Raw genomic sequence first — 57,671 nt, 5'->3', positions numbered from 1 at the left:
TCAGTTATTTTGAAAGTATTTATCAAAATATTGCTTTGGCTATTTTTAGTTCGGTGGCTTTATTATTCTTTTCAACGCAAATTACAGAAGTTCAAAACAAACCTCTAAATCAACAAGCTACTTATAAAAAGATATTGTTTGGGTTTATATTAGGAGTAGTAATTTATATTTTATCAGATCACAAAAACAATAGTTACTTAATATTCAGTTTGGCACCATTATCAATATTAGGAGCTAACTTTATTGAGAAAATTAAAACCAATTGGATGAAAGAAACTACAGTTTATTTGCTAGTATTAGTTTCGTTGACATTGTTTCTTTTACAGTTATAACTTACTTCCGTATGCTAAATCACCGGCATCACCTAAACCTGGAACAATATAGTTTTTCTCGTTTAATTTTTCATCGCAAGCAGCAACCCATAAATGACAATTTTCAGGAAGATTTTCTTCTAAATAAGCAATTCCTTCTGGAGCAGCAATAACAACTGCAATATGAATTTCTTTAGGTGTTTCCTCAACAATTAACTTATTAAAAACAGCAACAATCGATTGACCAGTTGCCAACATAGGATCTATTAAAATCAGATTTTTATCCTGAAAAGATGGAGCTGCTTGATACTCAACTAAAATTTCAAAGTCATCGTCGTTATTATAGTGATGTCTGTAAGCTGAAACAAAACCGTTTTCCGCATCATCATAAAAGTTCATAAAACCTTGATGTAAGGCTAAACCAGCTCTCAAAATCGAACACAAAACCACATTATCTGCAACAGTTGTTGTTTCTTTAATTCCTAAAGGAGTTTGAACCTTAATATCTTTATATTCTAAAGTTTTACTTAATTCATAAGCCATAATTTCACCAATTCTTTCAATATTTTTTCTAAAACGCATGCTGTCTTTTTGAATAGCGACATCTCTTAATTGCGTTAAAAAATGATTTAGAATACTGTTTTCTTCAGAGATATAATGAATGTGCATTGGAATATTATTTAGATTTTGAGGATAAAAGTATAAAAATTCTCTATTTTTGTACAAATTAACACCATATATTTATGTTTGCGAAATTTGCATTTACCATTTTTGAAAAAAGTATCAATGATTATCATGTTCATGATAGTGTAGATCAACCGATTAATAATCCTTATCCAAAAGACCAAATTGAGCATTTGTTATATGCAAAAAATTGGGTAGATACAGTGCAATGGCATTATGAAGATATTATTCGTGACCCTCAAATTGATCCCGTTGCAGCATTAACTTTAAAAAGAAAAATTGATGCTTCTAACCAAGTTCGTACAGATATGGTTGAATATATTGATAGTTATTTTCTTCAAAAATATAGTGAAGTAAAAGTAAAATCTGATGCAAAAATCAATACAGAAAGTCCAGCTTGGGCAATAGATCGTTTGTCTATTTTGGCTTTGAAAATTTATCATATGAATGAAGAAGCTACAAGAACTGAAGCTTCAGCTGAACACAGAGCCAAATGTCAAGAAAAATTAAATGTTCTTTTAGACCAAAAAAGCGATATGTTTTCTTCAATTGATCAATTAATGGTTGATTTTGAAAATGGTGATAAATTCATGAAAGTGTACAAACAAATGAAAATGTACAATGATGATGAATTAAATCCTGTTTTATATCAGAATAAGAAATAAGCATTTTTTAAATGCCAAAAACCAAACACATATTAATAATAAGGCTCTCAGCTATGGGTGATGTCGCAATGACTGTTCCCGTGTTGAGAGCTTTTTCTATTCAAAATCCTGAGGTAAAAATTACGGTCGTTTCTCGTCCTTTTTATAAACCTTTTTTTGATACGATTCCAAATATTACTTTTTTTGGAGTTGATTTAAAGAAAAGACACAAAGGATTTATAGGATTGCTTCGTTTGTTTTCCGATTTAAAAAAGTATGAAATTACACATGTAGCGGATTTACATAATGTGTTACGTTCAAAAGTAGTTCGTAATTTTTTTGTTATTAATGGTAAGAAAGTAGCAGCAACAGACAAAGGAAGAGTAGAAAAAAAAGCATTAACACGCGCAGAAAACAAAATCTTTGAACCTACAAAATCAATGTTTGAAAGACATGTAAATACGTTTAACAAATTAGGTTTTCAAATAGATTTATCACATCCAAATTTTCCTGAAAAAGCGGTTTTATCTACAACTATTTTGAGTAAAATTGGAGAAGTTTCTGAAATGAAATTAATTGGAATTGCACCTTTTGCACAATATGATAGTAAAGTTTATCCTTTAGATTTAATGCAAAATGTTATTGACGAATTGGCAAAATATCCAAATCAGAAAATCCTACTTTTTGGTGGTGGAGAAATGGAAATTCAAAAATTAAATCAACTTCAAAACAATCATCATAACGTAGTTGTTGTAGCAGGAAATATCTATTTTCAAGAAGAATTAGAATTGATTTCTAATTTAGATGTCATGCTTTCAATGGATTCTGGAAACGCACATATTGCTGCAATGTTGGGAGTAAAAGTTATTACACTTTGGGGAGCAACCCATCCTTTTGCAGGATTTAAACCGTTTAATCAACCTATGGAAAATTGTTTGGTTTCAGATAGATCAAAATATCCATTATTGCCAACATCTGTTTATGGAAATAAAATTGTTCCAGGTTATAAAGATGTGATGCGAACTATTTTACCAGAAGAGATTGTAAAAAAAATAAATTCCAATCTTTAAAGGATAAAAATTGGAATTTGGAATTTACTTTTTGGAATTTCAAAAATTAAACATCATCATAATCCACAAAAATCTCTGCAGATGTTGGATGAGCTTGACATGTTAGAATTAAACCATCTGCAATTTCTTTGTCAGTTAAAATGGTATTTTTCTTCATTTCGGCAGTTCCTTTTGAAATTTTGGCAATACAACTGCTGCAAATTCCACCTTGACAAGAATAAGGAGCGTCTAAACCTTGTTTCAAAGCAGCTTCTAATAAGGTTTGTTTTTGACTCATTTCAAAACTTGCTTCATCACCATCGACTAAAACCGTGATTTTTGTGTGACCTTCATGCGAAATTACAGCATCATTTTCAGTAGTTGGAGTTGAAAATAATTCAAATTTGATGTCTTTTTCAACAACATTATTTTCTTTCAAAGTATCAGAGACCAAGTTAATCATGTCTTCTGGACCACATAAATAGAATTTAGAAAACTCTTTTTGCGAGTGTTTATTTTTTAATACAAAATTCACAGCTGATTTATCAATTCTACCAAAAATTTCTCCATCAACATTAATTTTACTGTATACATAATGCACAAATAAACGTCCAACATATTGCAGTTGTAAATCATGTAATTGTTTGTGAAAGATAGTTTCTTCCTCATTTTTATTTCCATAAACCAATACAAAAGTACTGTTAGGCTCTTCTTCTAAAACGGTTTGAAGTATTGAAATAACTGGAGTAATTCCGCTTCCAGCTACAAAAGCAGCATAGTTTTTTTGTTTGTCGAATTTTGGTTCAAAAGTGAATTTTCCTTCAGGAGTTCCCACTTCCAATAAACCTCCAACTTTTAAACTTTCATTGGCAAATTTCGAGAAGAAACCATCTTTTACAGCTTTCACAGCTACTCTCAACTCACCACTTTTGGGACTACTACAAATAGAATAAGCTCTACGAATTTCTTGTCCATCTAACGTTAATTTTAACGTAACATATTGACCAGCAACAAATTGGTAATTTGACTTTAATTCTTCGGGAACATTAAATAAAATTGAAACTGCATTTGGAGTTTCTCTTTTAATTTCTTTTATAGCTAATTTATAGAATGCTGACATGTTGGTTTCTTTTTTACAAAAATACTATTTCTAAAGAAAATAGAGAAAAGATAAAAGAAAAAAGAATTTGAAAAAATTATACATAAGATTCTAATGTATAAGAATATTATGTATGTTTGTAGTATAAAATTTCAATCTAATGAAAAACTCACAATTATATAAAGGAAGTTTGAACACCATAATCATGAAGCTGTTAGAAGAAAACGGCAGAATGTATGGTTATGAAATCACTCAAAAAGTAAAGGAAATCACCAAAGGAGAATTAAACATCACTGAAGGAGCTCTGTATCCAGCTTTACATAAGTTAGAAGCAGAAGATTTATTAGATGTTGAAGTAGAAAAAGTAGATAATCGATTAAGAAAATACTATAAATTAACCGAAAAAGGCACAAAAGAAACGGTTAATCGTTTATCTGAATTAGAAGAATTCATTAAAAATATGCAAACTATTGTTAATCCTAAATTGAGTTATTAAGATGAAATTGACAGAAGAACAAATAGATTTAATTGATGCTTATTTAGTAAAAAAAGGCATTAAATATTTAGATGTAAAATTAGAAATAGTTGATCATATTGCTATTGAAATAGAAGAAAAAATGCAGAATGAAAACCTAAATTTTAATGATGCTTTACTACTTGTTATGAAAAATTGGCAATATCAATTTAATGATAGTAGAAGCCTTTGGACAGGAATAGCAATTGTTTATCCAAAAATAGTATTAGATAAAATGTTACTAAAAACAAAAAAATTTGGTATTTATTCTTTCGTTTTTATAGTTATTGGACTTTTTTTATATATGATTTTTCATAATGATTTAAATAAAGTATTACAAGATTTTTCTGTTGTGATAGAATCTTTATGTGTTTTGTTAATAGCGATAATTATAACTTTAATTATTCTTATTAATATTAAAAGGCAGCCAACAACATTTAGTTTTTTTGTTAATCAATCAGCAGCTATAATTCCTATAGGATTCATTGTTTTATTATTAGATAAAGAAGTTGTTCAATTACAATTTTTATATATTCTTTTAATGTTTTTTCAATTTACAATTGCATTGAAAAACTATTTTTCACATATTAAATTCATTAAAAAATATCATTTAACATGAAACTAAGCTACGAACAAATTCAACACATAGAAAACTATATCAACAAAAATGACATAAAATACTATGAAGTGTACATGGAAATTTTGGATCACATGATTTTGAGCGTGGAAGACATTTTGGAAAAGGATAAAGAAATTTCTTTTGAAGATGCTGTTGTAAAAGCAAAAGTTGAAGGTTTTGGCAAAAAAGGGTTTAGAGGAATGATGGAAGAAAAACAAAAAATGGCTCAAAAACAAGCTTCTAAAAACAATTTCAAAAGAATTAAGGAATACTTTACGTTTCCAAAAATAGTATTGACAGCTTGTGTGTTTACTTTGTATTACATTTTTTTATCATTTTTTGAAAACCCTGCTAAACCAAATTATCTAGCTGTTTTAATGATTGGTGTAATAGCTATTTCCCAAATTGCTTATTCTTGGAAATATAAAAAGATTAATAAATTACACGTATTAAAAACACAAACACTCAACAGTCTATATTTTGGTGCTTTTTTAGGCACACAAATCACTCAAGTTTACACAAATTTAGGAAAAGAGTCTATTGATTTTAATCATATTTTAATGCGTTTATTTATGACTTTAGTATTTACTTTTTCATTTATATCTTTATTAGTTTACGTAGAAATCAGAAAGAAAACAGTTGATGAATTAAAAACTCAAATTTTTGTTTAAATGAAAATCAGTAAAGAAAACATAAAATTTATAGATAATTATCTGAAAAAGAATGATGTTATTTATTATGACATTCGCATGGAAATGCTTGATCATATTTTAAATGGAATTGAACAAGAAATGAAAGAGAAAAACATTGGATTTTATGATGCTTTTAAAATTTATATGCCAGTTCATAAAGCAGAAATATTAAAAGCTAATAAGCAATCTTTAATAGATGCAACTAGACCTTTTTTGAATTCTTTGATGAATTCTTACAATCTTTTGGTTGTTATTTTTGCTATATTGCTTTGCACTATTTTCAAGGAAAATATAATTGCACTCAATTCTGTTTTTTGGATTTTAATGCTTTTATATTTAATTATTAGAACTGTTATTTATTTTATTAATTCAAGAAAAAGATATTTTGTTCTTGAGAAATCAGGCTTTGTATTAAATTTCATTTATTTTATTAATCTGATATTAAATGGCTTTGGAAATTCCTTTTTTGGAGAATTTCATGGTAAAATTTATACCGTTGGTTTAGTAATATTTCTAAGTATTTCTTTTTTCATTTATTACATAAACACAATAATTAAGTTTAATAAATCTAATAAAATGCTTTTAGTAAAATGAAACTAAATGAACAACAAATAGAACGTTTATACCAATTCACAAGGCAACATTATGTAGAATGGTATGATTTACAAACCGAATTAGTAGATCATTTAGCCAATGCAATTGAAGTACAATGGCAACAAAACTCAAAATTATCTTTTGAAGATGCTTTGCAAGTAGAGTTCAAGAAATTTGGTGTTTTTGGCTTTATGGATGTTGTTGAAAAAAGACAAGCAGCTTTAGGAAAGCAATACAATAAACTAGTTTGGAATCATTTTAAAGAATTTTTTTCGATTCCAAAAATCATTGGAACAGCATCAGTTTTTCTATTTTTAGTCGTATTGATGCTAAAATATCAATTTGCCAATATTATAATTATTACATTATTCATTGTTTCAGGAATTATCTTCTTTATGGGAATGATTAAATTGTCAAGGAAAAATAAAAAACAAACTAAAATTTCTGGAAAAAAATGGCTTTATAAAGACATAATATATGGTTTTGGAACTTTTGGAGGTTTAAGTTATTTACCTATCCAAATAGCACTTCAACTATATGATAAGTTAAGTTATTTTAATTTAGTTTCTTCAGTTTTAATAAGCGCTACAGTTGTCTCGTTTTTACTTTTTAATTATGTCATTTTATTTATTATTCCATCAAAAGCAGAACATTATCTCAAAAAAACATATCCAGAATATGAATTAGCCTAAACAATGAATAATAGAATATATAAAACAGCAAAATTTTGGAGAGTCATTTCTTATGTACTTGTTCCAATTTTAGCACTTCCTTTTTTGTGTTTATTAATACTTCCTTTTATATCAGAAATCGTTAGTTTTAATTTAGATTTGAATGTATATAAATGGTTTTTCTTTCCGTTCTCATTTATAATGATATTTGTAATTATAGTTATTTTTGATAACACTATTAGAGGTAAATTTGTTATTAGCAGTAATAAAGTATACACAATTGGTTTATTTAATAACAAACAAATATATTTTAATGAAATAAGTGGTTATAGAAAATCAGAAAACTTTATTTTTATTGAATCAAAAATCAACAGCACCAAAATAAAAGTAAGCAACTATTATGAAAACGGAAATGAAATTCGTGAATGGCTTGAATCAAATTATGACAATTTAGACCAGATTCAGCAAAAAGAAAATTTGGATGAAATTTTGAAAGAAAATCAATTTGGTTGGAATGCTGAAGAAAGAGAAAAAAAATTAAAAAAAGCAAAAAAAACTGCTAAAATTATAAATTGGTTAGGTGGCTTAATCACAATAGGCACAATTCTACTTCTAAATTCCTTTAAACTTGTAATATTAATCTGTGTTGCATACCCTATTATTTGCTTAGTTGTAATAATTTTTTCCAAAGGATTAATAAAAATTGACGACAGAAAAGACACTGTTTATCCAACAATATTTTGGGCTTTTTTTGCTACAAGTTCTGTTCTTCTTTTAAGAGGATTGGTTTTTTATAATATTTTTGATTATTCAAATGTTTGGTTACCTACAATTTTAATTGCATTTGGATTTATTTTAATTTTATTAATAAGTAATGATGGATATATTTTCTATAAAGCAGAAAAGATTTCATCATTGCTTATGATTTTTCTTATCATTATATTTGGATATAGTTATGGAACAGTTATTAATTTAAATTGCGTTTTAGATAATTCAAAACCAAAAATTTTTAAAACAGTCATTCTTAAAAAAACAGTTACTTCTGGCAGAAGTAAAAGTTATAATTTAAAATTAGAAAAATGGAATAATCAAAAAAAGAGCGGGCAAATTTCTGTAACAAAAGAGTTCTACGATAATACAAAAACAAATGATACAGTAACAATCAATTTGAAGAAAGGAAAATTAAATATTTCATGGTTTGAATTAGATCAAAAATGATTAATTTTTAAAATTATTCCTTCAAAAGCAGAACATTATCTCAAAAAAACATATCCAGAATATGAATTGGTAAATAATTTGTAACAATTTTCAGAAACAACCTACTTATAATCAACCACAAACCAACTAACTAGTACTTATGATAAAACAATTTCTACTTTTAGAATGGAGAGCTTTTATTAGATCAGCTTCATTTTCAACCAACTTGGCTTTAAAAATTTTAATGGCTTTTGGAGCTTTGTATTTTATGGTTATGTTTATTGGATTAGGAATTGGGTCTTATTTTATTCTTGAAGAAGCAGGATTAAAGCCTTTTCCAACAGTAAACAAATTCATAATTTACTATTTAGTTTTTGATTTATTGTTTCGTTTTTTTTTGCAGAAAATGCCAACATTAGCAATCAGACCTTTTCTAAATCAAAACATCAAAAAGAATAGTATTGTTCATTATACTTTAGGAAAAACTATTTTATCTTTTTTCAATTTCATTCATTGGTTTTTCTTTATTCCTTTTACATTAGTTTTAATTAAAGAAGGTTTTTCTCCTTTAAGTTCTGTTTTATGGGGTTTAAGTATGTTGCTATTTGTATATGCAAATAATTTCATAGCCATTTTAATTGATAAAAAAGACAGTATATTTTATGCAGTAATCGGAATTTTTGCAGCCTTTGGATTGTTACAATATTATAACATATTCGATATAACAAATTACACCAATTCGTTTTTTGAAGGATTTTACAATGTAAATTACTTCATTTTGATTCCTCTTTCAGTTTTGATTGCGTTGTATTATTTTACATTCCAATTCTTCAAATCTAACTTATATTTAGATGCAGGTTTAGCAATCAAACATGAAGATGCTACTACAGAAAATTATACTTGGTTAGATAAATTAGGAAGTGTTTCAACTTTCATCAAAAACGACATTCGATTAATTAAAAGAAATAAAAGAGCTAAAACTTCGGTGTTAATGAGCTTTATTTTTCTTTTTTATGGTCTTTTATTCTTTACAGGTGGAATTGAAGCCTATGATAATCCTTTTATGAAAGTATTTGCAGGAATATTTATTTCTGGTGGATTTTTATTCACGTTTGGACAATTTGTACCAAGCTGGGATAGTTCTTATTACCCTTTAATGATGACTCAAAATATAACATACAAAGACTATTTAAATTCAAAATGGTGGTTAATTATTATTGCTACTATTATTTCTACTTTGGTGTCTTCATTTTATTTATACTTTGGATGGGAAGCTTATTTAGCCATTTTAGCTTGTGCTGTTTTCAATATGGGAATTAATTCACATTTAATTTTATTAGGTGGAGCATTTATCAAAACACCAATTGATTTAACTTCAGCCAAAGGTGCTTTTGGTGATAAAAAAGCTTTCAATGTTAAAACACTTTTAATTTCTTTACCAAAAATGCTATTACCTATTGCATTGTATAGTTTAGGGCACTTTTTATTAAGTCCAATTTATGGATATGTTTTTATCGTTTTAGCCGGAATTATCGGATTTGCCTTTAAAAACAAAGTATTTCAAATGATTGAAAGCATCTATAAAAAAGAGAAATATGCCACTTTACATGCATATAAACAAAAAGGATAAACCCAACAACCATTACCAAATACCTTTCACCAAAAACAAAAAAACATGATACACGTTTCAGACCTAAAAAAAACATATAACGGAACAACCGTTTTACATATAAATAATTTAGACATTCCAAAAGGTCAAAGTTTTGGTTTAGTTGGAAATAACGGTGCTGGAAAAACTACATTTTTCAGTATGTTATTAGATTTAATTATTCCAACAACAGGACGAATCACATCAAATAATATCCAAATTAATACCAGTGAAGAATGGAAAAAGTTTACATCATCTTTTATTGATGAAACGTTTTTAATTGGATATCTAACTCCAGAAGAATATTTTTATTTCATTGGAGAACTTCGTGGATGGAATAAAGCAGATGTGGATGCATTTCTAAAAAATTATGAAGATTTTTTCAATGGAGAAATTCTAAATAACAAAAAATACCTTAGAGATTTATCAAAAGGAAATGCCAAAAAAGCAGGAATTGTCGGTGCTTTAATTGGAAATCCAGAAGTTGTAATTTTAGATGAACCATTTGCAAATTTGGACCCAACTACTCAAATTAGGTTGAAAAAAATCATCAAATCACTAGCAGAAGATAATCATACAACAATTTTGGTTTCAAGTCACGATTTGCAACATACGGTTGAGGTTTCAGATAGAATTGTAGTTTTAGAAAAAGGAAATGTTGTAAAGGATTTAGTACCAACAACTGAAACCTTAAAAGAGCTAGAAGCATTCTTTTCTGCTTAAGCTAAAACATAAATTTTCGTTGGGTTAAACCCAAATAAAAAGAAATATTTTCATAGTTCTAAAAAAAACGTATTTTTACGAGTTCATATACTAAAACCTGAATTTTTCAGTTATGAATTATAAACTATTTTTACTTTGAAAATTAATACATATAAATATATTGGTATAGTTTCATTTATACTTCTAATCATCTCTTGTTCAACAAAGAAAGATAGATTTGTCAATAGAACGTTTCATGCCAAAACGGCCAAATATAATATTCTATATAATGGTGATGTTGCTTTAGAAACAGGTTTGAAAGATTTAGGAACAACCTATAAAGATAATTTTTGGGATGTTTTACCAGTAGAATATCTTCAAGACAGTGAAGAAGACATGCTTCCTGGTGAAGAAAAAAATCCAAATTTTGAACGCGCTGAAGATAAAGCCATCAAAGCCATTCAAAAACATTCCATGAATATTGGTGGTTCTGAAAAGAATTCCCAAATGGATGAAGCCTATATTTTATTGGGAAAAGCACGTTATTATGACAACCGTTTTATTCCAGCTTTAGAAGCTTTTAATTATGTTTTGTATAAATATCCAAATAGTGATAAAATCTACGAAGCTAAAGTTTGGAGAGAAAAAATCAACATCAGATTAGACAATGACCAAGTAGCTGCTGACAATTTAAAACGTCTTTTAAAAGATCAAAAAATTGAGGGGCAAGATTTAGCAAATGCTTCTGCAATGTTGGCTCAAGCTTATATGAATTTGGGAGTAAAAGATACAGCTTTAGCAGTTTTAAAAATTGCGAAAGAAAAAACTAAAATCAACGATCAAAAAGCGAGATATACTTTTATAACAGGGCAATTATATGAAGATTTAAAATATCCTGATAGCGCAGCAATGGCTTATAATGAAGTTATTGAAATGAAACGAAAATCTCCTAGAAAATATACCATTCAAGCTCATGCAAAATTAGCGCAACAGTTTGATTATGAAAAAGGAGACACTTTAGTTTTTCTTGAAAAATTTAATGAACTTTTAGAAGATAGAGAAAACAGACCATTTTTGGATGTCATAAATCATCAAATAGCATTGTTTTATGACAAACAAAAAAACGATAATCAAGCGGTAAAATATTACAACAAATCTTTAAGAAAGCAAACAGCTGACAAATACCTAACAGCTTTTAATTATAGAAACATTGCAGAAATCAATTTTTATAATGCAGAATATTTGAAAGCAGGGAAATATTACGATAGTACATTAACAAAGCTAAACGATAGAACTAGAGAATATAGAGCAATTGCAAAAAAGAGACTAAATCTTAATGATGTAATTAAATATGAAGGAATTGTTACAACTAATGATAGTATTCTATATGTAGTTTCACTTTCAGAAGAAGAAAGAAATACATATTATTCAAGTTATATTGAAAAACTAAAAGAGCAAGATTTACTTAAACAAAAAGAAATGGAGCGGTTAGCTCTAATTGAAGAAAATAAAGCAAATAATGGAGGCAAAATTCCTGGTGGAAAAGGGAACAACATGATTATATCAGAAGACGATATTTCAGTTTCAAGTAAAGCCAAATTTGCACCACCTAGCATAGGAGGAAATGACAATCAAGCTAGTAGTTTTTATTTTTATAGCCAAACTAATTTAGCTTTTGGAAAATCAGAATTCAGAAAAAAATGGGGAAAAAGAGAGTTGAAAGACAATTGGCGTTTTAGTAAACTATCCAATAATAATTCAAACACGGAAGAAGAAGAAAATAATATTGCTGAAAAAACAGAAGAAGAAGTTGTAGAAAATCCTGCTTATAAAGTAGACTTTTATACAAGTCAATTACCTTCTGACCAAAAAGTATTAGATAGTTTAAAAATCGATAGAGATTTTGCAGATTACCAATTAGGCTCTATCTACAAAGAGAAATTTAAAGAATATCAATTAGCAGCCGCAAAATTTGAAAAACTATTAGGCAATCAACCAGAAGAACGTTTGATTTTACCTTCAAAATATAATTTATTCAAAATATATCAAATACTTGGCAGTCCAAAAGCTAATGATATGAAGCAACAAATTATTGCAGAATATCCAGATAGTAGATATGCTCAAATAATTCAAAACCCAAATCAAGAAAACGAGGACAATCAATCTCCAGAAGCTATTTATGCCAAATTATATAAAGAATTTGAAAATGGAGAAATCAGAGAATCTTATGTAAAGGTGAATGAGTTTATAGATTTATATACTGGAGACGAAATGGCACCAAAATTTGAATTACTTAAAGCACAAATTGCAGCTCGTTTAAAGGGATTGGACGAATACAAGAAAACTTTAAATTTTGTGGCTTTGAATTATCCAAATGCTAAAGAAGGAAAAGAAGCAGAAAGTATTTTATCTAAAAACATTCCTAATCTAGAAAAATTAGAATTTAAACAAGAAACAACAGGTTCTTGGAAAATCGTTTTTCCAAAGGATTATATGTCAGTAGCTCAAATTGAAGCATTATATGTAAAACTAGATAAATTTATTAAAGACAGAAGTGATGTTTTGGTAAAAAGATCAAACGATGTGTACAATGAAAAAACAAACTTTATTGTGTTGCATGGTTTTCAATCAAAAGAATCAGCACAATCCACCTTGTTTTTATTGAAAGATTATAAAGATTACAAAGTAAATGATGAAGCTTATATAATTTCATCAGATAATTATATGATTGTCCAAATCAAGAAAAATTGGGACAAATTCATAGCATTAATCAAATAAATCATGTTTGACAAAAAAACAAAACCAGCAGAAGGACTATTTGGAAAAATGAATAGAATTGCTGAAGGAACACAATTAAATGGAGATTTAGTTTCAGATTCAGATGTTAGAATTGACGGAACATTAATAGGAAACATTACCCTAAAAGGAAAGTTAGTAATCGGCCCAAAAGGCTATGTTGAAGGAAATGTAAAATGCCAAAACATAGATGTCGAAGGTAAGTTTCTTGGAAAATTAGAAGCTATAGAGTTACTAAATGTCAAATCTAAAGCAAATATCAAAGGAGATGTTATAGTTGGAAAATTGGGTGTAGAACCAGGAGCAAACTTTACGGCAACATGTAGCATGAAGGGTTCAATAAAGAACATTAATGAAATAAAAAATGAACCAAAACAAGAAGAACAAACCGCATAATAAGTGGTTAATTTTTTTAAATATTCCTTTTCAAATGGGAATCATAATCTTTTTGGGTGTTTTTTTTGGTAGATATTTAGATTCTTACTTTAATACAGATCCTGTTTTTATAATTATATTTTCTTTAAGTTCAATTTTTATATCACTCTACGTAATTTTAAAAAATTTAAAAAAAATTCAAAACAATAATGATTAAAAGGTTTTTATTCTCAACTCTTTACCTTTCAATTATTGCTGTAATTATAGGTTTTTTGCATTTTCTTATTGTTAAAGATACGTTATTGTTTATACCATTACAAAATGTTTACTTTTTCAACTATATATTGTCAATTGTTGGACTAGCAACTCTATACTTTATATATAGTAAGTTTAATGACAAAGTTGGTTATACTTTTTTAGCAATAGGAATATTGAAAATGGCTATATCTATTTCATTCTTAATGCCTTTGATAAAATCCGAATTTGTTAATAAAATTCCCGATACATTAAACTTCTTTTTTTCTTATTTTATGTTTTTAATAATTGAGAGTGTTTTTTTGGTCAGTTTATTAAACAAAAAGCAGTAAAAGACAATTATTATAAAAATTACATCAATATGTTTTATTATTTTAATTAATAATGTACTTTTGCAAAAAAATTAAAACACTGTTTTATCTAAATATAGTTATGAAGATTTTTGGAAAAGTATTGAACATAGTTTTATTGGCTTCTTTATTATTAGTTTCAACTAAAAGTATTGCGTCAGGTGGTGGAGAAGAAGGTAAAGAATTTAATGCAACAGAATTAATAAATTCTCACATTGGAGATTCTCACGATTTTCACATCGCTGACTGGAAAGGTCATCCAATATCTCTCTCACTTCCTGTAATATTGTGGACAAATAATGGTTTAGTAACTTTTAGCTCTTCAGAATTTCATCATGATAACGATGGACATCATGTTGTAGATAAAAATGGAGAAAAATTTGTAAGATATAAAGAAGTAATTTATTACGCAGATAAATTTGAAAATTTAAGTGAAGACGATAAGAGTGCTTTAAATTTTGGAGCAAGACCTTTAAACTTTTCTATCACTAAGAATGTTTTTTCTATGCTTCTTTCAGTAGTTGTTTTGTTTTTACTATTCACAGCTTTAGCTCGTTCTTATAAGAAAAACAAAATGGCTCCAAAAGGTTTAGCAGGATTTTTAGAACCATTAGTTGTTTTTGTAAGAGATGACATTGCTCGTCCAAATATAGGCGAAAAAAAATACGCTAAATTTATGCCTTATTTATTGACTATATTTTTCTTTATATGGATAAATAATTTAATCGGTTTAATTCCATTTTTCCCTTTTAGTTCGAACTTAACAGGAAATATATATTTTACATTTGTGTTAGCATTTATAACATTTATTGTTACAACTTTAAATGGTAATAAAGATTATTGGGGTCACATTTTCAATACACCAGGAGTACCTGTTTGGTTGTCTCCAATTATGATTCCAGTGGAAATCATTGGAATGTTTACAAAACCTTTTGCTTTGATGATTCGTTTATTCGCTAACATTACTGCAGGACATATTATTATTTTGAGTTTAATTTCTTTAATATATATATTTAAAACAGCATGGATTTCACCAGTTTCTGGAGCCTTTGTTTTGTTTATGAGTGTTTTAGAAATGCTAGTAGCAGCGTTACAGGCTTATGTTTTTACGTTGTTATCAGCACTGTTTATTGGTCAGGCAGTTGCAGAACATGATCATCACTAAAATGAGTTTTATTAATTATTAACTAAATAAATTTTTTATTATGGTATTAGCTGGAATCGGTGCAGGATTAGCTGTTATTGGAGCAGGAATCGGGATTGGAAAAATTGGTGGATCAGCAATGGACGCTATGGCAAGACAACCTGAAGTTGCTAGCAAAATTCAAACAGCAATGATTATTGCTGCTGCTCTTATCGAAGGTGTTGCACTTTTCGCGGTAGTAGTTGCTTTAATCGCTAATTAATTAATTATCTTCTCACAACGGTTGGTTGTGAGAAGATTTTTTTAAAAAAAGAAACTAAAAGTAAATTATATATATTATGAATTTAACTTCACCAGAGAGTTTAATTTTTTGGACAAGTCTAATTTTTATTGTTTTCTTTATATTAATGAGAAAACTAGCTTGGAATCCAATTCTTGGAGCTGTAAAAAGCAGAGAAGACTCAATTAACAACGCTTTATTAGCAGCTGAAAATGCTAAGAAAGACATGCAAAACCTTAAAGCAGATAACGAAAAGTTATTAGCTGAAGCTAGAGCAGAAAGAGATATGATGATGAAAGAAGCTCGTGAAATCAAAGAAAAAATGATCAGCGATGCAAAATCCGAAGCTCAACTTCAAGGTGAAAAAATGATTGAACAAGCAAAAGCAACAATTGCTAGTGAAAAAAATGCTGCTATTGCTGATTTGAAAAATCAAGTAGGAACACTTTCTTTAGAAATTGCAGAAAAAGTACTAAAAGGAGAGTTAGCTAACAAAGAAGCTCAAACTAAATTAGTTGAGACTATGTTAGATGACGCTAAATTAAACTAATTATGGCAGGAACAAGAGCAGCTATTCGATACGCAAAAGCGATACTTGATATGTCTCAAGCAAATAATAATACAGTAAATGTAGCTAACGATATGACTTCGATAGTTAATGCTGTTAAGGATAGTAATGAGTTGAAAAACTTTTTACAAAGTCCTATTATTAAAGGAGAAATAAAATATGCTTCTTTGGAACAAATTTTTGCTTCAGCTCAAAAAGAAACTAAAGGTTTATTTCAATTACTTTTATCAAATAAAAGATTTGAATTATTACCAACAATAGCTTCTGATTTTTTAGCATTAGTAAATGAATTAAATGGTGTTGAAATTGCAAAAGTTACAACTGCTTTTCCAATCACTGCTGATTTAGAAGCTAAGGTTTTAGCAAAAATTAAAGAGTTTTCAAATAAAACAATCACTTTAGAAAACATAGTAGACGAATCTATTATTGGTGGATTTGTACTAACTATTGGTGATAAACAATATAATGCATCTGTTTCAAACAGATTGCAAAATTTAAAAAGAGAATTTAGTTATTAATATTTATTACACTTCAAGAGTGTACAAATTATAAATAAAATGGCAGAAATAAATCCAGCTGAAATTTCAGCAATATTAAAGCAACAACTATCAGGTTTTGAATCTGGTGCAACGTTAGAAGAAGTAGGAACTGTTCTACAAGTAGGAGATGGTATCGCACGTGTTTACGGATTATCAAACGCACAATATGGTGAGTTAGTTCAATTCGACAACGGTTTGGAGGCAATCGTACTTAATTTAGAAGAAGATAATGTTGGTGTGGTACTTTTAGGACCATCTACAGGAATTCGTGAAGGTTCAAATGTAAAAAGAACACAACGTATTGCATCATTAAAAGTTGGTGAAGAAGTTGTTGGTCGTGTATTAGATACATTGGGTAACCCAATTGATGGTAAAGGACCAATTGGAGGAACTTTATATGAAATGCCATTAGAAAGAAAAGCTCCTGGAGTTATCTTTCGTCAACCAGTAACTGAACCATTACAAACAGGTATTAAAGCAATCGATGCTATGATTCCAGTAGGTAGAGGTCAACGTGAATTGGTAATTGGTGACCGTCAAACAGGAAAAACAACTGTTTGTATTGACACCATCTTAAATCAAAAAGAATTTTATGATGCTGGGCAACCAGTATATTGTATATATGTAGCAATTGGACAAAAAGCTTCGACTGTTGCAGGAATTGCAAAAACATTAGAAGAAAAAGGAGCAATGGCTTATACAACTATTGTAGCAGCAAACGCTTCTGATCCTGCGGCAATGCAAGTTTATGCACCTATGGCTGGAGCTTCAATCGGAGAATATTTCCGTGATACAGGTCGTCCTGCATTAATCATTTATGATGATTTATCTAAACAAGCTGTAGCTTACCGTGAGGTTTCTCTTTTATTAAGAAGACCACCAGGACGTGAGGCTTATCCTGGAGACGTTTTTTACTTACACTCTCGTTTATTAGAAAGAGCTTGTAAAGTAATCGCAAATGATGATATTGCTAAAGACATGAATGATTTACCAGACGTATTGAAACCAATTGTTAAAGGTGGAGGTTCATTAACAGCTTTACCAATTATTGAAACACAAGCAGGTGACGTTTCTGCATATATTCCGACAAACGTAATTTCGATTACTGACGGACAAATTTTCTTAGAGTCTGATTTATTCAACTCTGGAGTTCGTCCTGCAATTAACGTAGGTATTTCTGTATCTCGTGTTGGAGGTAATGCACAAATTAAATCAATGAAAAAAGTTTCAGGAACTTTAAAACTTGACCAAGCTCAATATAGAGAACTTGAAGCATTTGCTAAATTTGGTTCTGATTTAGATGCAGCTACCAAAAACGTAATTGAAAAAGGTAAACGTAACGTTGAAATCTTAAAACAAGCCGTAAATGACCCATTTACAGTAGAAGATCAAGTTGCAATTATTTATGCGGGCTCTAAAAACTTATTAAAAGATGTTCCTGTAGAAAAGGTAAAAGAATTTGAAAAAGATTTTATCGAATATCTTAATGCAAAACACAGACCAACATTAGATGCTTTAAAAGCAGGTAAATTCACAGATGAAATTACAGATGTTTTAGGAGCAGCAGCTAAAGAAGTTTCAGCAAAATATTAATTTTAGGTAATTGGTTTTAGGTGATAGGTAATAGTTTTACCAATCACCTATAGCCTATAACCCAACACCTATATAAAATGGCAAATTTAAAGGAAATTAGAAATAGAATTACTTCCGTTTCATCTACGATGCAAATAACATCTGCGATGAAAATGGTTTCTGCAGCAAAGCTAAAAAAAGCACAAGATGCTATTACAGCTATGCGACCTTATGCCGAAAAATTAACGGAATTATTACAAAACCTAAGCGCAACTCTTGAAGGAGATAGTGCAGGAAGTTTTGCAGATCAAAGAGAAGTTAACAAAGTATTAGTTGTTGTCATAACTTCAAATAGAGGTTTGTGCGGTGCTTTTAATACAAACGTAATTAAGAAAGCAATTACTGCCAAAGAATCTTACGCTGGAAAACAAGTTGATATTTTTGCTATTGGTAAAAAAGGAAATGATGTTTTAGGAAAGACCTGTAACGTAGTTTACAATCAAAGTTCAGTTTTTGATGATTTAACTTTTGATAATGTTGCAGCAATTGCTCAAGTTTTGATGGATAAATTCGAAGCTGGTGAATATGATAAAATTGAAATAGTTTATAATCAATTCAAAAATGCAGCGACTCAAATTGTACAAAGAGAACAATTTTTACCATTAGCTCCAATTACTGGTGGTGAAGCTGTTTCTTCTGACTACATTTTTGAGCCTTCTAAAGAAGAAATTGTGTTGACATTGATTCCTAAATCATTAAAAACACAATTATACAAAGCTGTTAGAGATTCATTTGCATCAGAACATGGAGCTCGTATGACGGCAATGCACAAAGCAACAGATAATGCAACAGAATTAAGAAATCAATTAAAATTAACTTACAACAAAGCTCGTCAAGCTGCAATTACTGGAGAAATCCTTGAAATTGTTGGTGGAGCAGAGGCTTTGAATAACTAAACAGTTTAAGAGTTAAGATTAATTAAATTATATATAAAAAAGGGCCAAAGCAATTTGGCTCTTTTTTTATTTAATATATTTGTTAAAACCAAAACCGTAACAATGCAAAAATATATTTTCACTCTTTTTATCTTTATTGGATTCAATGGAATTGCTCAAAATCTTCAGCTAGAACAAATCATGAAAGGTGATGAGTTTGTAGGAAACCAACCAGAAAATCATCGTTGGTCTATTGATGGTAATACCGTTTATTTCGATTGGAATCCAAACAATGAAGTGGGAAATAGCACTTATTATTGGAATAGTACTATGAAAGAACCTCAAATTCTAAAGGATGAAGATGTAGCATTTTCTGAAATTGACGATACAAATCAAACAGAATTTGAAACGGTTTACTACACTAAAGCAGGTAATTTATGCGCTTTCAACAGAAAAAATAAAAGCATAAAAAAAATAATTGTTGCTTCAGAGCGAATTTATAATGTAGAAAGAAGTAACAATCCTGAAATCATTTTCTACCAGCAAAACAGAAATGTTTACCAATTAAATACTAAAAACTTTTCAATCCTACAATTGACAAATTTTAAATCAGGAACGGAATTAGAAGATAAAGAAAAACCAAAAAACTATTTAGAAAATCAACAATCCGAATTATTTCAATTTGTACGAGATAATCAAGTTAAAGACGATTGGTACAAAGCTAGAAATGAAAAAAACAAAGAGACTTTAATCAAAGAAATATATTTTGGAAAATCGTCTTTAGAACAACTAAAACCTGCACCAAACGGAAAATTTATTACTTTTAGATTAACTGATTATGAAAAGCAAAATCCAACTAAAGTTGAACATTATATTTCCGATAACGGTTATACTTCTAATAAATCAGCACGTGCAAAAGTATCCATAGATAATCTGAGCAAACATAAAATGGGAATTTATAACATTGAAAAAGACACTGTTTATTATGTTTCTTTTTCCAAATTAACTGGAATTATGGATTATCCTGCTTATTATAAAGAATATGATGATTTAAAAGACAAGGAAAAAGAAGAGAAAGCAGTGGTAATGGTTAGCCCAATTTACAATAAAGCTGGAACAAAAGCAGTTTTTGAATTGCGAAGTCAAGACAATAAAGACCGATGGATTGTTCAGTTGAATTTAAATTCAGGTGAAATTACAGAATTAGATCATCAACATGATGAAGCATGGATTGGTGGACCAGGAATTCCAAATTACAATTATGGTGGAGGAACTTTAGGGTTTTTAAAAGATAATGAAGCCATTTATTTTCAATCAGAAGCTACGGGATTTTCGCATTTATATACTTTAAATTTAAATTCAAAAAAGAAAACCCAACTCACATCAGGAAATTGGGAAGTTAGAGATGTAAAGCTTTCACAAGATTTAAAAACATTTTATATTACAACAAACACTAATCATCCTGGAAACAGAGAATTCTATAAATTAGATAGTGACACCAAAAAAATGACACCTATTTTAACCAATGAAGGTGCTTATGAAGTGGAATTATCTCCAAATGAAAAGCAACTTTTAGTTCGATATTCTTATAAAAATAAACCTTGGGAATTATATTTAGCTGATAATAAACCTAATCCAACTCTAAAACAAATTACCCATTCAACTACAAAAGAATTTGAAGCTTACCAATGGGAAAGTCCAAACGTAATCACTTTCAAAGCTGAAGATGGCAATACGGTTTACGCAAGGCTTTATGAACCAAAACCTGCAATCAAAAACAAAGCAGCTATAATTTTTGTACATGGAGCTGGATATTTACAAAACGCTCATAATTATTGGAGTTCCTATCACAGAGAATTCATGTTTCACAATATGTTATCCGATTTAGGTTACACGGTTTTAGATATTGATTATAGAGGAAGTGATGGGTATGGAAGAGATGTCAGAACAGGAATTTATAGACACATGGGTGGTTTAGATTTGTCTGATCAATTAGATGGGAAAAAATATTTAGTCGAGAATTTAGGAATTGATGCCAATCGAGTTGGAATTTACGGTGGTTCTTACGGTGGATTTATTACTTTAATGGCTTTGTTGACTGAACCAGGAGAATTTAAAGCAGGAGCAGCCTTACGTTCAGTTACCGATTGGGCTCATTACAATCAAGGTTATACAGCTAATATTTTGAATTTCCCAGAAACTGATTCTATTGCTTACAAAAGAAGTTCACCCATTTATTTTGCTGAAAATCTTAAAGATAAATTGTTAATGTTACATGGAATGGTTGATGATAACGTGCAATTTCAAGACGTAGTTCGTTTATCGCAACGATTTATTGAATTAGGAAAAAAAGATTGGGATTTAGCCGTTTTTCCAGTAGAAGCTCACGGTTTTAAAGAAACTTATTCATGGGTTGATGAATATAGACGAATTTTAGATTTGTTCAATAAAAATTTATTAGAAGAATAATGCAAATCCTTGAATTAACTACCAAAGAAACTATGTTGGAACAACTTCCAATAATTCAACACTTATATGCTGATTTTACTTTGGAAAAATATGAATCGCTTTTAGACGAAATGTTACCTATAAATTACAAGCAAGTAATTATTCAAGAAAACAATGAAACCATAGGTTTGGCAGGATTTTGGATAGCCACTAAATTGTGGTGTGGCAAATATTTAGAATTGGATAATGTAATAGTTCATCCCAGTCACCGTTCTAAAGGTATTGGGAAGGTTATCACAGAATATCTTGTTCAAAAAGCAATAGATAACAATTGTACAATGGCTGCTTTAGATGCTTATACAACCAATTTTGCAGCACAAAAATTTTATATGAACCTTGGTTTTGTACCCAAAGGATTTCATTTTGTAAAAGATTTAAAATAAAAAAAGATGAAAATTTTAGTTGTACTTATTTTGTTCTCATTAGTTTCTTGTTCTTCTTCAAAAGAAATTTCACCGAATTTAACTGATAACATAGAAAGTGTTTATTATCAAAAGTGGATAGCTGGAGTTCAAGGTGGTGGAAGTGGTATTAATTTTCATGTAAATCTAAATTTACCTTTGAAAGATAATGTTAAATTAGAAAAAGTTCAATTTGACACATATGAAGTTGCTTTTGAAAAAATTTCAGAAACAGAATATGTTGCTAAAATAAATTCACATCAAAATGATTTAATTTTGGATGAAAACCCTAAAAAAGAATATGGAAATCAAGCTCCAAAAGTGAGTTTAAAATCAAATGAAGCAAATCTAATTTTTAGTATAAACGGAAAAGAAGTTATTAAAAACATTCAAAAAGTTAAAGAAAAACCAATGATTGCTTATCCATCGATGGAAAGACCAAAGAATTAATTACTTTTGCTTCAATATAAAAAACCACAACTTTGAGTGTATATAAAAGTCTTTTTAAACAAACTGCAATTTATGGCTTAGCAACAGTTTTGCCTAGAATGTTTAGTTTTATTTTAGTGCCTTTATACACTGATCCAAAGGTTTTAAATGTTGAAGAATATGGAGAAGTTTCAATAATTTTTTCATGGTTAGTTTTCTTTAATGTCATTCTTTCTTATGGAATGGAAACCAGCTTTTTTCGATTCTTTTCCAAAGAAGATAATAAAAGTGTAGTCAGTACTTCAACAATCTCTCTTTTTTGGTCATCCATTGCATTCTTAATTATTGCTCTTTTGGGTAGGAATTATTTAGCAAATGCCAGTAATATTGAAGCCGAATATATAGTTTATACCATTTGGATTTTAGTTTTAGATGCATTGGTCATTATTCCATTTTCAAAACTTAGAGCTGAAAAAAGGCCTATCTTTTATGCTTTAATTAAAATAGGAAATGTTGCTTTAAATTTATTTTTAAACTTATTCTTTTTGCTTTGGTTACCCAAATTAGCAGTAAGTTCTCCAGATAGTTTTATCAGTACTATATATTTCGAAAACTTCCAGATAGGATACATTTTTGTAGCAAATATCATAGCAAGTTTAGCGACTTTTATACTACTATCTCCAACTTATTTAAAAATGAATTGGCATTTTGATGTACAACTTTGGAAAAAAATGATGCAATACAGTTTGCCAGTTATGATTGCAGGAATTGCTTTTGCTATCAATGAAACTTTCGACAGAATTCTATTAGATTATATTTTACCAGAAGATATTGCTAAAACCGAAATCGGAGCTTATTCAGCTTGTTATAAGTTAGCATTATTCATGACACTTTTTGCAACAGCATTTAGATTAGGAATTGAGCCTTTCTTTTTTAGTCATTCATCAAATGAAAATGCCAGTAAAACCTATGCAGAAATCACTAAATATTTTGTGATTTTTGGCTCTATTATTTTATTAGTTGTTGTGGTTTTCGCTGATGTTTTAAAGATGTTCATCATTCGTGATGCTTCTTATTGGGAAGCCATGAAAGTTGTTCCCTTGATAATTTTAGCCAATTTCTTTTTAGGAATTTACAACAATCTTTCCGTTTGGTACAAACTAACAGACAAAACTAAAATGGGCATGTACATTTCAATTGTTGGAGCCATAATTACGTTAGTTTTAAACTTTTTATTAATCCCAATTTGGAGTTATATGGGAAGTGCTATAGCTACAATTTCTGCTTATGGAAGCATGATGTTGATTTCTTATTATCTAGGAAATAAGTATTATCCTATTCCGTATGATATGAAAAAAATATTTGGGTATTTAGGCTTGGCCATTTTATTGTCAGGACTTTCTTTTTACATCAAAATATTTAGAGAAACCTATATTTTTGGTATTTTAGCCATAATCTTTTTCGCCTATTTTATTTATAGAAACGAAAAGGAAATTTTATTAAGAATAATAAAGAAAAAATGAACATCAAAATAATAAACAAATCCCAACATCCATTACCTAATTACGAAACAATAGCTTCTGCTGGAATGGATTTACGTGCTAATTTATCAGAGTCAATTACCTTAAATTCTCTTGAAAGAACCATTGTAAAAACCGGACTTTTTATCGAATTACCAATCGGTTATGAAGCACAAGTTCGTCCAAGAAGTGGTTTGGCTGCCAAAAAAGGAATCACTGTACTAAATTCACCAGGAACGGTTGATGCAGATTATCGTGGAGAAATCGGAGTAATTTTAGTAAATTTATCCAATGAACCTTTCATAATAGAAAACGGTGAAAGAATTGCTCAACTAATCATAGCCAAACACGAAAGAGCCGAATGGATTGAAGTGGAAGAATTGTCTGAAACATCAAGAGGTGAAGGTGGTTTCGGAAGCACAGGAGTTAAATAAAATGAATTGCCGTTGGCTTCAGCCATCGGAATAATAAAAAATAAAAAATGAAAATAATAGTACCAATGGCAGGTCGTGGTTCACGTCTTCGTCCACATACATTAACAGTTCCAAAACCATTAATTCCTGTAGCAGGAAAGCCTATCGTTCATAGGTTGGTGGAAGATATTGCTGGAGTTTTAAACCAAGATATTGAAGAAGTAGCTTTTATCATTCATGAAAGTTTTGGTAAAAAAGTAGAAGAAGAATTAATTGCTATTGCGCAAAAATTAGGAGCAAAAGGAACAATTTATTATCAAAATGAAGCTTTGGGAACAGGTCATGCTATTATGTGTGCCAAAGATTCTCTTTCTGGACCAGCAGTTATCGCTTATGCTGACACGTTGATTCGAGCAGATTTCGATTTAGATAAAAATGCAGATAGCGTAATTTGGGTAAAACAAGTTGATAAACCAGAAGCTTTTGGAGTTGTAAATTTAAATGACAACGGAGAAATCATTGAATTGGTGGAGAAACCAAAAGAATTTGTTTCTGACTTGGCTGTTATCGGAATATACTATTTCAAAGATGTAGCCGTTCTTAAAAACGAATTGCAATCAGTACTTGATAACAACATCATTCATGGTGGAGAATATCAAATTAATGATGGAATTAAACAAATGATGGCAAAAGGCATGAAATTTGTACCAGGAAAAGTAGATGAATGGATGGATTGTGGCAATAAAGACGTAACTGTTGAGACAAACACAAGAATGTTAGGCTTTTTACAGAATGATGGAGAACATTTGATTGATTATGATGTAAAAAAAGAAAACTCAACTATAATTCCTCCTTGTTATATTGGTGAAGATGTAGTTTTAATTAACGCTACAGTTGGACCAAATGTATCTTTAGGGAAAGGTTGCCATGTAATTGATTCAACAATTAAAAACAGTTTAGTGCAAACACATGCTCACATTAAAAATGCCAATTTAGACAATGCTATGATAGGAAATCACGCTTCATTTGATGGTAATTTTACTAGTATTAGCATTGGAGATTATTCGGTTTTAGAATAAAATATAACTTAATGAATAAATTTATCACATTTTTTATACTTTTTATAGCTTTTAGTTATAACCAAGTATTTTATGCTCAAGAGATTCCAAACCCAGAAGAAATTGCTGCGGTTGATGATGCTTTTGAAAATAATTTCTATGATGCCTTGACCCAAAAAGCCATTGAAAATTATGACAGAGCTATAGTTTCTTTGCAAAAATGTTTAGATAAAGATGCCAACAATCCGGTTATTTATAATGAATTAGGGAAAAATTATTTTGCTTTAAAACAATATGCTGAAGCACAAAATGCCTTTCAAAAAGCAGTCGATTTAAACCCAAAAGAACGTTGGTTTTGGAATGGTTTATATGATGTTTTTTATGAAACCAAAGATTATAACAATGCCATCAGAATTGTAACAAAACTTATAGAATTCAACAAAGATTTTCAAGATGATTTGGTTTCGTTGTACATGTATACCAATCAAAAAGATAAGGCTTTAGCTTTATTAAAAGACATGGAACAAACCACTAATTTGTCTCAAACTATGGAATATTATAAGTTGCAATTGGAAAGAACTCCAGAAGTTAATAAGCCACAGAAAGATGATTTGGAAAAAGCCATCAAGAAAAATCCATTAGTAGAACAAAATTATATTGATTTAATTTACCAATATTCAGAATCAAACAACGAAGAAAAAGCCTTTGAAGTTGCTAAAAAACTAGCTGAAAATATTCCAAATTCAGATTGGGCTCATGTAAGTTTGGTTAAGTTTTATTTGAATAATAACGATGGTCAAAACGCTTCTAATTCTATGTTTAAGGTTTTGGAAAGCAGTAAAATTGACATAAAAATCAAACATAGGGTTTTTAATGAATTCTTAATATTTGCTTGTAATAATCCAGAGTTTTCAGACAATTTAGAGAAAGGAATTACGTTATTAGATGAAGATAGAAGCGTAAATGTAAGTAAAGAAGTAGCGAAATATTTTCTAAAGAAAAACAGATTAGACGAAGCTATATTCTATTTTGAAAAAAGCATTGCTAACCAACCAGAAGATTTTGAAAGTTTTGAATTTTTAATGCAGTTATTAGTGCAGAAAAAACAGTTTGAAAAAATAGATAAATATGCCAATCAACAATTAGAGCTTTATCCTACGCAAGCGAGTTTGTATTATTATTCAGGAGTTGCTTTATTAAATTTGAATAAAACCAAAGAAGCTATAAATAAATTAGAAGAAGGTGTTGATTATGTGGTTGAAAATCCAGCTTTAGAAAAGGAATTTTATACACAATTAGCGAACTCTTATGAAAAAGCAGGAGATTTAAAAAAGAAAGAAATGTATTTATCTAAAATCCAAAACGTAAAATAATAATGAAAAAAGGCTTTCTATTTGTATTTCTTTCTGTGATTTTAGTTTCGTGTAAAACATCACAATTGGCTTCAAACGCTAAAGCATCAAAAGGTGTAAAGGTGGAAGAAATTGTAAAAGGACACAACGATAATTTTAAAGATTTTTCTACCTTAAGTATTAGAACAGATTTAAAATACGAAGATGTAAAAAACAAACAATCTATTAGTGCTGATATTCGTATAAAAAAAGATGAAATCATTTGGATTAACATTAAATTTTTAGGATTTCCTGTTGCCAAAGCTTTGATTACACCAGAAAAGGTAAGTTATTACGAAAAAGTAAACGGAACTTATTTTGAAGGAGATTATATTTTATTAAGCAATTGGTTAGGAACAGAATTAGATTTTCAAAAAGCTCAAAATCTATTATTAGGAAAAGCATTAACGGAAATTTCCAAAGAAGAATATGTGTCAGAAATTGTAAACAATATGTACCAGCTTTCTGAGAAAAAACAGAATAATATTCAAAAACAATACACGTTTGAAGCAGGAAGATTTTTATTGAAACAAGAAATAATAAAACAACTTTCAGACAATAAGAATTTAGAAATTAATTACGTTTCACATACACTTGTAGATGATAGTGTTTTCCCAAAAGAAATGAGTATCAAAGCCAGTCAAAAAAACGAAGTTTCTATAGATATTGAATACAAAAAAGTGGACATCAATCCAGATTTGACTTTCCCTTTTTCAATTCCAGATGATTACGAACAAGTTGAGATTAAACAACAATAATAGATGAAGTCAAAAATAGTTATTATAGCATTCCTTTTATGCAGCACATTCAGTTGGGCTCAAACTTCTAAGCAACAAGAATTAGAGGCAAGAAAAGAAAAAATCATTAATGCTATTTTGCAATACAATGGCTTGTTGAATATTGAAAAGAAAAAAGAAAAATCAGTTTTAACCGAAATCAAAGAAAAAGATGCAAGAATTCGTTTGAGTGAAAAACTAATTTCTACAAATGAAACCCAAGTTAAGTATATTGCAAATGACATAGCTAAAAACCAAAAGCTAATAAAAAGTTTAACTAAAGAATTAGAAATTTTAAAAGAGGATTATGCCAGTATGATTGTGAAAGCCTATAAAAGTCGTTCACAAAGTAGTAGAGTTATGTTTGTTTTGTCTTCCCAAAATTTCTATCAAGCTTACAAGCGAATTCAATACATGAAGCAATATGCAGGTTTTAGAAAATCGCAAGCAGAAGAAATTAAGGTTAAGCAACAAAAACTTAATCAAGCTATTGTAACACTTCAAGCAAAAAAAGAGCAAAGAGAAAAAGTAATTGCTCAAACGGCTAAAGAAAAAGAAGAGTTAGAAAATCAAAAGCAAGAAAAAGAAAAACTGGTAAAGATTATTCAAAAAGACAAAAAGAAATATTCAGCTGAAATTGACAAAAAAGAAAAAGAAAAAAGAGAAGTAGATAGACAAATTAAAAAGACAATTGCTGATGCTATTGCTGCTGCTAATAAAAAAGCCGCTGAAAAAGCAAAAGCTGAAGCTAAAAAGAATAATACATCTACTACAACAACAACAAAAACAGCACCAGTTGCAAGTACAAATAGTTCTAAATTCATTTTAACAGCTGAAGGAAAAGTAGATTCTGACAACTTTAAAGCAAACAAAGGAAAACTTCCGTTACCTGTTGAAAAAGGTTATATTTCTTTGCCTTATGGTGATCAACCACATCCAATTCATAAAAACCTAACGACACATAATAGTGGTGTTGAAATCACAACACAACCAGGTGCAAATGCAAGAGCCGTTTTTGCTGGAGAAGTTATTCAAGTACAATCAATTTATGCCAATAATTACGCGGTTTACATCAGACATGGTGATTATATTACTTTGTATATGAACATTGAATCGTTGAGTGTTGCTGTTGGTGATAAAGTTTCTATAAAACAAAAGTTAGGTAAAATTCACACCAATTCTGATGGAAAAACAACCATGAAGTTTATCGTAACTCAAAACACAACAACTTTGAATCCTTCTAGTTGGTTGAGTTTGTAATAAAGTGATAACCCCAATTAATTCATTATGAGTATTTCAAATAGATTATTTGAAACTGCAATTCAAGATTTGAATTCTGCGGAAATATTATATAATTCAAATCATTATAATTTAGCTTTATTTCAATTACAACAGTCAGTTGAGAAGTTTGTAAAATCTTTTGGAATAAAAACAGGAATAATAAAATCAGAAGATATTGCAAGAAAAATTAATCATTTACCTCATAAGGTTTTCTCTCAGCTTTATCAAAAACAAATAGAGGAATTGTCTGAATTAGCAAACACTCCTTTATTTATTTCTGATATGATTCCACCTCACCAAAGAGGGAAAAGTAAAAGAAAAGAAAATTTAGAAAATTTAAAAGGTCTTCATTATAAAATAACTAATGTTGAGCTTCTTAAAATTAAAGAAATTCCTACTGACCAAATTGAAAGTTTTATTGAAGGAGCATACAGCCTTGATAAAGAACCAATTTTTGATGATGAAGAATTATTCAGTAATTTCAAAGATGATATCGTAAAAACGAATAAACACTTTATAGAATATTTTAAAGGAAATAAAAGCATTAAAACTTTATCAGAAGATTTGATAAATAAAAGTAATGAAATTGCTAAAAACAAAGTTATTACACATAAAAGAGAAACTATACGAGAAAGTAAATTTGCTTATATATGTTATGTTTGGATAAATCTATCATTGATGACATCACCGCATGAACAATCAACAAGATATCCTTCAACAATAAATGATGAAAGTCCACAAAATGTTTATACTATAAATCATAATATAATCAAACATATTCCAGAATTTATAGAATTGATGAGGAGAACTATTGAAAACTACAATCAAATATATGAAAACTAAATAACTACGAAGTAAACAAAGCCTTCAATTCAGTAGCATCATTAGGTTTCATTTTTCCAGCTAAGACTAAACTCAATTGTTTTCTTCTCAAAGCACCTTCAAAACGCTCAATTTCTAAATCAGTTTCTGGAATAACAGCAGGAACTTGAACAGGTCTTCCAGAATCGTCAACAGCTACAAAAGTATAAATAGCTTCATTAGCTTTTGAACGATTACCACTTTCTCTATCTTCTACCCAAACATCAAGAAAAATTTCCATAGAAGAATTAAATGATCTCGAAATTTTAGCTTCAACAGTCACAACACTTCCTAAAGCGATAGATTTATTAAAAGCCACATGATTAACACTTGCAGTAACCGTAATTCTTCTGCAATGACGTCTTGCAGCAATACTAGCAGCTCTGTCCATACGAGCTAATAATTCACCACCAAATAAATTGTTTAAAGGATTTGTTTCACTTGGTAAAACAAGGTCTGTAAGTATAGTTAAGGATTGCGAAGCTTTTCTTGGTTCCATTCTTTTTTTTGGCAAAGATAAAGGAAATTAGCTATTTTGAACTTAAAAAGTTGTTAAGAAAAAACCTAATCAATTAATAACCACGCTTGGTTATTAGAAGTTTTTCTCAAATCATCTAGAAATAATTTAGCTTCATTGTAATCAGAAAAACTTTGGAAATATACTGGATTCATTCCATTGTTGCTTTTTGGACCCAATTCTGCTTTAAAACCTTGTTGTATTAAATCAGCATAAGCATTTTTAGCATTTTGTTCACTACTAAAAACACCAGCAACAATGTGATAAGGATAGTTTTTAGTATCTTCTTCTAACGCAACATTTACAGCAGGAATAGGAGTATCAATAAAAAAAGTAGCTTCTTGTATTTTGTCATGAACTTTGTCTTGTACTGATTTTTCAACCATTAAAGTTTGTTGTTCAATTTGATTGTCATAATGATATTTATAACCAATTGTTCCTGCTAAACCAAAAAACAAAACAGCTGCAGCAGCATATTTTAAGTACGAATAATTTTTCTTCTTTTCAGGTGTAAAAATTATTGGGGTAACTTCTTCTAATTCTTCCACCACTTTTTTCAATTCTTCTCTTTTTACAGTAGGAGAAATGAAATTAGATAATCCAAAAGAACTTGTTAGATAATTGGTAGTGTTGATTGGCTCAAAAAACCAAGTCATTTCACTAGAAAGTTTAATATTTCCAATGTTTTCGATTGCCAAAGTTTCTCTGTTTTGTAATTTTTGCATCCAAAGAGCAACTTCTTTTGCCAAATTAGAAACAGCTTCTTCATAAGAAATTTTCTCAGCTAACGCGATATGATTGGCTAATAAACCATCATTATTCTTAATATTAGCATTGAAAGAAACTACTTTTGTAGGTGGATTGAATGTAACAGCACTACCATTAAGCTGTGCAGACTGAATTTCGGTCAAAAAAGCACCAAAACCAGGAACTGTAACGCATTGGTAACGATACAACAAAGAAGATATGTGACTGTTAATATTCATAAGAGCAAAGAAAAAATTTTAACCCATTAAAGCAAAATTAATCAAGCTATATTTATTAACATTTGCTAAAATATTTTACAAAATGTTTATTAACAATGTGTTATAACTTCAAAAAAATATTTATTTTTGAAGCCAATTTATTTATATGAGCCAAACAGAATTATTTTACGCCTTATCCTTACTACAAGTAGAAGGAGTTGGAGATGTCATGGCAAAGAAACTCATCAATCAATGTGGTTCTGCCGAAAACATTTTTAAAGAAAAGAAAACAAGCCTTCAAAAAATTGATGGTGTTGGAACTTCAATCATCAAAAACCTCAAAGACAAAACTATCTTTGATAAAGCTACAGCTGAATTAAAATTTATCGAACAAGAAAACATACAAACTTTATATTTTCAAGATAAATTATATCCAGAACGCTTGAAACATTGTTTTGATAGCCCTTTAGTTCTATTTCAATCGGGTAATATTGATTTACAAAATCGAAAAATCATTAGTATTGTTGGAACAAGACAAATTACAAGTTATGGAACAGAATTTTGCAAGAAACTACTAGAAGATTTAGCACCTTTAAATCCAATTATCGTGAGTGGTTTTGCTTATGGTGTTGATATTGTGGCTCATCAAACAGCTATGGATTTAGGATTGCAAACGGTTGGTGTTTTAGCTCACGGTTTAAACCAAATTTATCCAAAAGTTCATAAAAAGTATGTAGCCAAAATGGAAGAAAATGGTGGATTCTTAACAGAATTTTGGAGCACTTCAAACCCAGAAAAAGAAAATTTTGTAAAGCGAAACAGAATTGTTGCCGGAATGAGTGAAGCAACAATTGTAATTGAAAGTGCTGAAAAAGGAGGTTCATTAATTACAGCTATGTTGGCCAATGATTACAATAGAGATGTTTTTGCTGTTCCAGGAAGAACGTCAGATAAACTAAGTCAAGGTTGTAATAATTTGATAAAAACTCAAAGAGCCAATCTACTTTCAAGTGCAGCTGATATTGTTTATATCTTAAATTGGGAATTAGAAAACGATAAAAAAGAAACCAAAACCATTCAAAAACAACTCTTTGTCTCTCTCGAACCCGAAGAGCAAAAAGTGTATGATTATTTATTAAGTAAAGGAAAAGAACAAATGGATATTATAGCTTTAGAATGTGATTTTCCAATATTTAGAATTTCATCTATTTTATTAAATATGGAATTAAAAGGAGTTGTAAGACCATTGCCTGGAAAATTGTTTGAAGCGATTTAATAAAAATTTATTAATAATATAGTACCTTAGTGCAAAAGATTCTATTACTATGTACACCTTACCAAAAATTGAACGTTTTAACCAAAACGTTGCCTCAAAATATAACATTTATAACAGTGTTTTCATTACATTACCTTTTGATGAAATAAACAATACAGGTGTTTTATTGCCTTTATTTTCAGAAGTTTGTGATAAAGGGTTTAAAAATAATCAAAGTCCAGAAGAGATTTTTGATGCTTTTGTTGCCAAATATTTAGACAATCCAACGCAACAAGAAAAAGAATCTTTAATGTTTAGATTCATTCAATATATCGAACGCCAAGTAGTGCTTTTTGATGCCATTGAAGATGCAGGTTTTGCTAAAGTCAATAATTTGGAAGGAAAAGGTTCTTTGCGAGACATGAAGGAAAATGCAGAACAAAAAAACAAGCAAGAAGAACTAAAAACTTTTTTAGAAAATTTTAAAATCAGAACGGTTTTAACGGCTCATCCAACCCAGTTTTATCCTGGTTCAGTTTTAGGAATTATTACTGATTTAACAGAAGCAATTAGGCAGAATGATTTACATTCTATCAAAGAATTGTTAGCTCAATTAGGAAAAACTCCTTTTATAAAACAAGAAAAACCTACACCTTTTGATGAAGCTGTTAGTCTTATTTGGTATTTGGAAAATGTGTTTTATGAAACCGCTGGTGCGATGATGCAATACATTCAAAAAAATATCTTAAAAGGCGAATTGCCTAAAAATGACATTCTAAATTTAGGGTTTTGGCCTGGTGGTGATAGAGATGGAAATCCGTTTGTAACCACTGAAATCACTTTAAAAGTTGCAGAAAGATTAAGAACTTCAATTCTAAAGAATTATTATATTGACATCAGAAAATTAAAAAGAAAGTTAACATTCATGGGTGTTGACACCATAATTGCTGATATTGAAAATAAATTATATCGTTCTGTTTTTTATTCTCAAGGTGAAATTTTCATCACTTTAGAGGAATTAAAAGACAAATTATTACAAGTCAAAATGTTGGTTTTATATAAACATCAATCGCTATATATTGACGAAATTGATTTGTTGTTGAATAAAGTAAACCTATTTGGATTTCACTTTGCGACTTTAGATATTCGTCAAAATAGTAGAATTCATGCACGAGTTTTTGATGCGATTGTTTCCAACAAGAAAACTATTTTTCCAGAAAATTATCAAACACTAACAGAAGAACAAAAACTACACTTTTTATCCAATGTTTCTTCTGATTTAGAAACAGATGATTTCGAAGATGAAATTGCAAAATATACGATTGGTTCTATAAAAGCCATGAAAACCATTCAGGAAAATAATGGAGAAAAAGCTAGTAATCGTTATATAATTAGTAATAATGAAAGTGCTTTGCATGTTTTTGAAACGTTAAGTATGTTTCATTTATGTGGATGGCAAAACCCAACCGTTGATATTGTGCCGCTTTTCGAATCGGTTGAAGATTTGGAAAAAGCAGATAAGGTCATGGAACAATTATATACCAATCCAACGTATGCTAATCATTTAAAAGCAAGAGGAAACGAACAAACCATAATGCTTGGTTTTTCTGACGGAACAAAAGATGGTGGCTATTTAATGGCCAATTGGGGAATTTATAAAGCCAAAGAAGCACTAACTGCTATTTCTAGAAAATACGATGTAAAAGTTGTATTTTTTGATGGTCGTGGTGGACCACCTGCTCGTGGTGGTGGAAAAACCAATAAGTTTTATGCTTCACTTGGACCAACTATCGAAAACCAACAAATTCAATTAACCGTTCAAGGACAAACGATTAGTTCTAATTTTGGAACGTTGGATTCTTGTCGTTATAATTTAGAAAATTTATTGAGTGCGGGAGCAAGCAATCAAGTGTTTACAAAGAATGAAAATGAATTAAGTTCTGATGAAAAAGCAATTCTGCAAAACCTTTCGGAAATCAGTTATCAAAAATATATAGATTTTAAAAATCATGAGATGTTCGTGCCTTATTTAGAGCGAATGAGTACATTGAATTACTATGCCAAAACAAATATTGGAAGTCGTCCATCAAAAAGAAATCAATCTGATAAATTGAATTTTGCTGATTTGAGAGCGATTCCTTTTGTAGGTTCTTGGAGTCAATTGAAACAAAATGTTCCTGGTTTTTATGGTGTTGGAACAGCTTTAAAAACTTATGAAGACAATAACGAATGGCAAAAAGTTTCGGATTTATACAATAACTCTTTATTCTTCAAAACATTGATTGAAAATAGTATGATGGCTTTGAGTAAATCGTTTTTTCCTTTAACGGCTTATATGAAAAATGACAAAGAATTTGGTGCATTTTGGCAATTGATCTACACTGAATTTCTAGAAACAAAACGTTTGTTATTAAAACTTTCAGGCTACGAAGAGCTAATGGAAAATTATCCTGACGGAAAAGCTTCAGTAGAACTTCGTGAAAAAATTGTTTTACCACTTTTAACGATTCAGCAATATGCCTTATTGAAAATAAAAGAGTTAAAAGAAAGCTCAAATCCAGATGAAAAACAAATTGCAGTTTATGAGAAAATCGTAACGCGTTCGTTATTTGGGAATATTAATGCTAGTAGGAATTCGGCTTAGAAATTAAAAAAAAGGCTTTCATCAACTGAAATCCTTTTTTTTAATTTTTAATATCCCAATTTCTCTCTAACTCTTTTTAAAACTCCATTAGCCACAACACTTGCTTTTGCAGCACCATCTAACAATAATTTATCAACTTCTTCCGTGTTGTTGATGTAGTAGTTGTATTTTTCTCTAACAGTTGCAAATTTTTCGACTATTAATTCAAATAGAGCTTGTTTTGCGTGTCCGTAGCCGTAATTTCCACCTAAATAATTAGCTCTCATTGCTTCTGTTTGTTCTGGTGAAGCTAATAATTTGTATAATGTAAAAGCATTACAAGTATCAGGATTTTTGGGTTCTTCAAGTGGTGTGCTATCGGTTTCAATGCTCATGATTTGTTTGCGTAAGGCTTTATCATCTAAAAAAATATTGATGTAATTGTTTGCCGATTTACTCATTTTTCCACCATTGGTTCCTGGAACAATCATCGTATTTTCATCGATTTTTGCTTCTGGTAACACAAAAGTTTCTCCCATTTGATGATTGAAACGAGAAGCTACATCGCGAGTAATTTCTAAATGTTGCAATTGATCTTTTCCAACAGGAACAATATTAGCATCATACAATAAAATATCAGCAGCCATTAGCATTGGATACGTAAATAATCCAGCATTAACATCATCTAATCTATCTGCTTTATCTTTGAATGAATGCGCTAATGTCAAACGTTGAAAAGGAAAAAAACAACTTAAATACCAAGATAATTCAGTTGTTTGAGGCACATCAGATTGACGGTAAAAAGTTACCTTATTCACATCTAAACCACAAGCTAACCAAGCTGAAGCAGTACTATATGTGTTTTGACGAAGGGTTTCTCCGTTTTTTATTTGCGTAATAGAATGTAAATCTGCAATGAATAAAAAAGATTGATCATCACTATTATTAGTCATTTCGATTGCAGGAATAATTGCACCTAATAAATTTCCTAGATGAGGTGTTCCTGTACTTTGTACACCAGTTAATATTTTTGCCATTTCATTGTTCTTTTGCACAAAAGTAAGGTTTTGTATTAAGATTTTAAATGTATGGTTTAAGATTTTTTATTTTCAGTACATTTGAGAAAAATTAGTTCAAAAAGAAAATTTTATAATGAAGATTTTTAAAATAGTGTTTTGGGTTTTGTGGCGTATTTGGTTTTACATTTTGATGTTTATTCCAATTATGGTTCTGCTACCTATTTTAGTTTTAACTATACTCAGTGAAAAAACATATCCACAGTTTTTTTGGATTGCACGTTTTTGGGCTAAATTCATTTTGTTTGGAATGGGTTTCTATTATAAAATTGAACGTGAACAAGAATTCGAAAAAGGCAAAAGTTATATGTTAGTGGCCAATCATACTTCTATGACTGATATTATGTTAATGTTGGCTGTTGTAAAAGACAATCCTTTTGTTTTTGTTGGTAAAGCAGAATTAGCTAAAATTCCGATTTTTGGATTTTTCTATAAACGAACTTGTATTTTAGTAGACAGAAGCAATAGCAAAAGTCGATTTAAGGTTTTTGAAAGAGCACAGCACAAAATCAATCAAGGATTAAGCGTTTGTATTTTTCCTGAAGGTGGTGTTCCAGATGATGAATCTATACTGTTAGACGAATTTAAAGATGGAGCTTTTAGATTGGCAATTGAACATCAAATTCCTATTGTGCCGATGACGTTTTTAGATAATAAAAAACGTTTTTCTTTTACTTTTTTAAGTGGAACAACGGGTAGAATGAGGGTTAAAGTACATTCATTTATTGAAACTAAAGGATTAAAATTAGCAGAAAAAGTAGAGATTAAAAATCAAGTTCGAGAAATAATTTTAAAAGACTTGAAGTAATAAAAAATAAAAAAGCACTCGTGGCTAGAGTGCTTTTTCAGCTTCACCTTTTATAAAAAAAGGATGAAACAACTTAACTAAACAGAATTTTTTTAACCAAAAAAATTAAAACTTATAAGATAATCCAGAATATAAACCTATGAAATATGGTTTGAAATTTCCTGAATTATCAGTGTATGTATTGAGCTGATATTTAAACATTGGGTTGAAATTTACTTCAAAAGATTTCAAAAGCGTATATTTAAAACCTACTCCTAAATTACTACTAAAATGAACTTTATTTAGATTATTTGCTTCTCCAATTTCCATTTCCATTCCTTCAGATAATAAGGAAATTGAATTTTGATTTAAGAATAAAGAACTCATTCCTCCTATAAGTTCTAGACCAAATCTTTTGTCAATTAATTTATAACTTAATTCAACAGGTATTTCATAATAGCTTGTTGTTTGATTCAATTGCCCTATATTATTTTGAACAAAATTTTCAACATCACTAGATAAAGTTGCCTTGTTTTCGACACTATTATTAAAGAAAACTACATTCTGACCGTTACTATTTCGACTAAGCATTGATCCATCACTTGCTGAGTTTCTTAATGTAGTAGAATATGAGACATCATTAGTATTATACTCTAAGGAAAGTGAATTTATTCCAGTTCTTAAGCTTAGTTTTTCGGAAATATTATAATTTATTCCAACACCATAACTCATAGTTGAAGCATAAGATTTACTGTTTTCAGAAAATTGAGTGTTTATAGGAGAACCATTTGTTGCAGAATTGAAATAAACGGGAGCTGCATTAGTGCTAACTCCCCATCTATCTCTTTTTTCTTTTTCCTCAGCATTTTTTCCCACCTCTTTTTCTTTAAGCAATTGCTCTAAAGCGCTAACTTCTTCTGAAATATTAGCAACAATAGAACTGTCTTGCGTAATGTTAACATTTGATTTTTCTAAAATGGCAACAGAACGATTTGAATTCTTTTTTTCTTGAATTAACCTTTTATCTTCTTTTTCATTTAAATTTTGAAAAGGTAAAATTGATTTTTCATTTTGAGTTTCTTTGTTTGTTACAAAAATTTCCTCTTTTTCAATATCAAATAATTTATTGGGTTCAATTTTATTTTTTATAGATTTATTTTGATACGTTTTTGTGTTTTTTACTAAATTATTTTTGTTGTTACTGTTTAATGATTTATTGTATTCATTAGATTCTAATGCTTTTGAATTATTTTTTGAAGTAAGGTTATCATTTGACTGTTTGTCAAAATTATTATCCTCATTAACAATACTTTGATCTGAAATAATCAACGAATTTTCGTTGATTATTGGATTAGTATTTTTTTCATTTATTTTTTTTTCATTTACAGACTTACTTGTTTCAACTGTTTTCTCATTTGATTCAATTCTGTCATCATCATTATAATACAAAAATGCATAGAACCCTAACAATAAAGAAGCAGCAATACCAGTTGTTTTAAACCAAAAAGGAATAACTCTTCTTTTCTTTTTCTTCTCTTTTAATCGTGCTTCAATATTTTTCCAAGCCATTTCTGGAGGAGCCATTTCAAAGTCTTTAAACTTTTCTTGAAATAAACGATCTATATTTTTTTGTTCTTTCATTTGAATTTAGGAATTGATAAATTATTATTCAATTCTATTTTATCTTTTAAAATTGCTTTGGCTCTTGCTAAATTAGATTTTGATGTTCCAACGTTAATAGAGAGCAGATCTGCAATCTCTTTGTGTGAATAACCATCAAGCACATATAAATTAAACACTAATCGATATCTGTCTGGTAACTCTTGAATGATTCTTGTTAAAAAATCAAGTGATATATTTTCCTCTTCCACTTCCACTTCCACTTCATCAGGAAAGTTTTCAGAAACAATATCAAAAATATTCTCCTTACGGTACTGCTGTAGAATCATATTGACAACAACTCTTTTAGCCCAGCCTTCAAATGAACCTTTGTGATTAAATTGATTTATTTTTTCAAAGATTAACAAAAATCCATCTTGCAAATTATCTTGCGCCTCTTCATAGTTTCTCGAATACTTAAGACAAACAGCAAATATTTTAGGAGCTAATAGCTTATAAATTTGCTCTTGTGACTTAGTATTTTCTTTTTTGCAACCATCTATGAGTTCTTCAATTATCAAGATATAAGGTTATTTAGTCCTGAACAGGCACTTCTATTTCTAAAAAAATATCTTCTCCATTAGCATCTTTTCCTTGCCAAAATTTAAAAATATAACTTCCATTGTTAGTTGCTTTAAAATCAAGATTCACTTCTACGATTTGATCGGTTAATGGCACACAGTTACTTTGTTCAGCAACAATACTTTGTACAGCTATAGTTCTTTGATTTAAGTATTTTTCATAATAAAAATCATTAAAGCTATGGCAACTGGTTGGCCTTTTATAACTTATTTTTAGAGAATGTGTTTCCCCTAATATTAATGTATCAGGAATTACAACTGATTCAATTTTTAATAATTCTAAATGATATGTAGGCCCATCATCTTCTGGTAGACAAGAAGTGAATGACATATACAAAAATAAAAACAATGCTAATTTTTTAATAGTATTCATAAAACATTCATTTATTATTAGATGCACAATTGTTAAAAAGGTTGCGTTAAAGATAAAAAAAACCCGAAAAATTTTCGGGCTTCTTTGTTATGATTTGTTTTCTGCTAAGTAATCTTTAATTTTAGCTTCTAATTCATCCATTAACTCTGGATTGTCTTTTATCAAAAGTTTAACAGCATCTCTTCCTTGGCCTAGTTTTGTTTCCCCATAGCTAAACCATGAACCACTTTTTTTCACAATTTCATATTCTACTGCTAAATCTAAAATTTCCCCAACTTTAGAAACTCCTTCACCATACATGATATCGAATTCGGCTGTTCTAAATGGTGGAGCAACTTTGTTTTTAACGATTTTAACTTTAGTTCTATTTCCAATAACATTTTCACCATCTTTAATTTGTGTAGAACGTCTGATATCAATTCGAACAGAAGCATAAAATTTAAGAGCATTTCCACCAGTTGTAGTTTCTGGACTTCCAAACATTACTCCAATTTTATCTCTCAATTGGTTAATGAAGAAAACGGTACAATTCGTTTTATGAATAGTTCCAGTTAATTTTCTCAAAGCTTGTGACATCAAACGAGCATGTAATCCCATTTTAGAATCACCCATATCTCCTTCAATTTCACTCTTTGGAGTTAATGCAGCAACTGAATCGACAACTACAATGTCAATTGCACCAGAACGAATTAAATTCTCAGCAATTTCTAAAGCTTGTTCTCCATTGTCAGGTTGAGAAATGATTAAATTGTCAATGTCAACTCCTAATTTTTCAGCATAAAAACGATCAAAAGCATGTTCAGCATCAATAAATGCTGCAATTCCACCTGCTTTTTGAGCTTCAGCAATGGCATGTAAGGTCAATGTAGTTTTACCAGAAGATTCTGGACCATATATTTCAATGACTCTACCTCTTGGATAACCATTTACTCCTAAAGCAATGTCAACCCCTAATGAGCCAGAAGGAATAGCTTCTACTTCTTCAACAGCAGAATCACCTAATTTCATCACGGTTCCTTTTCCGTAGGTTTTATCTAATTTGTCTAATGTTAGCTGTAACGCTTTTAATTTGGCTTCTTTATCTGAACTCATAATTGCATATATTTTTCGTAAAAATACTGCTTTTTTTTAGTGTTCCAAAAATTGTTAATATGTTTTATTTTAGATTTAAAAATTTGATTTTTAAGGCATTTTTATACCTTTGCATCCAAATCCTTCCATTTAGGATTTAAAAAAAATAATTCTGTAATTTAAAGTTTATAGCATGCAACTGTATAACACCTTAAGCGCAGAAGAAAGAGCTCAACTTATTGATGAAGCAGGTAAGCAACGTCTTACACTTTCTTTTTATGCGTATGCCAAAATTGAAGATCCCAAAAAATTTAGAGATGATTTATTCGTAGCTTGGAATGCACTTGATGCACTTGGCCGAATTTATGTAGCTCATGAAGGAATTAATGCTCAAATGAGTATTCCTGCTGAAAATTTAGAAGCTTTTCGTGAAACTTTAGAAGTTTACGATTTCATGAAAGGTATTCGATTGAATGAAGCTGTTGAACAAGATGATCATTCATTTTTAAAATTAACCATTAAAGTTCGTCATAAAATTGTGGCTGATGGTTTAAATGACGAAACGTTTGATGTAACCAATAAAGGAGTTCATTTAAAAGCCAAAGAATTTAATGCAATTTTAGAAGACCCAAACACTATTGTTGTAGATTTTAGAAATCATTACGAAAGTGAAGTTGGTCATTTCAAAGGAGCTATAACACCAGATGTAGAAACTTTTAGAGAGAGTTTACCTATCATAAACGAACAATTGAAAGATTTTAAAGAAACCAAAAACCTAGTTATGTATTGCACCGGAGGAATTCGATGCGAAAAAGCAAGTGCTTACTACAAACATCAAGGTTTTAAAAATGTATTTCAATTAGAAGGAGGAATTATTCAATATGCTAAACAAATTAAAGAAGAAGGTCTTGAAAGTAAATTCATTGGAAAAAATTTCGTTTTTGATAATCGTTTAGGAGAAAGAATTACAGAAGATATCGTTTCTCAATGTCACCAATGTGGAAAACCATGCGACAATCATACCAATTGCTACAATGACGGTTGTCATTTGCTATTTATTCAATGTGATGAATGCAAAACAGCTATGGAAAACTGTTGTTCAACAGAGTGTTTAGAAATTACACATTTGCCTTTAGCTGAACAAGTTAAATTAAGAAGTGGAAAACAAGTTGGAAATAAAGTCTTCCGAAAAGGGAAATCTGAAAAATTAAAATTCAAACATTCAGGTGAATTATCTGACATTCCTTTAGCTGTTGTGAGTAAAACAAAAGAAATTCAACAAAAAATAAAAACAAAGAAAGTTTTAATTGGTAAAACAGAACATTATTACGTAAAAGCAAAAGTTGGACTTTTTACTATTGATAATAAAGAATTAAAGGTTGGTGATAAAATCTTAATTTCAGGACCAACGACTGGAAATCAAGAATTAGTTTTGGAAAAAATGTTGGTTAATGGAAAAGAAGCTTCTGAAGCAAAAGCTGGTGATAAAATTACTTTTGAAGTACCTTTTAGAGTAAGGCTTTCGGATAAATTATTTAAAATTTTAAATTAAATTTAATCTGTTTTTTTAACCAAGATTTTAGAATAGTATACTTTATAAAACCTATTTACGTTTAAATGTAAGTAGGTTTTATTTTTGTGTAAATATTTAGCGTTTTAGTATATGTAAAATTATAGTATCTTTACACTCAAAACACACTTTTGACAAGTAGTTCTTTAATCGGAACAATCAATATATATTCAAATTATGGCATGTACAAACTGTTCTACGGGTGCTAAAGACGGCACACCTAAGGGATGTAAAAATAATGGGACTTGCGGCACCGATAGCTGCAACAAATTAACGGTTTTTGATTGGTTGTCTAACATGGCCTTGCCTGGTGGACAAGAGCCTTTTAATGCCGTTGAGATACGTTTTAAAAACGGTAGAAAAGAATTTTTTAGAAATACTGAAAAACTAACACTTTCAATCGGAGATGTTGTCGCAACAGAAGCTTCACCAGGTCATGACATAGGAATTGTTTCACTTACAGGAGAATTAGTAAAAGTTCAAATGAAGAAAAAAGGTGAAAATCCAGATGGTGATTTGGCTAAAATATACAGAAAAGCTACTCAAAAAGATATCGACATTTGGTCAGATTGCCGTGAAAAAGAAGAAAAAATAAAAGTAAAAGCTAGAGAAATTGCCATAAATTTAAAATTAGAAATGAAAATTTCTGATATTGAATATCAAGGTGATGGATCGAAAGCAACCTTTTATTATACAGCAAATGATAGAGTAGATTTTAGACAGTTAATTAAAGAATTTGCTCGTGAATTTAGCATAAGAATCGAAATGAAACAAGTTGGATTCCGTCAAGAAGCTTCAAGACTTGGTGGAATTGGTTCCTGTGGAAGAGAATTATGTTGCTCTACATGGTTAACAGATTTTAGAAGTGTAAATACTTCAGCAGCACGTTATCAACAGCTTTCTTTAAATCCTCAAAAATTAGCAGGTCAATGCGGAAAACTTAAATGTTGTTTAAATTATGAGTTAGATACTTATTTAGACGCATTGAAGCACATTCCAGACATGGACACCAAACTATACACAGAAAAAGGAGATGCATTTTGTCAAAAAATTGATATTTTCAAAGAGTTAATGTGGTTTTCGTATGCAAATAGTCCAGCACATTGGCACGTTTTACCAGTAGCTCAAGTAAAAGAAATTTTAATTGTTAACAAGAAGAAAGAACGAGTATCTTCTCTTGAAGAGTATGTTGTTGAAACTGCACCTCAAATAGAAAAAACATATCAAAATGTTGTAGGTCAAGATAGTTTAACACGATTTGACCAACCAACAAGAAAGAACAAAAACAACAATAAGAGAAAGAAAAATTTTAAAAAGAAGCCAAATGAACCTAAAAAGAAATAGTGTTTTGCTTTTATTTTTTATCGTGATTTTTACTTCTTGTGACGATAAAAGATTTTTTGATGAATATGTTAGTCTTGATGGAAAGTGGACTTCAAAAAATCAAGTAGAATTTTCGTTTGAGCAAAAGGACACTATTAATTTATACAACATGTTTGTTACGGTTAGAAACAACAATGATTATCCTTTTAACAATTTGTTTTTGATTGTTAAAGTAAATCAACCTGATAATGTTGTAAAAGTAGATACACTTGAGTATTTAATGGCAAATCCTGATGGAACTTTATTAGGAGAAGGAATTACAGATACAAAACACAATAAACTTTGGTTTAAGGAGAATTTTAAGTTTCCAAAATCAGGACAATATTCAGTTTCAATTTCACAAGCCAATAGAGAAACAGGCAAAGTTAAAGGAGTTGGAGAATTACAAGGTATAACAGAAGTTGGTTTTAGAATTGAAAAAAAATAATTTAGAATATGGCAACTGCAAAAAAGAACAATAAAGAGAATTTCTCTGATTATATAAGAAAATTTTGGATTCTTTTTACCTATGGAATGATAGCCGTAGTAGCTTTTTTCTTTCTAGCTTCATGGGGGTTTTTTGGTGAAATGCCAACCTTTGACGAACTAGAAAATCCAAATTCAAATATTGCTTCAGAAATCATTTCTTCTGACGGAAAAACCATTGGAAAATTTGCTATTCAAAACAGAATACCAGTAAAATTTAAAGATCTTCCAGAGCATTTAGTTAATGCTTTAGTTTCTTCTGAGGACGAGCGTTTTTATGACCATTCTGGTATTGATGCTAAAGGTTTTATACGAGCTGTTTCAAGATTTGGTAAGGATGGTGGAGCAAGTACAATCACACAACAATTAGCAAAAAACTTATTTCATGGAGCAGATGGTTCGAAAAATTTAATTGTTCGAATTGTTCAAAAAGTTAAAGAATGGATTATTGCTGTTCGTTTAGAAAGACAATACACCAAACAAGAAATCATTGCCATGTATTTAAATCAAGTTGATTTTGTGAACAACGCAATCGGAATTTCTTCAGCTTCAAAAATTTATTTCAACAAAAAAGCAAATGAATTAACAATCGAAGAAAGTGCAGTTTTGGTTGGAATGCTTACAAATCCTTCTCGATTTAACCCAAATAGATTCAAAGAAAGATCAACAGAAAGAAGAAACATTGTTTTAGGACAAATGGTTAGAAACAAACATCTTTCTGAAGAAAAATTTGCAGAATTAAAAGTAAAACCAATAGAATTAGATTTCAAATTAGAAAACCACAATGATGGAATTGCAACCTATTTTAGAGAATACTTACGTGATTATCTAAAAAAATGGACCAAAGAAAATCCAAAACCAGACGGAACAACTTATGACATTCACAAAGATGGTTTAAAGATATTCACAACTATTGATTCTAAAATGCAAAAATATGCAGAAGAAGCAGTTGCAATGCATCTAAAAAATCTTCAAGCAAAATTTTTTGAAGAAGCTAAAGGAAAGAAAAACGCACCTTTTGTTAACTTAACAGATGAAGAAACCAACAGTATCATCAAAAGAGCGATGAAGAATTCGGAACGTTGGAGAATCATGAAAGGTGATGATAAAACGGAAGAAGAAATCTTAAAATCTTTTGATGTAAAAACCAAAATGAAAATTTTTACATGGAATGGAGAAAGAGATACAGTAATGACTCCAAAAGATTCCATTATTTATTACAAACATTTCTTGCAAACAGGTTTTATGGCAATGGAACCACAAACAGGTTATGTTAAAGCTTGGGTTGGTGGAATTGACCAAAAATATTTTCAATACGACCACGTAGGTCAAGGAGCTAGACAAGTAGGATCTACTTTCAAGCCATTTGTTTATGCAACAGCTATTGATCAATTAGGAATGTCACCGTGTGATTCAATTATTGACGGACCATTTACAATGCCAAAAGGTAAATGGGGAATTACTCAATCTTGGTCACCAAGAAATTCTGACGGAAAATTTAGAGGTTTAATCAATTTAAAAACAGCATTAGCCAATTCAGTAAATACAATTTCTGCAAAATTAATGGACAGAGTTGGACCAGAATCCGTTGTAAATATGGTTCATAGATTAGGAGTTTCTTCAGAAATTCCAGCAAGACCAGCTATAGCATTAGGAGCTGTTGAAATTACTGTAGAGGAAATGGTTGCTGCATTAAGTACATTTGCCAATGAAGGACAGTATGTAAAACCTCAAATCATCACTCGTATTGAAGATAAAAACGGAGTTGTTATATTTGAAAGTATGCCAGAAACAAAAGACGTAGTTAACAAAGAAGTAGCTTATGCAGTTGTTAAATTAATGGCAGGTGTAACAGAAGATGCAGGAACAGGTGCAAGATTAAGAAGAGGTAGTGCAGGTTTTATGACCTATAATTACAATCTTCAAAATGAAATTGCTGGTAAAACAGGAACATCTCAAAACAACTCTGATGGTTGGTTTATGGGAATGGTTCCTAATTTAGCCGCTGGTGTTTGGGTTGGAAATGAAGACAGGTCGGCTCATTTTAGAAGAACTTATTATGGACAAGGAGCAACAATGGCATTGCCAATTTGGGGAATTTTCATGGATAAATGCTATAAAGACAAATCATTAAATATTTCCCAAGAAAGATTTCCTAAACCAGCCGATATGTCTATTAAAGTGGATTGTTGGACACCAAGAAAGGTTATTGATACTACAGAAACTATAGTTCCAGATATTGATGAATTACAATTTAATTAGAGTCTTAATTTATGAAAAACACCTTTGAAAGAAGGTGTTTTTTTTATACTTTTAAGCAAATTTTAGAACAATCATGATTAATAGAAAAGTAAATAATGTTCAAGAAGCATTAGAAGGTATAAAAGACAACATGACTATAATGTTAGGTGGTTTTGGTCTTTGTGGAATTCCCGAAAATAGTATTGCTGAACTTGTAAAAATGAACACTTCTGGATTAACTTGTATTTCAAATAATGCAGGAGTTGATGATTTCGGACTAGGTTTGTTGTTACAAAAGAAACAAATTAAAAAAATGATTTCTTCTTATGTTGGAGAAAATGCTGAATTTGAACGTCAAATGCTTTCAGGAGAATTAGATGTAGAATTAACACCTCAAGGGACTTTAGCTGAAAAATGTAGAGCTGCTCAAGCTGGAATTCCAGCATTTTTTACACCAGCAGGTTTTGGAACTGAAGTAGCAGAAGGAAAAGAAACAAGAGAATTCAACGGTAAAATGCACGTAATGGAATTAGCCTATAAAGCTGATTTTGCTATAGTAAAAGCATGGAAAGGTGATGAAGCAGGAAATTTAATATTCAAAGGAACAGCTAGAAATTTCAACGCTGTTATGGCTGGAGCTGCAAATATTACAATTGCTGAGGTAGAAGAATTAGTTCCAGCAGGCACATTAGATCCAAATCAAATTCATATTCCCGGAATTATGGTTAATCGTATTTTCCAAGGTGAAAAATTTGAAAAAAGAATAGAACAAAGAACAGTAAGACAGAAATAATTATGGCACTAGATAAAAATCAAATTGCAATGCGAATTGCAAAAGAAGTAAAAGACGGTTATTATGTAAACCTAGGAATTGGAATTCCAACTTTAGTAGCCAATTTTGTAAGAGACGATATTTCAGTCGAATTTCAGTCTGAAAATGGAGTTTTAGGGATGGGACCTTTCCCTTTTGAAGGAGAAGAAGATGCAGATATTATCAATGCAGGAAAACAAACTATCACAACTTTACCAGGAGCAAGTTTCTTCGATTCTGCTTTTAGTTTTGGAATGATTAGATCTCAAAAAGTAGATTTAACCATTTTAGGTGCAATGGAAGTTGCTGAAAATGGTGACATTGCTAATTGGAAAATTCCAGGTAAAATGGTAAAAGGAATGGGTGGAGCAATGGATTTAGTAGCTTCAGCAGAAAATATTATTGTGGCAATGATGCACGTTAATAGAGCTGGAGAATCCAAACTTTTAAAAAGATGTTCGCTTCCTTTAACAGGAGTTGGTTGTGTAAAGAAAATCGTAACTGAGTTAGCCGTAATTGAAGTAACACCAAAAGGGTTCAAATTACTAGAAAGAGCTCCAGGAGTTTCAATAGAAGATATTAAAAATGCCACAGAAGGCACATTAATTATTGAAGGAGATATTCCGGAAATGATTTTAAATTAAAAATATATAAATGCTTTCTTCGGGAAGCATTTTTTATTTAATCGTTTTTCCACTATTCAAATACTCCAACAAAACCTCATTAGCATTCCCAAAAGTTGGATGTTGGTCTGATAAATTTACAATTCTCTTTTTATTTAATTTATAGGTTAAATCAAATTCAGTTGTAAATAAAATAATTGATAAAAACGGATTGTTTATAAAAGGAAGTAATCTGTCAAATGCTTTTTCAATCGTATAAATTTCAAACAATTCTTCTTTTTGAAATCTGAATTTTAATTCCAATTTCAATATGTCTTCATCAATAATTGGTCTGATGTAGATGTTTTTTAATTCGGTGTTTCCAATGGTTTTTGCAAAAGTCAATTTTGCAAAAGTTCCATCCGATAAACTTGTTTTAAATTTCGAATAAAAATCTTTGAAAGAATCAGTAAACATATTTGTAATATTAAATTTATAAGTTGTTGCTTTCCTTTTGTCATCCTGAACTTGATTCAGGATCTTTAATTTTTAATAGCTGTTATATGTTGTGAGATTCTGAATCAAGTTCAGAATGACAAAACATCACATTAAGTTTGATTAAAAAAACCAACTAGCCACAAAGATAGCAGTTATTACACAGATTAAATCAACTAAAAGCATCGTTCCTAGCGTATATCTTGTGTTTTTCATGTTGATGCTACCAAAATAAACAGCAATTACGTAAAACGTTGTTTCTGCACTACATTGAAAAATACTACTCAATCTTCCAGTTAAAGAATCTGGTCCATACGTTTTCATTGCATCAATCATAAATCCACGGGAACCACCAGAACTAAAAGGCCTTAATAAAGCAACAGGTAGAGAATCTGTAATTTCTTTACTCATTCCTGCATGAGAAGCAATAAAAGCAATTCCTTGTGAAATTAAATCAAACAAACCACTATTTCTAAACATTGAAATCGCAACAAGCATAGCTAAAACATAAGGAAAAATAGTCACACCCGTTTTTAAACCATTATTTGCTCCAACTACAAATGAATCAAAAATTGTGGTTTTTAAAGCGGAGAATTTCTTTTCATTAATCCATGAAAAAATTAAAGTAAAAGCAATTATGGCAACCAACATTAATCCAGATAAATTAGAGGTAAAAAAGTTTTTTTCTACTAAATCTAAAGCGTTGATATAAAATAATAATCCAACAATGGCACCAATCATTCCCATTAAAGCTACAACCAACGAAGCACTTTTAAAATTAATTCTTTGACGAATTCCAACAATAATAAAAGCAGCAATTGTTCCAATAAACGAAGTGATAATACAAGGCAACATTACATCAGCAGGATTGGCAGCATTTTCAGCAGCACGATAGCCAATAATTGAGGTTGGAATCAATGTTAAACCAGCAGCATGCAAACACATAAACATAATTTGAGCATCACTCGCTTTGTCTTTATCAGGATTTATTTCTTGAAGACTTTGCATCGCTTTCAGTCCAAAAGGTGTTGCAGCTGAATCTAATCCAAGAAAGTTTGCCGCAAAATTTAAAGTCATATAGGAAATTGATTCATGATTTTTGGGAACAGAAGGAAATATTTTTGAAAAAACTGGACTCAACTTTTTAGCCAATTTTTCAGAAGCACCTGAATCAATTAGTAGTTGCATTAAACCACAAAAGAAAGCTAAATAAGCAATTAAAGGAATGATTAAATCTACCAAACTACTTTTAGCAGTTGCCAATAAACCATCCGATTTTTGAACACCACTATATATTTTTACGGTTTGATTTTGGTAGACGTAAGTTGTATCAGGATTTGTTTTGATGTTATCTAAAATGTATTTTTTATCAGCAGATTTTTCAATACTATCTTTGATGAAAACCGGAATTTCATGTAAGAATTTTTCTGAAACTAAAACAGGATCATCTTTTTTTCCATTTAAAAGAAAATCAATAGTATAAGTGTTTCCAGAAAATAAACTTATTACAACAAAAAGAATTGACGAAACAAAAATTGCCAACCAAAACCTACTCAATACCATAATTCGAATTTTTGTAAAAGTAATAAATCCATTTAAATAACAATAGCAATGTCAAAAATCAATAGCAATTTTGAAATTTGGAATTTCTGTATTGGAATTTCATTTAAACATGTAAAATCTCATCATCCACCAACAAATCTTCTCTTCGCATTTTTAAGAATACTTGAGCTACAGCGATTACGTCTTTTTCACAATAGGTTACAATTCTGTCAATGTCATTTTCTATATAAAAAACTCTTGCTACTTCGCTTCCATCAATATCGTCTTTTGGCGATGGAATGCCTAAAATTTTGGTAAGAAGCTTTAAAGAAGTAAAATGTTTGTAATCTCCAAATTTCCATAATTCTAAAGTATCTAAATGAGGCACTTCCCAAGGTTTTTTACCAAATAAATTTATTTTACTAGGCAGAGCAATTCCATGAATTATCATTCTACGAGCAATAAAGGGAATATCAAATTCTTTGATGTTATGACCACACAACAAATTGGCAGTTAAATTATAATTTTCATTCAGTAAGTTAGAAAAGTCTTTCAAAATTTGTTTTTCTTCGCCAAAAAAAGATGTTACTCTAAAGTTTCTAATATCACCTTTATTGTTAAAAAAACCAACCGAAATACAGATGATTTTACCAAATTCAGCCCAAATTCCAGCGCGTTCATAAAAATCTTCTGCGGTAACTTCATCTCTTCTTTGGTATTGTGTTTTTTGTTCCCAAAGCTTTTTGGTTTCTTCATCCATTCCCAAATAACTAGTTTCTTGAGGAACCGTTTCTATATCTAAAAATAAAATGTTGTTGAGGTTTACTTTTTCTATCATGGTTTTATAAATTAGAAGACATTATATTTTATACTTAAATAAACTAAAATTGCAATAATTACAAAGAATAAAGTACCAAATATTAGGTTGTTTTTCTTTTTCTTGGATTGAATACTTTCTTTAATTTCTTTTTTAATCTTTTTTAATTCTTCTTCAGATAAAGATGGTAAGTTTTTATCACCTTCATTACCAAATGAGCCATATTCTATTAGATTAGATTTTTTAGTACCTAATGTTTCTCTTCTAAAAGCTTTTTTTACTTCACTATTTTTTTCTCTATTTTTAAAAGCTGAAAAATGGCCACTCATAATTCTTTTATTTTCTCTTCTCTAACATCTTGTATGCTTCTTCCACATAAACATACAAATCATCACTATGTGGATCAGTTTCAGTTTGAACACCTTTTAAATGACCTAAACGTACAATTATCAAATCATCTTCCGGAATTACAATTACAAATTGCCCCAAATGTCCTCTCATGTAAAACAACTCTTTTCCTTTGATGTTATGCATCCACCAACCATAACCATATTGTGGACTACTTTCAAATCGTGGTGTAATGCATTTTTTTACAAAAGTTGAATCTAAAATTTGTTCACCATTCCATTTTCCGTTTTGTTTGTACAGTTTTCCAAAACGTGCAAAATCTCTTGCGTTACTTGCAATACAACAATAAGCTTTTTCAATACCATCAGGTTCGTGGTCTAATTGCCATAATGCCTCATTTTCAGCACCCATAGGTTGCCAAAAGTTTTTAGAAACATAATCGGATACATATTCACCAGTTGCTTTTTCAATACACATAGCTAATAATTGGGTTGCACCACTTAGATATTTGAATGATTGACCAGGTTTTTCATTGATTTCTAAACCTAGAATTACTTTTTTCAAATCATCATCAAAATAAGCACGAGTTACTATTGAAAATGGGCTATAATATTTTTCGTCCCAACTTAAACCAGAAGCCATTGATGATAAATCACCAACTGTTACTTCTTTGGCAAATTTCCCTTTCAATTCAGGAAAAAAATCAGTTACTTTTTGGTCTAAACTTTTTATTTTTCCTTGCATTGTAGCTTTTCCAAGAGCAGCTGTAACAATACTTTTTGCCATTGAAAAAGAATTGGATTTTGAATCTTTATCAAATCCATCAAAATAACTTTCGTGCCAAATACTATCATTTTTAATGATTACATAAGCAATAGTTTGAAGCTCTTTGTGAGTTTCAGCTAAAGTTGGAGTTGCTTCAACAGAATTATAATCTTTGGCAATATTCCAAGGTTGAGCTGTTCCTTTTTTGATTTCTCTATTTGGAAAATGGGTATAATCCTCTAAAAAGGCTGTAGTATATCCTCTAAAATAAATGGTTCTTACAGCTCTTAGCAAATAATCTACATCAAAAATGTACATTAAAATAATCATGCTTACTAAAACAATAGCAAACCACTTGAAGACTTTTTTGAGAAATTTCATTTTAAAATTGTTTAGTACGAATTTAATGAAATTTCTATTGAAAAAAGAGAATTCGATTTAGATTTTAAAACAATGATTGTTGTTTTACAGGATTTTCGTGTTCTAATAACCATTTTTTTCTCCATAAACCACCAGCATAACCTGTTAATGAACCGTCTGAGCCTAGAACTCTATGACAAGGAACAACAATCCAAAGAGGGTTTTTACCATTAGCATTGGCAACAGCTCTAATAGCTTTTATCTCACCAAGTTTAATAGTTAGTTCTTGGTAAGACATGGTTTTTCCAAAGGGAATTTTAAATAATTCTTCCCATACTTTTTTTTGGAATTCTGTTCCTTTTGGATTTAATTTGAAATCAAAAGAAGTTCTATTTCCTTCAAAATATTCGTTTAATTGAACAATTGCATTTTGAAGTTGGGTTGGGATTTTTTCGGACACTTTTTGTTCATCATCAAAGATATGAATTGTAGATATTCCATTTTCATCACCAGTAATTTCTGTGAATCCTAAAACTGTTTTAAAGATTGCAATTTCCATAAAGTAAAAATAACAAAAAACCACCAGTTTTCACTGATGGTTTTTTCCTTTTAAAAGATGAATAATAAAAGTTGTTGTATTTTTATATTTAGTTTGCAAGAGTTTTAGTCTCTTGAGCTGGAGCTGGAGCAGCTTCAACTTTACCTTTTATTGTTAATGATTTTGGTAATTCAGAATCACTAGTTGTTACAGTAATTGATTTTGCAAAATTTCCAGGAGATGCAGCATTGTAAGTTGCAGCAACCATTCCTTTTTCTCCTGGTTTGATTGGAGTTTTTGTATAGTTAGCAGCAGTACAACCACAAGAAGGTCTTACGTTTGTAATTAAAACTGTTTCTTTTGAAGTATTTGTAAAAGTAAACTCATAAGTTGCTGGTTTACCTTGGTTTAATGTTCCAAAATCATGCAATTCAGTATCCCATTTAATTAAAGATGGAGCTTGTTTTGTTAAAACAGGAGTTGCAGCTTTCATTTCTGGTGATTGTGCAAATGAAGCAGCAGAAATAAATAAGGCTACTATTGCTAATTTAATTGTTTTCATAATATGTGTTTTTAAAATTGTTTTATATTTTACCTTTACAAAACTAAAATTTAAAATAAATGCTTTTGTTAACCACATTTTAATGATTGTTAATGAGTTGTTAACAGTGTAATTATTATTCTAATTTTGTGCTAATATAGCATCAATTATGAGACTAACACGATTTAATATTGTAATATTTATAGGTTTCTTAGCCATTGTAGGTGTAATTATCATGCAATTGTTACTACTAAACAAAGCATTGAAATTTGAAAAGAAAGAGCTAGAAAGTAAAATCTTTTTTGCGCTACAAGATGTTGTGGAGCGTATTTATTCGGACAATAAATCTAGTATTACTTTTAATAATCAAATTAAAAAAGTTTCAGATGATTATTATATTGTAAATGTTGATGATGTTTTTGAAAATAAAATATTAGAACATTACTTAAAAGTAGAATTTCAAAAAGTAAATATTGATTTAGATTTTGAATATGCCATATACAATTGCGGCTCAGACAAAATGGTGTATGGAAATTATGTGTCTTCTACCGGAAAAACTCCCGATAAATGTGAAGAATGTTTTTCAACCAACAATGATTTAATCTATTATTTTGCGATTCGTTTTCCAGATATTAACAAGACCTTTTATGGAAATTTACAGCAATATTGGATATTTACATTTGTCTTATTTTTAGTTCTTATAATATATGTATACTCTGTCTTTCTAATGTTGAAACAAAAAAGATATACGGAACTCCAAAAAGATTTTATTAATAATATGACGCACGAATTCAAAACTCCTTTGTCATCAATTTTGATTGCTTCCAATTTTGCCAATTCACAAAATGAAATTAAAGACAACCCAAAGCTTTCTAAATATGTTCAGATAATTATAAATCAAAGTAATAAATTGAACCAACATATTGAAAAGATTTTATATGTTGCCAAAACAGATAGCAATCAAATTTTATTGGAGAAATCAACGGTTGACTTAGATAAAACAATTGATTTAGTGAAAGAGAATATTTTACTAAAACATCAAAAAGAAATTAATTTTAAGATTGATTTAGATAAAAATTATCAAATTAAAGCAGATCAATTTCACTTTTACAATATCATTTACAACATCATTGATAATGCTATAAAATATTCTGGAAAAGATATTGAAGTAAACATACAAGCTAAAGAAAAAAACAACGGTTTACTATTAAGTTTTTCTGACAACGGAAGTGGAATTCCTTCAAAAGATTTGCCTTTTATTTTCGATAAATTTTATAGAGTTACTCGTGTAGATAATAAAGATATTGAAGGTTTTGGAATTGGACTTTCTTATGTAAAACGTATTTGCGATTTGCACAAATGGAAAGTTACTTTGAAAAATAATTCAAATAAAGGAATTACCGTTAAGATTTTAATAAATAAAGAAGACATCAATGGATAAGAAGCGAATTTTATACGTAGAAGATGATGAAACATTGGCTTTTTTAACGGCTGATAATTTAGAAAATCATTTTGAAGTTGTACATAGCAACAATGGAAAAGAAGCTTTTGATCTTTTTTGTAAAGAAAATTTTGATTTGTGTGTTTTGGATATCATGCTTCCAGACATGGATGGGTTTGAAATTGCAACCGAAATTAGAAAACGAAATCAAGAAATTCCTATTATCTTTTTGAGTGCCAAAACCATGAAAGAAGATCGGATAAAAGGATTGAAATTGGGAGCAGATGATTATTTAATAAAACCCTATTCTATTGAAGAGCTGATTTTAAAAATTGAAATATTCTTAAATAGAAGTCAAAAATCTGTGGAAAAAACTATTAAAACTTACCAATTTGGTTCGTTTGAATTTGAACCAGAAAATTATCAGTTGAAAAACAGTGAAAAAGACATTACGTTAACCGAAAGAGAAGCTGCTTTATTGCAATTGTTTTTGGAAAATCCAAATACGGTTTTGAAAAGAGAAAAAATCTTAACTGCACTTTGGGGAACCGATGATTATTTTATGGGAAGAAGTTTAGATGTTTTTATCTCAAGATTACGAAAAATTATAAAAGATGAAACCAACGTTAGAATAGAAAATATTCCAAGAGTTGGTTTCAAATTAGTTGTAGAATAAATTAAAAACTTAAGACATAAGCTTCAAGTGCTTTTAGTTCTTCTTCGCTCATGCTTTTTGTAATGGCAAAGTTCGTTTTCATTACTTCATATTGAGACGGATCTACAATGGGTTCGCTTTCCTCTTTTAAGAAAGAAACAATACTTGCATTTTTCTCTTTATATATTTTTGAAATATCAGCCAAACTAGGACCAATAATTTTTACATTAGGTTTGTGGCAGGCAAGACAAGCACCTTTGCCATCAAAAATTTCTTTTCCTTGATCCACAAGCGATGTTGATGTTGATTCAGTTGTTGAAACTTCTTCAGTAGGTTTGCCAAAATCTTCTTTTGGTTTTTTGTCTCCACAGCTAACAAAAACTAAAGTTAAAGCAATTGCAAATACGGATTTTAAATAGGATTTCATTGTGATTAAAAATTAAAAATTATTTCAAATTTACAATTAAATGGATGTTTTAATTGTGATAAATGTCATACAATGAAATTACCATCCTACATATTTAGGAGGAACAATCTCGTTTAAATTCAAATAAACAATCAGTTGACCACGATGGTGTGTAACATGATCTTGAAGTAAGTTTAAAATCTGCAATCTTGTTTTTGGACCAGCAAAAAATTCAACTTTTTCATTCAAGGATTCTGGTTTTGCATTTTTAATTATTTCACTCACATTGTTAAAAGATGTTTCTAACATTGTAATAATTTCTTCTTTTGAATAAACGTTTTCGTCTTTCTTTTTGTCAAATTTTTCAGCAGTGAAATAGGAAGTACTTAACCAATCCATATTTCCTTTAGTATGAATCAATTGTTCTCCAAAAGACATTTCTCTTTCTGTGGGTTTGAAATCATATTTGTCTTCAGGCATTGCTTTCGCAATTTCAAGTAAATAGTTTTTTGAGTTTTCCCATTTTTCAAGAAATGCATCAATTGATTCATTTTGAGCAAAAGCATTTAAAGAAATTAAGGTAAAAATAAGGACTAAGTATTTCATGTTTTTTATTTTAATAATCGAATAACATCTTTGGCAAAATAACTAGCAATCACATCTGCACCAGCTCTTTTAATAGCAGTAATTTGCTCCATCATAACAGCATCATGATCTAGCCAACCTCTTTCTGAAGCCGCTTTAATCATAGCATATTCACCAGAAACTTGATACACAGCAACAGGAACATCAACGGCATTTTTAATATCTCTTACAATATCTAAATAGGCAATTCCTGGTTTTACCATTACAATATCAGCACCTTCATCAATATCCATTTCTGTTTCACGAATCGCTTCTGTTCTGTTGTGATAGTCCATTTGATAGGTTTTTTTATCTTTAGGAATGTCAATTAAATCAACAGGAGCAGAATCTAAAGCATCTCTAAAAGGCCCATAAAACGCAGAAGCATATTTGGCACTATAACTCATAATTCCGGTGTTGATAAAACCTTCGTCTTCTAATAGTTCACGCATTTCCAGTATTCTTCCGTCCATCATATCACTTGGAGCTACAAAATCAGCACCAGCTTTTGCGTGAGATAAAGCCATTTCTGCCAAAATAGAAGAAGTGATATCATTAGCAACCATACCATTTTCAATGACACCATCATGCCCATAAATCGAATAAGGATCTAAAGCAACATCTGTCATGACAATCATTTCAGGAACAGCGTTTTTTATTGTTTTTACAGCTCTTTGCATTAAACCATTTTGATTTAATGCTTCGGTTCCTTTATTATCTTTTAAATTATCTGGAACTTTCACGAAGACTAAAACCGATTTTAAACCCATTGCCCAAAGTTCTTTTACTTCTTTTTCCAATAAGTCTAAACTATAACGAAAATAGTTTGGCATGGAAGGAATTTCTTCTTTGATACCTTTTCCTTCAACAACAAACAAGGGTACTAAAAAATCATTTGGAGTTATAACGGTTTCACGAACTAATGAACGAATTGCTTCATTTGTTCTTAATCTGCGATTTCTTCTAAGTGGAAACATAATTTTTCTATATTTGATACAAAGATAAAAATACTAATCCTTTCTATGCCTTTTAATAAGCTTAAATTTATTTATCCCTGGAGATCTTATCAAGAAAACTTTATAAATAATATTGTAAATCATATCAACGACAATCATTTACACGTTGTTGCTCCACCAGGTTCAGGTAAAACTATTCTTGGTATTGAAATAATGAGACAAGTTGGCAAAAAAACACTTGTTTTAGCACCAACTTTAACCGTAAGAAATCAATGGGAAAGTAGATTACAAAGCTTTTTTTTAACAGAAGACAGATTCAATGATTATT

The 57,671-nt window shown here is 29.7% G+C and carries 60 protein-coding genes (2 of these 60 cut by a window edge); 41 read left to right on the top strand and 19 right to left on the bottom strand.

Annotated features, from left to right (window positions below; genetic code table 11):
• Positions 1-332 carry the 3' end of a DUF6427 family protein gene (locus AABJ49_RS03365; protein WP_338376103.1) on the top strand. The gene continues 598 nt to the left of window position 1, outside the view, so the window shows 332 of its 930 coding nt (coding positions 599-930); the start codon falls outside the window, past its left edge; it ends in the stop codon at positions 330-332.
• Here the strand turns inward: AABJ49_RS03365 and upp are convergent.
• Positions 327-980 (bottom strand): uracil phosphoribosyltransferase, encoded by a 654-nt coding sequence (upp, locus tag AABJ49_RS03360; protein ID WP_338376102.1) that lies wholly within the window; start codon positions 978-980, stop codon positions 327-329. The two genes, AABJ49_RS03365 and upp, sit on opposite strands and share 6 nt — an antisense overlap.
• A 74-nt stretch (positions 981-1,054) precedes the next feature.
• On the opposite strand from upp, the gene AABJ49_RS03355 reads away from it, so the two are divergent.
• Both AABJ49_RS03355 and AABJ49_RS03350 read left to right on the top strand, forming a co-directional pair.
• Positions 1,055-1,660 carry a DUF4254 domain-containing protein gene (locus tag AABJ49_RS03355; protein ID WP_338376101.1) on the top strand — a complete coding sequence of 202 codons (606 nt, stop codon included), beginning with the start codon at positions 1,055-1,057 and terminating at the stop codon, positions 1,658-1,660.
• Positions 1,661-1,671: 11 nt separating this feature from the next.
• A complete protein-coding gene (locus tag AABJ49_RS03350) occupies positions 1,672-2,709 on the top strand; it encodes a glycosyltransferase family 9 protein (RefSeq protein WP_338376100.1) in 1,038 nt (345 codons plus the stop codon).
• 46 nt (positions 2,710-2,755) lie between these two features.
• Here AABJ49_RS03350 and AABJ49_RS03345 read toward each other — a convergent pair whose 3' ends face one another.
• On the bottom strand, positions 2,756-3,808 hold the full coding sequence (locus tag AABJ49_RS03345; RefSeq protein WP_338376099.1) for a ferredoxin--NADP reductase: 1,053 nt from the start codon (positions 3,806-3,808) through the stop codon (positions 2,756-2,758).
• A gap of 139 nt (positions 3,809-3,947) precedes the next feature.
• Here AABJ49_RS03345 and AABJ49_RS03340 point away from each other — a divergent pair, with 139 nt between their 5' ends.
• From AABJ49_RS03340 to AABJ49_RS03215, 26 genes are all read left to right on the top strand, one after another.
• A complete protein-coding gene (locus AABJ49_RS03340) occupies positions 3,948-4,283 on the top strand; it encodes a helix-turn-helix transcriptional regulator (RefSeq protein ID WP_338376098.1) in 336 nt (111 codons plus the stop codon).
• A gap of 1 nt (position 4,284) precedes the next feature.
• Positions 4,285-4,920 carry a hypothetical protein gene (locus AABJ49_RS03335; protein WP_338376097.1) on the top strand — a complete coding sequence of 212 codons (636 nt, stop codon included), beginning with the start codon at positions 4,285-4,287 and terminating at the stop codon, positions 4,918-4,920.
• Positions 4,917-5,591: a hypothetical protein gene (locus AABJ49_RS03330; protein WP_338376096.1), complete on the top strand. Its 675-nt coding sequence runs from the start codon at positions 4,917-4,919 to the stop codon at positions 5,589-5,591. The genes AABJ49_RS03335 and AABJ49_RS03330 overlap by 4 nt, the downstream gene beginning before the upstream one ends.
• On the top strand, positions 5,592-6,206 hold the full coding sequence (locus AABJ49_RS03325) for a hypothetical protein (protein ID WP_338376095.1): 615 nt from the start codon (positions 5,592-5,594) through the stop codon (positions 6,204-6,206).
• Positions 6,203-6,898 (top strand): hypothetical protein, encoded by a 696-nt coding sequence (locus tag AABJ49_RS03320; RefSeq protein WP_338376094.1) that lies wholly within the window; start codon positions 6,203-6,205, stop codon positions 6,896-6,898. The genes AABJ49_RS03325 and AABJ49_RS03320 overlap by 4 nt, the downstream gene beginning before the upstream one ends.
• Before the next feature lie 3 nt (positions 6,899-6,901).
• The gene (locus AABJ49_RS03315; protein WP_338376093.1) at positions 6,902-8,095 is read left to right on the top strand and encodes a hypothetical protein; all 1,194 of its coding nucleotides are present in this window, start codon (positions 6,902-6,904) and stop codon (positions 8,093-8,095) included.
• 139 nt (positions 8,096-8,234) lie between these two features.
• A complete protein-coding gene (locus AABJ49_RS03310; RefSeq protein ID WP_338376092.1) occupies positions 8,235-9,704 on the top strand; it encodes a DUF5687 family protein in 1,470 nt (489 codons plus the stop codon).
• 45 nt (positions 9,705-9,749) lie between these two features.
• A complete protein-coding gene (locus AABJ49_RS03305; RefSeq protein WP_338376091.1) occupies positions 9,750-10,445 on the top strand; it encodes an ABC transporter ATP-binding protein in 696 nt (231 codons plus the stop codon).
• Positions 10,446-10,580: 135 nt separating this feature from the next.
• Positions 10,581-13,202, top strand: a complete 2,622-nt coding sequence (locus tag AABJ49_RS03300; protein WP_338376090.1) for a gliding motility protein — start codon at positions 10,581-10,583, stop codon at positions 13,200-13,202.
• Between the two features lie 3 nt (positions 13,203-13,205).
• A complete protein-coding gene (locus tag AABJ49_RS03295; RefSeq protein WP_338376089.1) occupies positions 13,206-13,616 on the top strand; it encodes a polymer-forming cytoskeletal protein in 411 nt (136 codons plus the stop codon).
• A gap of 666 nt (positions 13,617-14,282) precedes the next feature.
• Entirely contained in the window at positions 14,283-15,365 is a 1,083-nt protein-coding gene (gene atpB, locus AABJ49_RS03290) for a F0F1 ATP synthase subunit A (RefSeq protein ID WP_338376088.1), read from the top strand.
• Between the two features lie 40 nt (positions 15,366-15,405).
• Positions 15,406-15,606 carry an ATP synthase F0 subunit C gene (gene atpE, locus AABJ49_RS03285; RefSeq protein WP_338376087.1) on the top strand — a complete coding sequence of 67 codons (201 nt, stop codon included), beginning with the start codon at positions 15,406-15,408 and terminating at the stop codon, positions 15,604-15,606.
• Positions 15,607-15,682: 76 nt separating this feature from the next.
• Entirely contained in the window at positions 15,683-16,174 is a 492-nt protein-coding gene (locus tag AABJ49_RS03280; RefSeq protein WP_338376086.1) for a F0F1 ATP synthase subunit B, read from the top strand.
• Between the two features lie 2 nt (positions 16,175-16,176).
• Positions 16,177-16,710, top strand: a complete 534-nt coding sequence (gene atpH, locus AABJ49_RS03275; protein ID WP_338376085.1) for an ATP synthase F1 subunit delta — start codon at positions 16,177-16,179, stop codon at positions 16,708-16,710.
• 39 nt (positions 16,711-16,749) lie between these two features.
• Positions 16,750-18,324, top strand: a complete 1,575-nt coding sequence (atpA, locus tag AABJ49_RS03270; RefSeq protein WP_338376084.1) for a F0F1 ATP synthase subunit alpha — start codon at positions 16,750-16,752, stop codon at positions 18,322-18,324.
• A gap of 77 nt (positions 18,325-18,401) precedes the next feature.
• Positions 18,402-19,259, top strand: a complete 858-nt coding sequence (gene atpG, locus AABJ49_RS03265) for an ATP synthase F1 subunit gamma (RefSeq protein WP_338376083.1) — start codon at positions 18,402-18,404, stop codon at positions 19,257-19,259.
• Positions 19,260-19,361: 102 nt separating this feature from the next.
• Positions 19,362-21,707, top strand: coding sequence for a prolyl oligopeptidase family serine peptidase (locus AABJ49_RS03260; RefSeq protein WP_338376082.1), 2,346 nt, complete (start codon positions 19,362-19,364; stop codon positions 21,705-21,707).
• Positions 21,707-22,129 (top strand): GNAT family N-acetyltransferase, encoded by a 423-nt coding sequence (locus tag AABJ49_RS03255; RefSeq protein WP_338376081.1) that lies wholly within the window; start codon positions 21,707-21,709, stop codon positions 22,127-22,129. The genes AABJ49_RS03260 and AABJ49_RS03255 overlap by 1 nt, the downstream gene beginning before the upstream one ends.
• Before the next feature lie 6 nt (positions 22,130-22,135).
• The gene (locus AABJ49_RS03250; RefSeq protein WP_338376080.1) at positions 22,136-22,597 is read left to right on the top strand and encodes a hypothetical protein; all 462 of its coding nucleotides are present in this window, start codon (positions 22,136-22,138) and stop codon (positions 22,595-22,597) included.
• A 32-nt stretch (positions 22,598-22,629) separates the two neighbouring features.
• Positions 22,630-24,099, top strand: a complete 1,470-nt coding sequence (locus tag AABJ49_RS03245; RefSeq protein ID WP_338376079.1) for a polysaccharide biosynthesis C-terminal domain-containing protein — start codon at positions 22,630-22,632, stop codon at positions 24,097-24,099.
• The gene (dut, locus tag AABJ49_RS03240) at positions 24,096-24,530 is read left to right on the top strand and encodes a dUTP diphosphatase (RefSeq protein WP_338376078.1); all 435 of its coding nucleotides are present in this window, start codon (positions 24,096-24,098) and stop codon (positions 24,528-24,530) included. Before AABJ49_RS03245 ends, dut begins: the two co-directional genes overlap by 4 nt.
• Before the next feature lie 47 nt (positions 24,531-24,577).
• Complete coding sequence (locus AABJ49_RS03235; RefSeq protein WP_338376077.1) at positions 24,578-25,588, top strand: sugar phosphate nucleotidyltransferase; 1,011 nt, start codon at positions 24,578-24,580, stop codon at positions 25,586-25,588.
• Positions 25,589-25,599: 11 nt separating this feature from the next.
• The gene (locus AABJ49_RS03230) at positions 25,600-26,940 is read left to right on the top strand and encodes a tetratricopeptide repeat protein (RefSeq protein WP_338376076.1); all 1,341 of its coding nucleotides are present in this window, start codon (positions 25,600-25,602) and stop codon (positions 26,938-26,940) included.
• Positions 26,941-26,942: 2 nt separating this feature from the next.
• Entirely contained in the window at positions 26,943-27,716 is a 774-nt protein-coding gene (locus AABJ49_RS03225; RefSeq protein ID WP_338376075.1) for a DUF4292 domain-containing protein, read from the top strand.
• Positions 27,717-27,719: 3 nt separating this feature from the next.
• Positions 27,720-28,994, top strand: coding sequence for a peptidoglycan DD-metalloendopeptidase family protein (locus AABJ49_RS03220; RefSeq protein ID WP_338376074.1), 1,275 nt, complete (start codon positions 27,720-27,722; stop codon positions 28,992-28,994).
• 27 nt (positions 28,995-29,021) lie between these two features.
• Complete coding sequence (locus AABJ49_RS03215; RefSeq protein WP_338376073.1) at positions 29,022-29,858, top strand: HEPN domain-containing protein; 837 nt, start codon at positions 29,022-29,024, stop codon at positions 29,856-29,858.
• A 4-nt stretch (positions 29,859-29,862) separates the two neighbouring features.
• Here AABJ49_RS03215 and AABJ49_RS03210 read toward each other — a convergent pair whose 3' ends face one another.
• Both AABJ49_RS03210 and AABJ49_RS03205 read right to left on the bottom strand, forming a co-directional pair.
• Positions 29,863-30,375, bottom strand: a complete 513-nt coding sequence (locus tag AABJ49_RS03210; protein WP_338376072.1) for an acyl-CoA thioesterase — start codon at positions 30,373-30,375, stop codon at positions 29,863-29,865.
• Positions 30,376-30,440: 65 nt separating this feature from the next.
• The gene (locus AABJ49_RS03205; RefSeq protein ID WP_338376071.1) at positions 30,441-31,379 is read right to left on the bottom strand and encodes an SPOR domain-containing protein; all 939 of its coding nucleotides are present in this window, start codon (positions 31,377-31,379) and stop codon (positions 30,441-30,443) included.
• A gap of 145 nt (positions 31,380-31,524) precedes the next feature.
• Between AABJ49_RS03205 and dprA the strand changes: the two genes are divergently transcribed.
• On the top strand, positions 31,525-32,634 hold the full coding sequence (dprA, locus tag AABJ49_RS03200; RefSeq protein ID WP_338376070.1) for a DNA-processing protein DprA: 1,110 nt from the start codon (positions 31,525-31,527) through the stop codon (positions 32,632-32,634).
• A 49-nt stretch (positions 32,635-32,683) separates the two neighbouring features.
• Positions 32,684-35,257, top strand: a complete 2,574-nt coding sequence (locus tag AABJ49_RS03195) for a phosphoenolpyruvate carboxylase (protein ID WP_338376069.1) — start codon at positions 32,684-32,686, stop codon at positions 35,255-35,257.
• A gap of 47 nt (positions 35,258-35,304) precedes the next feature.
• Here AABJ49_RS03195 and trpS read toward each other — a convergent pair whose 3' ends face one another.
• Positions 35,305-36,273 carry a tryptophan--tRNA ligase gene (gene trpS / locus AABJ49_RS03190; RefSeq protein WP_338376068.1) on the bottom strand — a complete coding sequence of 323 codons (969 nt, stop codon included), beginning with the start codon at positions 36,271-36,273 and terminating at the stop codon, positions 35,305-35,307.
• A gap of 115 nt (positions 36,274-36,388) precedes the next feature.
• On the opposite strand from trpS, the gene AABJ49_RS03185 reads away from it, so the two are divergent.
• On the top strand, positions 36,389-37,120 hold the full coding sequence (locus AABJ49_RS03185; RefSeq protein ID WP_338376067.1) for a lysophospholipid acyltransferase family protein: 732 nt from the start codon (positions 36,389-36,391) through the stop codon (positions 37,118-37,120).
• Between the two features lie 105 nt (positions 37,121-37,225).
• Here AABJ49_RS03185 and AABJ49_RS03180 read toward each other — a convergent pair whose 3' ends face one another.
• From AABJ49_RS03180 to recA, 4 genes are all read right to left on the bottom strand, one after another.
• Positions 37,226-38,740 carry a hypothetical protein gene (locus tag AABJ49_RS03180; protein ID WP_338376066.1) on the bottom strand — a complete coding sequence of 505 codons (1,515 nt, stop codon included), beginning with the start codon at positions 38,738-38,740 and terminating at the stop codon, positions 37,226-37,228.
• On the bottom strand, positions 38,737-39,279 hold the full coding sequence (locus AABJ49_RS03175) for a sigma-70 family RNA polymerase sigma factor (protein ID WP_338376065.1): 543 nt from the start codon (positions 39,277-39,279) through the stop codon (positions 38,737-38,739). The genes AABJ49_RS03180 and AABJ49_RS03175 overlap by 4 nt, the downstream gene beginning before the upstream one ends.
• Positions 39,280-39,292: 13 nt before the next feature.
• Entirely contained in the window at positions 39,293-39,712 is a 420-nt protein-coding gene (locus AABJ49_RS03170; protein ID WP_338376064.1) for a hypothetical protein, read from the bottom strand.
• A gap of 87 nt (positions 39,713-39,799) precedes the next feature.
• Positions 39,800-40,804, bottom strand: coding sequence for a recombinase RecA (gene recA, locus AABJ49_RS03165; protein WP_338376063.1), 1,005 nt, complete (start codon positions 40,802-40,804; stop codon positions 39,800-39,802).
• A gap of 172 nt (positions 40,805-40,976) precedes the next feature.
• On the opposite strand from recA, the gene AABJ49_RS03160 reads away from it, so the two are divergent.
• The 6 genes from AABJ49_RS03160 (at position 40,977) to AABJ49_RS03135 (ending at position 47,897) form a co-directional block, all read left to right on the top strand.
• The gene (locus AABJ49_RS03160) at positions 40,977-42,335 is read left to right on the top strand and encodes a rhodanese-related sulfurtransferase (protein ID WP_338376062.1); all 1,359 of its coding nucleotides are present in this window, start codon (positions 40,977-40,979) and stop codon (positions 42,333-42,335) included.
• Between the two features lie 195 nt (positions 42,336-42,530).
• A complete protein-coding gene (gene ricT / locus AABJ49_RS03155) occupies positions 42,531-43,697 on the top strand; it encodes a regulatory iron-sulfur-containing complex subunit RicT (protein WP_338376061.1) in 1,167 nt (388 codons plus the stop codon).
• A complete protein-coding gene (locus tag AABJ49_RS03150; RefSeq protein ID WP_338376060.1) occupies positions 43,678-44,163 on the top strand; it encodes a gliding motility lipoprotein GldH in 486 nt (161 codons plus the stop codon). The genes ricT and AABJ49_RS03150 overlap by 20 nt, the downstream gene beginning before the upstream one ends.
• Before the next feature lie 8 nt (positions 44,164-44,171).
• The gene (locus AABJ49_RS03145) at positions 44,172-46,463 is read left to right on the top strand and encodes a transglycosylase domain-containing protein (RefSeq protein ID WP_338376059.1); all 2,292 of its coding nucleotides are present in this window, start codon (positions 44,172-44,174) and stop codon (positions 46,461-46,463) included.
• A 73-nt stretch (positions 46,464-46,536) separates the two neighbouring features.
• Positions 46,537-47,235: a CoA transferase subunit A gene (locus AABJ49_RS03140; RefSeq protein ID WP_338376058.1), complete on the top strand. Its 699-nt coding sequence runs from the start codon at positions 46,537-46,539 to the stop codon at positions 47,233-47,235.
• Between the two features lie 2 nt (positions 47,236-47,237).
• A complete protein-coding gene (locus AABJ49_RS03135) occupies positions 47,238-47,897 on the top strand; it encodes a 3-oxoacid CoA-transferase subunit B (protein WP_338376057.1) in 660 nt (219 codons plus the stop codon).
• A 33-nt stretch (positions 47,898-47,930) separates the two neighbouring features.
• Here the strand turns inward: AABJ49_RS03135 and AABJ49_RS03130 are convergent, their stop codons facing one another.
• The 7 genes from AABJ49_RS03130 to AABJ49_RS03100 form a co-directional block, all read right to left on the bottom strand.
• Positions 47,931-48,332: a hypothetical protein gene (locus AABJ49_RS03130; protein WP_338376056.1), complete on the bottom strand. Its 402-nt coding sequence runs from the start codon at positions 48,330-48,332 to the stop codon at positions 47,931-47,933.
• Between the two features lie 141 nt (positions 48,333-48,473).
• Positions 48,474-49,913, bottom strand: coding sequence for a nucleoside recognition domain-containing protein (locus tag AABJ49_RS03125; RefSeq protein WP_338376055.1), 1,440 nt, complete (start codon positions 49,911-49,913; stop codon positions 48,474-48,476).
• A 103-nt stretch (positions 49,914-50,016) separates the two neighbouring features.
• The gene (locus AABJ49_RS03120) at positions 50,017-50,730 is read right to left on the bottom strand and encodes a 3'-5' exonuclease (RefSeq protein WP_338376054.1); all 714 of its coding nucleotides are present in this window, start codon (positions 50,728-50,730) and stop codon (positions 50,017-50,019) included.
• Between the two features lie 11 nt (positions 50,731-50,741).
• Positions 50,742-51,038 (bottom strand): hypothetical protein, encoded by a 297-nt coding sequence (locus AABJ49_RS03115; protein ID WP_338376053.1) that lies wholly within the window; start codon positions 51,036-51,038, stop codon positions 50,742-50,744.
• Between the two features lie 7 nt (positions 51,039-51,045).
• Positions 51,046-52,203, bottom strand: a complete 1,158-nt coding sequence (locus tag AABJ49_RS03110; RefSeq protein ID WP_338376052.1) for a serine hydrolase — start codon at positions 52,201-52,203, stop codon at positions 51,046-51,048.
• Between the two features lie 64 nt (positions 52,204-52,267).
• Entirely contained in the window at positions 52,268-52,741 is a 474-nt protein-coding gene (locus tag AABJ49_RS03105; RefSeq protein ID WP_338376050.1) for a methylated-DNA--[protein]-cysteine S-methyltransferase, read from the bottom strand.
• 88 nt (positions 52,742-52,829) lie between these two features.
• Positions 52,830-53,282, bottom strand: coding sequence for a DUF1573 domain-containing protein (locus tag AABJ49_RS03100; RefSeq protein WP_338376049.1), 453 nt, complete (start codon positions 53,280-53,282; stop codon positions 52,830-52,832).
• A gap of 148 nt (positions 53,283-53,430) precedes the next feature.
• Here AABJ49_RS03100 and AABJ49_RS03095 point away from each other — a divergent pair, with 148 nt between their 5' ends.
• Positions 53,431-54,702 (top strand): HAMP domain-containing sensor histidine kinase, encoded by a 1,272-nt coding sequence (locus AABJ49_RS03095; protein ID WP_338376047.1) that lies wholly within the window; start codon positions 53,431-53,433, stop codon positions 54,700-54,702.
• On the top strand, positions 54,695-55,378 hold the full coding sequence (locus AABJ49_RS03090; protein WP_338376045.1) for a response regulator transcription factor: 684 nt from the start codon (positions 54,695-54,697) through the stop codon (positions 55,376-55,378). Before AABJ49_RS03095 ends, AABJ49_RS03090 begins: the two co-directional genes overlap by 8 nt.
• 1 nt (position 55,379) lies before the next feature.
• On the opposite strand, the gene AABJ49_RS03085 is transcribed toward AABJ49_RS03090, so the two are convergent.
• The 3 genes from AABJ49_RS03085 to hemB form a co-directional block, all read right to left on the bottom strand.
• The gene (locus AABJ49_RS03085; protein ID WP_338376043.1) at positions 55,380-55,784 is read right to left on the bottom strand and encodes a c-type cytochrome; all 405 of its coding nucleotides are present in this window, start codon (positions 55,782-55,784) and stop codon (positions 55,380-55,382) included.
• Positions 55,785-55,862: 78 nt separating this feature from the next.
• On the bottom strand, positions 55,863-56,369 hold the full coding sequence (locus AABJ49_RS03080; protein ID WP_338376041.1) for a DinB family protein: 507 nt from the start codon (positions 56,367-56,369) through the stop codon (positions 55,863-55,865).
• 5 nt (positions 56,370-56,374) lie between these two features.
• Positions 56,375-57,364, bottom strand: a complete 990-nt coding sequence (hemB, locus tag AABJ49_RS03075) for a porphobilinogen synthase (RefSeq protein ID WP_338376039.1) — start codon at positions 57,362-57,364, stop codon at positions 56,375-56,377.
• 45 nt (positions 57,365-57,409) lie between these two features.
• Between hemB and AABJ49_RS03070 the strand changes: the two genes are divergently transcribed.
• On the top strand, positions 57,410-57,671 hold the beginning of the coding sequence (locus tag AABJ49_RS03070) for a DEAD/DEAH box helicase family protein (RefSeq protein WP_338376038.1). 2,366 nt of this gene lie beyond the right edge of the window; only the first 262 of its 2,628 coding nucleotides appear in the window; it begins with the start codon at positions 57,410-57,412; its stop codon lies off the right edge, out of view.

Origin of the sequence: uncultured Flavobacterium sp. (genome assembly GCF_963922255.1) — a bacterium.
Classification (GTDB): domain Bacteria; phylum Bacteroidota; class Bacteroidia; order Flavobacteriales; family Flavobacteriaceae; genus Flavobacterium.
This window is presented reverse-complemented; position numbering and strand designations above follow the sequence as displayed.

What these genes read in the sequence shown, in the direction of transcription:
- upp (WP_338376102.1), bottom strand. Translation starts at nt 980, where the DNA reads ATGCACATTCATTATATCTCTGAAGAAAACAGTATTCTAAATCATTTT.
- AABJ49_RS03355 (WP_338376101.1), top strand. Translation starts at nt 1,055, where the DNA reads ATGTTTGCGAAATTTGCATTTACCATTTTTGAAAAAAGTATCAATGAT.
- AABJ49_RS03350 (WP_338376100.1), top strand. Translation starts at nt 1,672, where the DNA reads ATGCCAAAAACCAAACACATATTAATAATAAGGCTCTCAGCTATGGGT.
- AABJ49_RS03345 (WP_338376099.1), bottom strand. Translation starts at nt 3,808, where the DNA reads ATGTCAGCATTCTATAAATTAGCTATAAAAGAAATTAAAAGAGAAACT.
- AABJ49_RS03340 (WP_338376098.1), top strand. Translation starts at nt 3,948, where the DNA reads ATGAAAAACTCACAATTATATAAAGGAAGTTTGAACACCATAATCATG.
- AABJ49_RS03335 (WP_338376097.1), top strand. Translation starts at nt 4,285, where the DNA reads ATGAAATTGACAGAAGAACAAATAGATTTAATTGATGCTTATTTAGTA.
- AABJ49_RS03330 (WP_338376096.1), top strand. Translation starts at nt 4,917, where the DNA reads ATGAAACTAAGCTACGAACAAATTCAACACATAGAAAACTATATCAAC.
- AABJ49_RS03325 (WP_338376095.1), top strand. Translation starts at nt 5,592, where the DNA reads ATGAAAATCAGTAAAGAAAACATAAAATTTATAGATAATTATCTGAAA.
- AABJ49_RS03320 (WP_338376094.1), top strand. Translation starts at nt 6,203, where the DNA reads ATGAAACTAAATGAACAACAAATAGAACGTTTATACCAATTCACAAGG.
- AABJ49_RS03315 (WP_338376093.1), top strand. Translation starts at nt 6,902, where the DNA reads ATGAATAATAGAATATATAAAACAGCAAAATTTTGGAGAGTCATTTCT.
- AABJ49_RS03310 (WP_338376092.1), top strand. Translation starts at nt 8,235, where the DNA reads ATGATAAAACAATTTCTACTTTTAGAATGGAGAGCTTTTATTAGATCA.
- AABJ49_RS03305 (WP_338376091.1), top strand. Translation starts at nt 9,750, where the DNA reads ATGATACACGTTTCAGACCTAAAAAAAACATATAACGGAACAACCGTT.
- AABJ49_RS03295 (WP_338376089.1), top strand. Translation starts at nt 13,206, where the DNA reads ATGTTTGACAAAAAAACAAAACCAGCAGAAGGACTATTTGGAAAAATG.
- atpB (WP_338376088.1), top strand. Translation starts at nt 14,283, where the DNA reads ATGAAGATTTTTGGAAAAGTATTGAACATAGTTTTATTGGCTTCTTTA.
- atpE (WP_338376087.1), top strand. Translation starts at nt 15,406, where the DNA reads ATGGTATTAGCTGGAATCGGTGCAGGATTAGCTGTTATTGGAGCAGGA.
- AABJ49_RS03280 (WP_338376086.1), top strand. Translation starts at nt 15,683, where the DNA reads ATGAATTTAACTTCACCAGAGAGTTTAATTTTTTGGACAAGTCTAATT.
- atpH (WP_338376085.1), top strand. Translation starts at nt 16,177, where the DNA reads ATGGCAGGAACAAGAGCAGCTATTCGATACGCAAAAGCGATACTTGAT.
- atpA (WP_338376084.1), top strand. Translation starts at nt 16,750, where the DNA reads ATGGCAGAAATAAATCCAGCTGAAATTTCAGCAATATTAAAGCAACAA.
- atpG (WP_338376083.1), top strand. Translation starts at nt 18,402, where the DNA reads ATGGCAAATTTAAAGGAAATTAGAAATAGAATTACTTCCGTTTCATCT.
- AABJ49_RS03260 (WP_338376082.1), top strand. Translation starts at nt 19,362, where the DNA reads ATGCAAAAATATATTTTCACTCTTTTTATCTTTATTGGATTCAATGGA.
- AABJ49_RS03255 (WP_338376081.1), top strand. Translation starts at nt 21,707, where the DNA reads ATGCAAATCCTTGAATTAACTACCAAAGAAACTATGTTGGAACAACTT.
- AABJ49_RS03250 (WP_338376080.1), top strand. Translation starts at nt 22,136, where the DNA reads ATGAAAATTTTAGTTGTACTTATTTTGTTCTCATTAGTTTCTTGTTCT.
- dut (WP_338376078.1), top strand. Translation starts at nt 24,096, where the DNA reads ATGAACATCAAAATAATAAACAAATCCCAACATCCATTACCTAATTAC.
- AABJ49_RS03235 (WP_338376077.1), top strand. Translation starts at nt 24,578, where the DNA reads ATGAAAATAATAGTACCAATGGCAGGTCGTGGTTCACGTCTTCGTCCA.
- AABJ49_RS03230 (WP_338376076.1), top strand. Translation starts at nt 25,600, where the DNA reads ATGAATAAATTTATCACATTTTTTATACTTTTTATAGCTTTTAGTTAT.
- AABJ49_RS03225 (WP_338376075.1), top strand. Translation starts at nt 26,943, where the DNA reads ATGAAAAAAGGCTTTCTATTTGTATTTCTTTCTGTGATTTTAGTTTCG.
- AABJ49_RS03220 (WP_338376074.1), top strand. Translation starts at nt 27,720, where the DNA reads ATGAAGTCAAAAATAGTTATTATAGCATTCCTTTTATGCAGCACATTC.
- AABJ49_RS03215 (WP_338376073.1), top strand. Translation starts at nt 29,022, where the DNA reads ATGAGTATTTCAAATAGATTATTTGAAACTGCAATTCAAGATTTGAAT.
- AABJ49_RS03210 (WP_338376072.1), bottom strand. Translation starts at nt 30,375, where the DNA reads ATGGAACCAAGAAAAGCTTCGCAATCCTTAACTATACTTACAGACCTT.
- AABJ49_RS03205 (WP_338376071.1), bottom strand. Translation starts at nt 31,379, where the DNA reads ATGAATATTAACAGTCACATATCTTCTTTGTTGTATCGTTACCAATGC.
- dprA (WP_338376070.1), top strand. Translation starts at nt 31,525, where the DNA reads ATGAGCCAAACAGAATTATTTTACGCCTTATCCTTACTACAAGTAGAA.
- AABJ49_RS03195 (WP_338376069.1), top strand. Translation starts at nt 32,684, where the DNA reads ATGTACACCTTACCAAAAATTGAACGTTTTAACCAAAACGTTGCCTCA.
- trpS (WP_338376068.1), bottom strand. Translation starts at nt 36,273, where the DNA reads ATGGCAAAAATATTAACTGGTGTACAAAGTACAGGAACACCTCATCTA.
- AABJ49_RS03185 (WP_338376067.1), top strand. Translation starts at nt 36,389, where the DNA reads ATGAAGATTTTTAAAATAGTGTTTTGGGTTTTGTGGCGTATTTGGTTT.
- AABJ49_RS03180 (WP_338376066.1), bottom strand. Translation starts at nt 38,740, where the DNA reads ATGAAAGAACAAAAAAATATAGATCGTTTATTTCAAGAAAAGTTTAAA.
- AABJ49_RS03170 (WP_338376064.1), bottom strand. Translation starts at nt 39,712, where the DNA reads ATGAATACTATTAAAAAATTAGCATTGTTTTTATTTTTGTATATGTCA.
- recA (WP_338376063.1), bottom strand. Translation starts at nt 40,804, where the DNA reads ATGAGTTCAGATAAAGAAGCCAAATTAAAAGCGTTACAGCTAACATTA.
- AABJ49_RS03160 (WP_338376062.1), top strand. Translation starts at nt 40,977, where the DNA reads ATGCAACTGTATAACACCTTAAGCGCAGAAGAAAGAGCTCAACTTATT.
- ricT (WP_338376061.1), top strand. Translation starts at nt 42,531, where the DNA reads ATGGCATGTACAAACTGTTCTACGGGTGCTAAAGACGGCACACCTAAG.
- AABJ49_RS03150 (WP_338376060.1), top strand. Translation starts at nt 43,678, where the DNA reads ATGAACCTAAAAAGAAATAGTGTTTTGCTTTTATTTTTTATCGTGATT.
- AABJ49_RS03145 (WP_338376059.1), top strand. Translation starts at nt 44,172, where the DNA reads ATGGCAACTGCAAAAAAGAACAATAAAGAGAATTTCTCTGATTATATA.
- AABJ49_RS03140 (WP_338376058.1), top strand. Translation starts at nt 46,537, where the DNA reads ATGATTAATAGAAAAGTAAATAATGTTCAAGAAGCATTAGAAGGTATA.
- AABJ49_RS03135 (WP_338376057.1), top strand. Translation starts at nt 47,238, where the DNA reads ATGGCACTAGATAAAAATCAAATTGCAATGCGAATTGCAAAAGAAGTA.
- AABJ49_RS03130 (WP_338376056.1), bottom strand. Translation starts at nt 48,332, where the DNA reads ATGTTTACTGATTCTTTCAAAGATTTTTATTCGAAATTTAAAACAAGT.
- AABJ49_RS03125 (WP_338376055.1), bottom strand. Translation starts at nt 49,913, where the DNA reads ATGGTATTGAGTAGGTTTTGGTTGGCAATTTTTGTTTCGTCAATTCTT.
- AABJ49_RS03120 (WP_338376054.1), bottom strand. Translation starts at nt 50,730, where the DNA reads ATGATAGAAAAAGTAAACCTCAACAACATTTTATTTTTAGATATAGAA.
- AABJ49_RS03115 (WP_338376053.1), bottom strand. Translation starts at nt 51,038, where the DNA reads ATGAGTGGCCATTTTTCAGCTTTTAAAAATAGAGAAAAAAATAGTGAA.
- AABJ49_RS03110 (WP_338376052.1), bottom strand. Translation starts at nt 52,203, where the DNA reads ATGAAATTTCTCAAAAAAGTCTTCAAGTGGTTTGCTATTGTTTTAGTA.
- AABJ49_RS03105 (WP_338376050.1), bottom strand. Translation starts at nt 52,741, where the DNA reads ATGGAAATTGCAATCTTTAAAACAGTTTTAGGATTCACAGAAATTACT.
- AABJ49_RS03100 (WP_338376049.1), bottom strand. Translation starts at nt 53,282, where the DNA reads ATGAAAACAATTAAATTAGCAATAGTAGCCTTATTTATTTCTGCTGCT.
- AABJ49_RS03095 (WP_338376047.1), top strand. Translation starts at nt 53,431, where the DNA reads ATGAGACTAACACGATTTAATATTGTAATATTTATAGGTTTCTTAGCC.
- AABJ49_RS03090 (WP_338376045.1), top strand. Translation starts at nt 54,695, where the DNA reads ATGGATAAGAAGCGAATTTTATACGTAGAAGATGATGAAACATTGGCT.
- AABJ49_RS03085 (WP_338376043.1), bottom strand. Translation starts at nt 55,784, where the DNA reads ATGAAATCCTATTTAAAATCCGTATTTGCAATTGCTTTAACTTTAGTT.
- AABJ49_RS03080 (WP_338376041.1), bottom strand. Translation starts at nt 56,369, where the DNA reads ATGAAATACTTAGTCCTTATTTTTACCTTAATTTCTTTAAATGCTTTT.
- hemB (WP_338376039.1), bottom strand. Translation starts at nt 57,364, where the DNA reads ATGTTTCCACTTAGAAGAAATCGCAGATTAAGAACAAATGAAGCAATT.